Genomic DNA, 57,671 nt, shown 5'->3' with positions numbered 1-57,671 from the left:
TTCTTCTTATCCTTAATATTTCTAGAGAATAGCTTTTTGTCTATCACTACCCCTCTTAATGAAGAATCTGCCTTTAAAGAAGCGTCTTTTACATCTCCTGCTTTATCACCGAAGATAGCTCTTAATAACTTCTCTTCTGGAGTAGGGTCAGACTCTCCTTTAGGTGTGATTTTACCGATAAGAATATCACCAGGTTTTACCTCTGCTCCGATTCTTATCATACCGTTTTCATCTAGGTCTTTTGTAGCATCTTCAGAGATATTAGGAATATCTGCTGTAAGCTCCTCCATACCTAGTTTGGTATCTCTTACCTCTAAAGAATACTCATCTACGTGGATAGAAGTAAACCAGTCCTCACGAACTACTTTTTCGTTGATTACAATCGCATCCTCGAAGTTATACCCTTTCCAAGGCATGAACGCTACCACTAAGTTTCTACCTAATGCTAACTCTCCGTTTTCTGTTGCGTAACCATCACAAAGTACTTGTCCTTTTTCTACTGTATCTCCTACTCTTACAATAGGTTTAAGAGTAATAGTAGTAGATTGGTTGGTTTTTCTGAACTTAGTTAAATGATAGGTTTTAGTAGCTGATTCGAAGCTTACAATATCTTCATCTTCAGTTCTATCATATTTTATAACAATTCTCTCCGCATCTACATACTCTACAACACCAGTTCCTTCAGCATTGATTAAAATTCTAGAGTCTCTAGCCACTTGCTTTTCTAAACCTGTACCTACGATAGGTGCTTGAGGTTTTAATAATGGTACTGCCTGACGCATCATGTTAGATCCCATCAAGGCACGGTTAGCATCATCGTGTTCTAGGAAAGGAATAAGTGATGCCGAAATACCAGAAATCTGGTTAGGAGCTACATCTATTAAATCTACTTGCTCTGGTTCTACCACTGGGTAATCTCCATCTAAACGAGCAATAATTCTCTCTGTTTCAAACTTACCATCATCAGCAAGCTCTACGTTCGCTTGAGCAATAATTTTAGCTTCCTCATCTTCTGCGTTAAGATATATAGGTGCCGCATCTAAATCTACTTTACCATTTTCTACCTTACGATAAGGCGTTTCTATGAAACCTAAATTATTGATTTTAGCATAAATACCTAAAGAAGAAATCAAACCAATGTTCGGTCCTTCCGGCGTCTCAATTGGACAAATTCTTCCGTAGTGTGTATGGTGAACATCTCGAACCTCAAAACCTGCTCTTTCTCTAGAAAGACCACCAGGTCCTAAAGCTGATAATTTTCTCTTATGTGTAATCTCAGAAAGTGGATTGGTTTGATCCATAAACTGAGAAAGCTGGTTAGTTCCAAAGAATGAGTTAATTACCGATGTTAATGTTTTAGCGTTAACTAAATCTGTTGGACTAAACAATTCGTTATCACGAACATTCATTCTCTCACGGATTGTTCTTGCAATTCTAGAAAGACCTACTCCAAACTGACCTGCCAACTGCTCTCCTACCGTTCTAATTCTTCTGTTAGAAAGGTGGTCTATATCATCTACCTCTGCTTTAGAGTTAGCCAACTCTATTAAGTGTTTTACAATACTAATGATGTCCTCTTTAGTAAGTACCTCTACACTTTCGTCTACGCTAAGACCTAGCTTTTTGTTCAATCTGTAACGACCTACCTCTCCTAAAGAATATCTCTGCTCCGAGAAGAATAACTTTTCTATAATTCCTCTTGCAGTTTCTTCATCAGGTGGATCTGCGTTTCTCAACTGACGATAGATGTACTCTACCGCTTCTTTTTCTGAGTTGGTAGGGTCTTTTTGTAATGTATTTTGAATGATGGAGAACTCCTTAGTGTTTTCATTGTGGATTAAAATGGTTTTAACACCAGCCTCCAAAATCAAATCTAAATGTTCTTTTTCAAGAACGGTTTCTCTATCTAAGATAATTTCGTTTCTTTCTACAGAAACTACCTCACCTGTATCTTCATCTACGAAATCTTCAAACCAAGTATTAAGAACTCTAGCTGCTAAAGTTCTACCTTCTACTTTTTTAAGAGCCGCTTTAGACACTTTAACCTCTTCCGCCAAGTCGAATATCTGAAGAATTTCCTTATCAGACTCGTAACCGATAGCTCTAAGTAAAGTGGTTAATGGTAATTTTTTCTTACGGTCTATATAAGCGTACATTACGCTGTTGATATCCGTAGTAAATTCCATCCAAGACCCTTTAAATGGGATAATTCTAGAATAGTATAATTTAGTACCATTAGCGTGGTAAGTCTGCCCGAAGAATACCCCTGGAGATCTATGCAACTGTGTTACTACCACACGCTCTGCACCATTGATGATAAATGAACCACTAGGCGTCATATAAGGTACTGTACCTAGATATACATCTTGGATTACCGTTTGGAAATCATCGTACTCTGGGTCTGTACAGTATAATTTTAATCTTGCCTTTAATGGCACAGAATAAGTAAGCCCTCTCTCTACACACTCATCTATAGAATAGCGAGGAGAATCTACTAAGTAATCTAAAAACTCTAGTACAAACTGGTTTCTAGAATCTGTAATTGGGAAATTTTCTTGGAAGGTTTTGTAAAGTCCTTCGTTCACTCTCTGCTCCGGAAGTGTGTCTAGCTGAAAGAACTCCTTAAAGGATTGAATTTGGATATCCAAAAAGTCTGGCGTCTCCACTCTTCCTTTAGCCGACGAGAAATTAATTCTTTGATTTCCCTGAGCTTTTTGTGTCGTCTTTGATTTACTCATAAAACTTTTAGAAGATTGTTGGTTTAAAAATATTTTGTTACTCTTTTTAAAAATATCAGAAAGCTATTCAGGCATCATTTCCTAAAAAACTTTCTAACTGCAACTCCGGTATATCTTTTCACGGCGTAGTGCAAAATATTTTCAATTTTCTCATTAGATAGATAATACCTTGAAATACAACAGAACAAAACCCTAAATCCCTAAGGATAAGAGTTTTGTATTCTTATTTTATATTTCAGAAGTGTATATCACTCAAAATGAACTGCAAAGATATATTTTTTTATTAAACCTCACAAACCTTCTATCCTCTAAATTATCACCTTATAAAATTTGCATATCTAAAAAATAGCTTATACATTTGTCTCTTCTTTATGCAATACACTATCAACGACATACAAGAAAATGTGAAAAAGTTACAGAATTATTTGGCTGTTCCAAATAATTTCGTAAACACACACAGGTAGTTTCGTGGGTATGTGCTATATTATCTAGAAAATTATTTCAACCTTTATTGTTAATTATAAATAGAGTTCCACCAATTTTTATTGGGGCTTTTTGTGTTTAGACCATTCCAATTTTAGCTTTCATCAATATCTACTAAAAGCACCATTGTTTTGTCTTAAAACATGGTCGTTCTTGTTGGGTGATTTTAGTGTTCAGAAGAAGCGTTCTGCTCTTTCTGTTTTAGCCTTTCCTCTCGTTTTGTGTGTGTTTAGAGGGGAAAGGCGTTTTTTAAGGTTAGAAGTTAGATATGAGAGATTAGATTTTAGATAACCATTGAACATTAACAATTAACCATTAAATACTAGATTATGTCTATTAAGTACAAAACTATTCAGAAAGCCCAGCCAGGTGTGGCGGGCGGAGGCGACAAAAAATTCTATGCATCGCCTGTGTATCAAGGAGAGAAAACTCTAGAGTCTTACCAAAGACATCGAGAAGATTTCTACCGTAAGTGGGGCGGACATTAGAGCGGTGCTTTATGCACTCGTAGATGTAATGCAAACCTCATTATCAGAAGGACGAATTGTAAGGCTAGGCGAACTCGGCAGTATGAGAGTGAGCCTTAGCAGTGAGGGCAAAGCTAAGGAAGAGGAAGTAACTTCGGCAGCGATTAGAAACACAAAAGTACTATTTACCCCGGGGTCTGACCTTAAAAAGATACTACAAACGCTGAAGTTTGAGAAAGCCTAGCCACCCACAAAAAATTTCCTAGCTAGGAAATCTTAATTCCCTAGTTAGGAAATTCTAAACGCCACGCTAGGGAATTTTTAACCCAAAGAACAACAAAGAAAAAATTAAACAAAATCATTAACAATTTTTAAAATTAAATATTATGAAAACAACAGCTACAAAATTAAGTGTACTCGCCTTTTTAGGTTTAGGCTTAGCAGTTTATGGGCAAAGTGGTAAAGTAGGGGTTAATATCTCCTTACCTAGAGCTACTTTAGATGTTCAGCCCAATGCAACCAATAGCCAAGATAACGCCAAGACTAACGAAGGGATTTTAGCTCCCCAATTAAGTAAAACTCGTGTGGCAAGTATCGAAGCTCCTGTAGAAGGAACTCTAGTGTATGTAATAGATGACGCTACTAAGACCAATGGGGCTATAAGCAATTATACAGGTAATGATACCAAAGTAGCTAAAATCACAGAAAAGGGTTATTACTATTACAATGGTACAGAGTGGGTAAAGAGTACAGGAAACAATGATGATATTTGGCAAAAACAAAACAGCGGAAACATTAGACTTATAGATTCTGAGATTAAGGATATTGTACAATATACTCCTACTGGAAGCTACCAAAAATACCCTAAGACTCAATCTATATTTCAAGATTATAATAGTGTAACAAATCAAATACAGACTAAAAACATTTCAGAACTTAGTGGTAATTTCATATTTTTAAATTCTTCTTCCTCTCCTACATCTAATGATATTTATGGAGATATATCAGGCTGGGGGGAACATTACATATATAATGTTGATAAGATTGAAGGTAACACCGGAACTAATGGGAATTTCATAGGACAAAATCACAGGCTTATCATTCCTACAGATACTTCTATCCCTGTAAGGCTTGTACGAACTGGTAGTTTTACCGCGGAGAAGCTAGATAATGGAAACACTCTTGAGTTAACCTCTATAGCTGCAAGAACTTTTGATGTAGGAGGAGGAAATACAAGAGACATTCGTGGAGCCGGCATTGCTACGAGCATTCAAAAACCAGCAGGTTCTATTAAAAATGCCTATGGAAGTTTATCTCTTTTTTCTACTCTAGAACAAAATATTGCCCCTATTGAGCAACTTATAGGAGTTTATTCAGTTAGAAGTCTTAAAGGGTCAGGTAATATAATTGATTCTTATGGCTTTTTTTCAAGAAGTGATACTTCAACTTATTCAGGAACAATAACTAATTCGTATGATTTTTATGCTACTGGAAATGTAAGAAATGCGACCAATCAGTATGGTATTTATATCAATGGTTCTGAAAAAACAAATTATATAGAAGGTAAAACAGGTATAGGCGTTACAGCTCCTACCGAAAAACTAGAAGTTGCAGGTAATGTAAAAGCCACGGGTTTTGTAGGTACTAATGCCGCTATCTTCCCAGACTATGTGTTCCAAAAGTATTATACAGGTACTTCTAGCCTAAAGGCAGATTATAGCTTTAAAACCCTAAGCCAAGTAGAAGATTTTGTAAAGACTAATGGACATTTGCCAGGGTATAAGTCCGCCGCAGAAATTAAAAACAAGGTTATATAGACCTTATGGCTACCCAGCTCACCAATGTAGAGAAGATAGAAGAACTCTATTTACACAGCATAGAGCAAGACAAAGCCCTAAAAGCTAAAGATGCCGAAATTAAAGAACTCAAAGAAAGGTTATCTAAAATAGAAGCACTATTGTCTAAGTAATTTTTTTATCCCTCCAAATCTACTGGAGGGATTTTTTGTTGCTTCTCATAAAAGCTTTCTTAGATAGTAAAACTTTTTTAAAACCAATTATTACTCTAAATTTGCACCGCATTAAAAATAAAGTAAAACCATGAAATACCTTATCGTAGGGCTTGGCAACAAAGGAGACGAGTACACAGAAACTCGCCACAATGTAGGCTTTAAAGTTGTAGAAAAAATTGCAGAAAGCATAGAGGCTCCTTTTAAAACAGCTAACTTTGGCTGGGTAGCAGAGGGTAAATATAAGGGCAGAAAAGTAATATTACTAAAACCCGACACCTATATGAATTTAAGCGGTAACGCCGTGAAGTTTTGGCTAAAAAAAGAGAACATTCCGCTAGAAAATTTGCTTGTCATCACCGATGATTTAGCCTTGCCTTTCGGTACGCTTAGAATGAAAATGAAAGGCTCAGACGCAGGACATAATGGACTAAAAAATATCCAAGAACTCCTACAAACGCAAAACTACCCAAGATTAAGGTTTGGTATTTCTGCCAATTTCTCCGAAGGTAAACAAGTGGATTATGTACTCGGCAAATGGACCGAGGAAGAACAAAGCAAACTCCCAGAACGCCTAGAGCAATTTACTAAGGCTTCTTTAGCTTTTGTTTTCGCAGGTATCCAAAATGCGATGACAGGCTTTAATGGAAAGTAATCCGCTTCGCTAAATTTCCTTTTTATAGATAGTGTACTCCTTGTACATTCTGTGGTTAGGCAAACGCTCTATCTCTGCACGCATCTTGTGGTTTTCTCTCATAATTAAGTGGCTATCTACCGATCTAAAGCCTAGCTTAATTGCAGAACCAAAAAGGTGCGTTGCCAAAACCGCATCTAGACCTTTGTTTTGATAATCTGGTGCAATACCGCCTAACAATAGCACCAATCGTTTAGATGTTTTAGACGCTCTCAAAATATGGAACCAACCCAATGGCAACAGTCTCCCTTTAGCCTTTTTAATCCCTTGGCTTAGGTCTGCCATCGCTATCACAAACGCCACTACCCTCCCCGAACCATCGCTAATAATTTTAATTAACTTAGGATTTAATAATGGGAGAAAACGGTTGGCAAACTCGTCCATTTCTTCCTCTGAAATAGAAGTAAAGCCATAGATTTCTTGATAAGTAGCATTGATAAGGTTAAACACCGACTTCACAAAAGGCTTCACCTGTTTCGTAGAAGTGAACTGATGTACCGTGATGTTCATTCTGCTTTGTATTCTTTCCGTAAAAGCCTCGTAGCGTTCGGTAATTTTAGAAGTTAGCGGAACATCATATTGACACAACTCCACAAAAGAACTGTACCCCGAAGCCAAAATCATTCTAGACATATACTCAAAGCTAGAGTTGGTAATCATCATCGTAGGTTCAGAGAATCCTTTGGTAAGAAACCCTTGAGGCTCTTTGTCGGAAAATCCCATCGGTCCAATAAGCTCTTCGCAACCTTTAGACTTTGCCCATTGTTCTACCTCTTTTAGTAACGCCGAGAATACGGCTTCGTCCTCATAACATTCAAAATAGCTAAATCTTGCTGTCTTAAGGTTTTGTTTTTTATTATACTCATGTGGTATAATCCCCATAATTCTACCTACTGCTTTTCCATTTTGGTAAGCTAATAATAGAATGGTGTCGTTATGCTGAAATGCGGGGTTTCTCTTAGGATTAAAAAACTTCTCTTCATCTATGTAGAGAGGCGGTAGCCACTCCTGATGATTATGGTGTATCTTCTCTGGAAGGTAGATAAAAGTATTGAGTTCTTTAGCTCCTTCTACTTGTTTTATAGTGATTTCCATTGTTTTCGTTTTTTTATAAAAAATAAAGTCATACTTGAACTAAGCAAGTAAACCAATACTCCTGTAACTCCTCCCGCCAAAACATCTACCGCATAATGTGCTTTGATATACACCGTAGAGAAAACAAGAATAAATGTAAATGGCAATATTAAGAAAAATAATTTTCTGTAATGTTTAAATAGCCAAATCAGAACGACTACACTTACGCCCACATGAGAGCTAGGAAATGCCGCCGTAGGAGCTTCGCCCATCAATTGGATTTGTTTTACTGCCATTCCAAAAAGACCATAAGCTTCTACCGTATTGCTAGGATATGGGAAATAAAACTGTGGCCCTTCCGCTGGAACAAAAATAAAAATAGTGTAATAGATAACAAAAGCTGTTATCAATAAAGAACCAAAAAACTCCAATAGATTAGGCTTGTACTTAAAAAGCATTCCCATCACAATGAGAGGCATCAGGTAATAGAAGAAATACCCTAAGAACATCAGTTCACTAAACCAAGGATAATCAAAAACCTTAGAAAACTCTAGCGAAGGCTGAAAGCCAAACAAAAGGTGGTCTATCTCAACTAGCCAACTATCTATTTTATCAAAAAACATAAGATTGAGTTGTGCCGTCTCCTTATAAACCATACCTAAAAAGGCATAGGCTAGCAACCAGCTTACCAGTACTTTTATTTTTGGATAGTTTTTCAGTTGATTATCAAAAAATAAAGCCGCTAAAAACACTGCAAAAAAATAAAATCTCCCTTCTAATATTGGTATAAGAAAAAAGCCATCGGGTTTTACCAACAACACCAAAACTAGCGTAACCACCATATAAAAGGTTAAACTAAACCAACACAACGAAATCCCCCCTAATATTTTCTTCATAGATAAAAAAGCCCCCAAAGATACAAGATTTATGTTTAAGGACAATTAAAAATAAAAGTTGGGCTTCAGCTTTATAAACTGACGCCCAACCTCTAGTGAAAAACTTATAAAATGAAATTAAATTGCTTTACCATGACCAAGCTCTATATGAGAATGTTGGTCTTTTTCATAATCTTTATAAGATGTTCTAAACCCTAGTAACACTACTTCTATATCTTCCTCCTTAGCTCTTACATTAGCAAAGTCTTGTATTAACTCTAATACATCTGTAGTAATATAAGAGGTATTTCTAGCATCTATAGTTACTTTAGAGTTTGGTTTTATATTTTTTAAAGTCTTCTTGATTGCCGCTTTGTTAAGGAACGAAACCTCTTCTGCTAATCTTATGGTAATTTCATCAGCTTCGTCTAACTCTTCACGGCTAAAGTAGTACGCTCTTTTCATATTCCCTTGTAAAATATAGAATATAGAAATCGCCATACCTACTCCCACTCCTTTCAGTAAGTCTGTAGCCACAACTGCAACTACCGTAGCTATGAAAGGAATGAATTGGTACTTCCCTTTATGCCAAAAATGAGCAATTGTAGATGGTTTTGCTAATTTATATCCTACCAAAAGAAGTACTGCTGCTAAAGTAGCCAAAGGTATCTTATTAAGAATAACAGGTATAGATACTGCACAAACTAATAACAATACCCCATGTATAATAGCCGAAACTTTAGATGTAGCTCCCGCATTGGCATTAGCTGAAGAACGAACCACTACCGAAGTCATTGGAAGCCCCCCAATAAAGGCACTCACCATATTACCTATCCCTTGAGCTCTAAGCTCTAAGTTGGTATCTGTAATTCTTCTTTTATTATCTAATCTATCTGCTGCTTCAATACACAATAATGTTTCTATAGAAGCTACAATAGCTATAGTAGCCCCCACTACCCAAATTTGGGGGTTAGTAAATCCTGAAAAATCAGGCAATACAATCATATTTTTAAAATCTTCAGCAGATTGAGGTACTGGCAGATTAACTAAATGTTCTTCACTTATCGCTAAAGAGCTTCCACTAGCCTTGAAAAACTCATTTAATAAAATACCTACCGCTACCGCCACTAATGCTCCTGGTAACATTTTAAGTTTTCTAAGTGCTGCCACATTGTCCCACAACAAAAGAATCGCAAGAGAAACTAATGTTACTATAATTGCCCCCATATGCACCGATGAGCTAAGATTTTGAAGATAGCTAGATATAGAATCAAGATTATAGCCGTTGTCAAAAATGGTTTCATTTCCTTCAAAATCACTATCATATCCTAAAGCGTGCGGGATTTGTTTCATAATAATGATAACTCCAATACCAGCAAGCATACCTTCTATCACATTAGTAGGGAAATAATTAGAAATACTACCTGCACGCACAAATCCTAAAATCAACTGTATTACACCTGCTATAATACCCGCGCAAAGAAAAAGCTCAAACGCTCCTAAATCTGTAATAGCTGTAAGGATAATCGCTGTTAAACCAGCAGCAGGTCCTGATACTGATATATGCGAATTACTAATATAACCTACCACAATACCACCTATAATACCAGAAATAATACCAGAAAGCGGCGGTGCTCCAGATGCTAATGCAATTCCTAAACACAATGGTAATGCTACCAAGAATACCACAAGTCCTGAAGGAAAGTTTTCTTTAAAACCTCCTAATAAAGATGTCTTTTTCATTTTAAATATTGAAATAATTAGAACTCTCGTTTCTACAATAACCAATAACCTCTCTAAGAGAATTTACCGTTATTTCAAACGACTAAAAATTGATAAAATATCAAGCTGAACCTCCTCAGATAAGAAGAGATAGTAGTAATATTATGCTTCTGGAGGCGTATAATGCACCGATAAGAACGGTGAGAGAAGAGCTGCATCATCAGAACTTATAAACACTCTACTGGCGTATTTATAGCTAGACAACAAGGAAAAATCCTGCAAACTCATAACTTCCGAAATCATTTTCTCCGAAAACGAAATGGTTTCTCCAAACTGTGTTTCTTCTTCAGAGATTGTAAAAGTAACTATTGAAATGTCTTCACCAAACATCTTGGCGATACTTGGTAACGCCATAAAGTTTAGGAAAATCATCAACAATAAAATACTTTTAAACCTCATCTAAAAAACTTTTAAGGGTTTAGATTTTTGTTATTTCTTCTACTCATTACCCAATCAGAATCTGTTAGATTGTAGATTTTTTGAATATCCTTAAGCGTCTTAGCAAAATCAAGATTCAAATCTATCAACTTCCCAGTTCTTAAATCAAACACCCACCCGTGTACAATAGGAAACTCCTCTAAAATGTATCTTTCTTGCACACACGCCATTTTAATTACATTGATGCATTGCTCTTGAACATTCAGCTCTACCAATCTATCGAAACGCTTATGTTCGTCTTCGATAGCGTCTAGCTCTGCTTGGTGTAATCTGTAAACATCTCTAATGGTTCTCAACCAAGGATTAAGCAATCCTAAATCCTGAGAAGACATAGCAGCTTTTACACCTCCACAGTTATAATGCCCACATACCACAATATGCTTTACTTTAAGATGCTCTACGGCATATTGTATAACAGCTGTAGAACTCATATCTAAAGTATTTACCACATTAGCTATATTTCTGTGAACAAACACTTCGCCCGGCTGAGCCCCCATTAACTCCTCTGCTGTTGCTCTACTATCCGAACACCCAATGTAAAGAAAATCTGGAGTTTGATTTTTAGCTAAATTTTTGAAAAAATCAGCATCTCCACCCAGTTTACTTTCTACCCACTTTTTGTTGTTTTCGAAAATTACTTCATACGAATTTGGCATAATATATAAATTTTAAAATTAGTCTCCTCGTTTTAAATAATTTTCAAACTACCGTCAACACCCTAGGGTATCAAGAATTATGCAAATATAATGTTTTTGAACCAATTAAAGTATTTTTTAACACTTTTTATAATTAAACTTTATGATTAATATATCCTTCCGTTGCTTGGTCGTTAGGTATAATTTGTGCTGGATTCCCCATAACTACAGAACCACTAGGTACATCGGTATTCACATACGCATTAGGAGCAACAAGTACATTACTCCCTACGGTTATTCCACCTACAATTACAGCATTAGCCCCAATCCAAACTTCATCTCCAATGGTAGGCACGCCCTGTTTTTTACCTCGGTTCTGCTGACCTATGGTAACCCCTTGTGCTATATTACAATTTTTACCAATAATGGTTTTCGGATTGATAACTACCGCTCCCCAATGCCCTAAATAAAAGCCTTCGCCTATTTGAGTTTCAGGATAAATCTGAAAACCGTATTTTATCTGATAGCGTCTAAGAATAAATCGTACAATGAACCCCAAAAAAGGAGTACTTCTGTATTTCTGTGCTTTACGAAACCAATAAATATAGTGAAGATTAGGGCTGAAACATTTTTTCAAAATCTGAATCCCAGAAAGCCACTTTCCACTCTCTCGGTAGAAGTCTTTTTGTATAGTAGTGTAATTCATCTAAGGTCGCTTGATAAACTTATGGCAAAGATAGAGAAATATCTCTATAATATCCAGATCGTGCGTGAGGGCGAAGGGCATTGTGGGAGCTCATCTTATAAAAAATGGAAGGAATTAGCCTTTGGATTTTATAAGATAGCGACTGCCAGAAGACCGACCCGAGCCTAAGCCATCGCAAGGACTAGGGGCACGCCCTAATAAAAAAACAGTTCTAACTATCTAATATTTGCATTATCTTCTCCACAGAATTGGTAAGACTGAATGGCATTTGGTAATCTTTTAGTTTTTCTTGATATGGTTGAAAATACTGTGGATTGGTAAGTGCCTTTTTCATTCCTTGGTAAATACCTTCTTCTGAATTATCTACCACAAGCCCCAAATCACCGTCTAAAAGCATCTCCCTAACCCCAGAAACATCTGTTGCAATAATATTCTTTCTCAAAGTAATCGCTTCAAACAATACGGTAGGGTAGCCCTCGTACCGTGAACTTAGAATATAGAAATCGGCATTTTTGAAATACGGATACGGATTATCTGTAAAGCCTAACATCTCCGCCGTGCTATCTATTCCAAGTTCTGTTTTGAGTTTTTGGATATTATCAAAATCATAGCCATCTCCTAAAATTTGTACACGATGTGGCAAACCTTCGTCTAAGAGCTTTTTGTGGACTTTTAGAAGTCTATCAAACCCCTTTTGAGGAAATACTGTACCCACGGATACAAAGGTAGGCAGATTTGTGTGTGATAATTTCCCCAGCTCACTTTTATTAAGAATTTCTTGTGTGTCTAGTGGATTGTAAATCCTAATGATTTTATTTTTTTCTGTCTCGTTTTGAGCTAAACCGTCAAAGTCTTTCTGAATATGCTCAGATATGACCATAATCTTATCATATCCAAAAAACTTTCTAATTTCAGCATCAGTATAATTGTGAAATTCGGTCTTTCTTAAATCGTTATGTATCCAGATGATTTTCTTAGATTGTTTCAATGGCGAATTTAACACTTCATCTCTAAAACCGTGAATAGCGGCTAATTCTACATCGTACTTTTTACCTTTGAGAATAAAATGATAAAGTAATTTTGGAAACTTTTTTAATATTCCTTGATAAATGACTCTAAACGCTTTTTGAGGGATATCCTGCAAACGATTAGTGGTTATCATTTCCCCTTTGTTTAGATACAAGATATTAACCCAACTAGGGACTTCCGATAAATACTTCCCCGAGTATAGATTGAGTAATAAATCTACTTCATACTTATCTGGTGGAAGATTTTTAAGAAAAGTTACCAGCACCTTCTCCGCTCCACCGTGTCTCAATGAACCTATACGAATGAGAAGTTTCTTTTTTCCATCACTCATATCTATCTTTTTAAGGTTTTTAAATAAGTAATAAAACTTTCGTTAAACTTAACGACTGCCTTTTGATTAAGATGATTACTGTCGTAAAAGTCTATAGTATCGTTTAAAGGTAATTCGCCATAAAAATTCTTATAAGTCCCCATAGTTGATAGAAGACTATCCACCGATTTGTTATTCGTTTTAGACTCATAAAGTTTTTTGGTAATAGGGGCTTGAACTAAAATATAGGGTATATTTCTTTTCTTGATATAGTCTAAGTTTTCCTTCAGAGCCTCAATTTGTTTAGGGTTAAGCTCCCACTTGCCTTTTGCTTCTTCTAGCATTGGGTTTTTTCTAAACTTTGTTTCCACAAAACCACCTCCCTGTACATAAACATCATCATTTTGAATGTTCGGTTCAGAAAAAGTTTTATTTAAGCCTAACAGCTGTCTATATAAACCATAAATAGCCGTATTAAAAACCGCTAAGTGCCTAGTACGCCGTACCATTTCAATAGCATTAGCATCTATTTTATTGTTACTTAACATATCTAAAGAAGACTCTACACCATCAGCCGAAAGCGTTCCTGCATACACCTCGTAAACTATCATTTTAGGTTTTATCCTATCCAAATATTGCTTGAGCACCACCTGTGTATTGATAGGAGATTGCGAACTAGAACCTAAATTAAATGAAGAAATACCATTTTTACTAAACACCCTAGTATCAAAACCTCGATAAGCGTGTGATGACCCTAAAAATAAAATATCTGGACTTTTTTCTAGATTGCCAACATCTTTGGTTCTGGAAAACAAATGACCATAGCACCCCACACAGTTTCTCACATTTTTAGCCATAAATGGTGGCATTACTTGGCTCCATATTGGCAAAACTACCACATAAAACACACTTCCAAAAACGGAGAAAAATATAATCTTTTTTATAAATGATTTCATATCTATTAAAACTGAAAATAAATAAATGGGGTCTCATTAGTTTGCATAAACAAACCTATCAAAAGAATAACAAACGCATAAAAACTCCATCTTAGCAAACGAGGCTTTTTGAGCCAAAAACTTTCTAATGCAAACTCTCCTCTTCGCCCTTGCCATTCTATGACCAATAAAAAGCCAACTAAAATCAGAGTAGCTAATGCAGCCTTATTAAGACTAGGAAAGCTAAATAATGATGGTTTAAATATATTAGTAATATAAGAAACAGCATGCGTCATATCTTCTGCTCTGAAAAAAATCCACGCAAAAACCATCAATCCAAAGGTAGTAAGCATATTAAAAACATCTCTTAAAGAAGGTAATAGTCTATCGTGAGCCACCACTTCTATATTATTTCTATTCGTTTTCAATATAATGGACGGCATTATGAAAAGGGCATTTAGAAATCCCCAAGCAATAAATGTCCAATTTGCTCCGTGCCAAAATCCACTCACTAAGAAAATAATGAAGGTATTTCTAATTCTCATCCAATTTCCGCCCTTGCTCCCGCCCAAAGGAATGTACAGATAATCTCTAAACCACGTAGAAAGAGAAATGTGCCAACGTCTCCAAAATTCTGCTACATCACGAGAAAAATAAGGATAAGCAAAGTTCTTCATCAAATCAAACCCAAATAAACGAGAAGTACCTATGGCAATATCCGAATAGCCAGAAAAATCTCCGTAGATTTGAAAGGTGAAAAATATAGCACCAAGCACTAGCGTACTTCCCGAAGAGGTATCTGAACTCGCAAAAATCTGATTAGCATAAACCGCACAGTTATCCGCTATTACCATTTTCTTAAATAGTCCCCAAAGAATTTGACGCATACCATCTACCGCCTTAGTATAATCAAATTCCCTCTTTTTATAAAATTGAGGCAATAGGTGTGTGGCTCTCTCAATAGGTCCCGCTACTAACTGCGGGAAAAAGCTCACAAAGGCACTAAATGCAATAAAATCTTTGGTTGGCTCTAATTTTTTCTTATACACATCTATGGTATAGCTTAATGTTTGGAAAGTATAAAAACTAATCCCCACAGGAAGCAAAATATTAAGTGTATGAATAGATGGTTTTTGTCCAAAAAAAGTAAATGCTGCTATAAAATTATCTATAAAGAAGTTACAATACTTGAAGAACCCTAAAAACCCTAAATTAACTATCACGCTAACAACAAGATACATCCTTCGTTTTTTAGGTTCTTTATCTAAAGCTAGTAACCTTCCTAAAGAATAGTCTAACACTGTACTAAATAGGATAAGAAAAAGAAAACGCCAATCCCACCAACCATAAAAAATATAACTTACAACTACTATAAAGAAGTTTTGTAGCTTTATATTTTTATGAAATACAAACCAATAAAGTATAAAAACTATCGGTAAAAATATCGCAAATTCTATTGAGTTAAAAAGCATGGCTTGCTATATTATTTTTTTCCATTGTTCTAAAATTTTATCTTTCTTCCATTTTTGTGTCTCCATGTAGGAAGAATGTGATAAACGCTCTAAATCCGCTGGATTATCTAACAGATATTGTAGCTTTTCTCTGAATAAATCTTTATTTCTAAGCGGAATTAAAAATCCATTATTCTTATTGATAATATCTGACGGACCGTAGTTACAATCGTAAGCTATTAAAACATTTGAACAAAACATAGCTTGAATTAAAATCGTAGGCAAAGCTTCTGCCGTAGAAGTTAAACAACATATTTTAGATTCTATAATCAAATTTTTAACATCATCTAAGTTGCCCGTTCCCATCAACCTCACCTTATCCTCAAGATTGTGATGAGTAATTTTATAGTATATTTTTTCTCGGCAAGTTCCATCTCCCATTATTCTAACTTCCCAGCCCTCTGGCAAATTAATTTCCGAAATAATATCTATAAATTCTTCTACATTTTTCTCGACATCCAATCTAGCCACTACAGAAATTATATTCTTTTTTTCAGCAAAAGGGATATAATTCAACTTTTCAAAGCTAGCGTCCATGATGTTATAAATTGTCTGACTCCTTTTACTAATTGAAAGATAGTATTTTTCTCCAGGTTTATTTGTAGCAATAATGTATTTCAAATTTTTATAGTACCTCTTTGCCAAGGCACTATAAAACTTCCCCATACTCGTAAAACTCATATGCTCCCATGCGATAGTTTTCCCTGCTATAGCATTATCCATACTTCCTATAAAAGAAGACAACTTATACCAACAAGAGATAATAGTATCGTAATTCTGATGATTCTGTTTCAACCATTTTTTCAACATCAGATAGACTCCTATATGATGAATATAGGCATTGATGTTCTGTATTTTAGGAACAAACTTAAGCCACTTTACATTAAATTCACATATTTTCCAAGCCCAATGTGAAAAAGTATCTATATGATGGATTTTGACATTTTCATTTAATGGATAAAAATTAGGTCTTGGCGACATCAACAACAGTATTTCTACCTTGTACCCTTCTTCCACAAGCTCATTGGCTAATGTTGTCATTACCTTAGCCACGCCACCTGGCTTAAACAACTTGTAGTATACCAATAGTACCTTTTTACCTTTCCCGTCCATAATTATCTCACTTTATAATACAAAAAACTAAAGAGTAAAAGTCCCCAACTTAATACTTTTATTAAAGACGGTTGAATATCCATCAAGATATTTCTAAAAGAACTTCCATTTTTAAATGAATAGTACTGATAACCCACAATATTTCTTAGTAATGCTTTAGGATACACTAATAACCTAACCCCATAGCTATTGAGAAAAGACAAATGACCTTCCTTTAAACCATAAACATTCTTTCCCGTCCATCTGGTATTAGAGACGGAAGCCGTGTCATCTTCGTCTTTATGATAAACCCTCACTACTTTATTAACAAACCTTGTTTTAATTCCCTTAGCATCATACTCGTTAAAAATTACCGATTGTGGAATGTAGCCTTTCCCTTTGTAGGAGCTATAATCCTTCCCAAGGATTTGGCGATGGTAAGCTGGTGTAATAAAAATTCCAAATTTATCTCCTCTAACCTTGTACTTATAACGCATATCGAAAATACTTCCGTCAAACCCACCGTGAGGATATTCATCGCCCACTATTTTTCCACTTTCATCTACGGAAAGCCCCATCACTCCAATATAATCGTCAGGATTGTTAATAGCCTCCACCTCATTAAGGAGAATTTCCAAAGCCTCATCAGGATAAGAATCATCAGAATCTACCACCATATGATAAGGTGTAGTAACCTTCTTTATACCATCTAACACCGTTAAAAACTTATGCTGGTTAGGTTGATAACAATACTCTATCTCAAATGGGCTTTCCTTCTTAAATTCTTCCACCAACTCTTTAGTGTTATCAGTGGAGCCGTCATCCATAATCAACCACTTAAAGCCTAAAAAACTCTGCTTTTTTAAAGAATTAAACACCCGTGGCAAAGTGTGAGCGCGGTTATAGGTTGGCGTAACTATCGTAATTTTTATATCGTTGTTCATTTTTAAATGCATTTACTTGGTAGCTACCAATCTCTCAAACACTTCCGTAACTTGAGCATATATCTTTCTCTCATCAAACTTTTCATCAGCTCCTAAAGTTCCTTTCTTAATTCTCTCCACCAATTCTGGATTGGTAAGGAATGATTTCATTGCCTCAAAAAGTTCATTTTCATCGTAATTAACCAAAATGCCGTCTTTCCCATCATCTATCATTTCTGGTATGCCACCTACATTGGTGGAAATAATTGGTTTCCCTAACGCCATAACCTCACCTATCGTTAATGGATAACTCTCTGATTGAGAAGGCAACACAAAATAATCCGACGCTTTAACATAAGGCCAAGGATTTTTTTGAGTATCCAAAAGTAAAAAAGTTTTTTCTACGGATAATTCTTTTACTTGATTTTTCAGATTTTCCATTTCATTTCCTCCACCTATAACGGCAATAGAGTGCAGTAAGCCTTCGTCTATCAATCGTTTATGAACTTTTATTAAAGTATGATAGCCCTTTCTACTATGCAACCTTCCAACTGAGGTAAAGCACGGACAAACATCAAAGTCCACTTTAAAAGCCTCTGCTTTCTCTCTCGCTTCATTGATTTTAATAACATTGTAAATAACCGAACTCTTTGGGTAAGTTACCCCATATAAATCTTCTATCACCTGTCTGGTTTGTGCAGCCCCAAAAATCATCCAGTCAAACCTCTTCATCAAATCAATGCGTTTTTTTACCCTTGCCTCATCTTTATCGTAGCTAACATCAGTGTGGAACCACCCTACCTTTTTAGATTTTTTATTAGGGGAATTAAGCACCATCTCAAATTCCGCATAGCCCGGCGATACTTCTATATCGTACTCTTCCTTTACTTTAAAAGCATAAAGCAAACTCGGAAATTTATCGTAGAATTCTAACTTCAATCGCCTTAGTCCCAGTTGTATTTTTTGAACAAAAGCATTTTGAGACATCTGCTCTCTCCCTTTTTCCACAACGATAAGCCTAATATCTTTAGGTATTTCGGAGACCAATTCGCCTTGATACAAATTAAGCATTAAAGCCAAATCAAACTTATCCTTAGGAAGGTTTCTCAACAAATCCAAAACCACTCGTGGCACCCCTCCCATCTCTAAAGATCTAAGCCTAAATAATACTTTTATTTTTTGTGATTTATTATTAATCATCTAATTATTATTTTTACTATAGTTCTTTCTAATCCATAAGTTCACAGGTTCTTCAATATACTTGAACAGTACAATTGATATAATATTTAAGACAACAAAAATAAATAACTTATTGCTCCAAATATTATTATTGATAAATATTGGGATAAAACCTTTATGAATTAAATAGAATATATATGAGCTTTTTCCCAGTAACACCATAAAAGGAGCAGATAAAATTTTACTAATAAAGGTTCTTTCATGGATAAGCCCCCATAACAGAGGCGCTATTCCTAATAAAGATAAAGCTCCCATAGAGACAAACACAGCGGGATCATACTTTAAGTCGAAAATCGCACGGAAATACTGCATTCCTATAAGATATACGAGTATAAAACCTATCCCTACATAAGTAACCTTATCTTTTAATATATGTATACTTTTACTTTGTTTACTAACCAACAAGGCTAAACCTATTCCTACAAAAAACTCTATAATATAAGTAGCTATATTCTTTTGTAAGAAACCTCCTAGATTGGAAAAGTTAGAAAAAAATTCCTTCATTCCAAAACCAAAAATGAAAATAAAAATTGGCAATAAATAGAGCCAAATTTTTCTTTTTCTAATTAAAATAAAATAAAACGGTGCTGTTACATAAAACATTTCTTCTAAAGTAAGCGTCCACCCTTGTGCCACTCCTCCTAAAAAATATTCTTTAAAAAATGCCTTTGTCATTGTAAAGCTCAATAGAGCCTCTATTGTTTTTTCTTGAGTCCAAACACCAGAAGTAAGATAGCCACTTATAAAAACCGCTACTGTAATCAAAAAATACATGGGATATATCCTTGCAAATCTATTCACCATGTATTTCTTGAAATCTATAGGGTTTTCATTGAAATATCTATAAGTTATTAGAAATCCGCTCAATACAAAGAACATATCTACTCCTATATGGAATTCCCATATAATCTTTGCTATCCACTCTGGGTAAGAATGTGATTCATTTTTAAATGGAAAAAAATGATATATAAAAATCATCCAAGCTGCTATTGCTCTATACCCTGTAAGGGCAGGAAAAAACATTTTATTATTATTCATTTAATATCTCCCTATTTTGTAATTCATGACAAAGATAAACAAAGTAATTATGTTTTTTTAACAAGTTAAGTTTACACTTTGTTTATTTACAAAATAATAAATAAATTTACGCTCTAATGAATCTTAAAAAGTAATTTTACCGAAATGAAAGTACTCATTAAAAACGCTCAAGTCGTTAATGAAAACCAAATTTTTCAATCAGATATTCTTATAGAGAATAGTTTTATCACTAAGATAGCTCCCTCAATATTAGAAACCGAGGCCAACCAAATCATAGACGCTAAAGGACTGTACCTTCTACCTGGAGTAATAGACGACCAAGTTCACTTTAGAGAGCCTGGGCTTACCCACAAAGGAACTATTGAAACAGAAAGCCGTGCTGCCATTGCTGGAGGTGTTACGAGTTTTATAGAACAACCCAATACCGTTCCTAATGCGATTACACAAGAACTTTTAGAAAATAAATATCAGATAGCTTCGCAAACTTCCCACGCCAACTACTCTTTCTCTATGGGTGGGACTAATGACAATTTAGACGAAGTCCTAAAAACTAATCCTAAAAATGTAGCTGCTATAAAACTTTTCTTAGGTTCTTCCACAGGAAATATGCTGGTGGATAATCCAGAAATTTTAGAAGAAATTTTCTCCAAAGTTAAAATGCCTATTTGTGTACATTGTGAAGACGAAACTACCATCCGTAAAAATACAGAAGACTATAAAACTGAATTTGGTGATGATATTCCTGTAAAATACCACCATCTCATCAGGAGCGAAGACGCTTGTTTTATTTCATCAGCTAAAGCCATAGAACTCGCTCAAAAAACAGGTGCAAGACTACATATTTACCACTTATCAACCGCAAAAGAGACCATATTATTAGATAATATGACTCCTCTAAAAGACAAAAAAATAACTTCAGAAGTTTGTGTGCATCACCTTCATTTTACTAATGAAGACTATGAAACTAAAGGTAGTCTTATCAAATGGAATCCTGCCGTTAAAACTCAACAAGATAAAGACGGCTTATGGGAAGCGCTGCTTGATGGTAGAATAGATGTGATAGCAACAGACCACGCCCCACATACCTTAGACGAAAAACAAAAACCTTACACACAATGCCCTTCGGGAGCACCTCTTGTACAGCACTCTTTGCAAACGATGTTAGAGTACCATAAAAAAGGAAAGGTAAGTCTAGAAACCATTGTGGAGAAGATGTGCCACAATCCAGCCATCATTTTCCAAATAGAAAAGAGAGGCTTTATAAGAGAGGGCTATAAGGCAGATTTAGTCTTGGTAGATTTAAACGCTGAACAAACAGTTTCAAAAGAAAATATACTTTATCATTGTGGATGGAGTCCGTTAGAAGACGAAACCTTTCATTCCCAAATCACTCACACCTTTGTTAATGGGCATTTGGCTTATCATAATGGAGAAGTTTCCTCTAATAAACACGGAGAAAGACTTTTATTTGATAGAAACTAAACTTTAATAAAAAAACAATAAAACTAAATTATTCATTATGAGATTGAAAAAATCATTTATCCTTTTGATGCTTTTCCTATCGTTAGGGGTATTTGCCCAAAATTACGAATGGAAAAGTGCTTCGTCTGCTGGATACGACTACAAGTATGTTACCAGCGACCCAATGAAAGCCCGTTTCTACACTCTAAAAAACGGACTGACTGTAATTCTTAGTCCTACGCCTAAAGACCCTAGAATCCAATGCTACATTGCGATAAAAGCGGGAAGTAAAACAGACCCAGCTACCAACACAGGTCTAGCTCATTACCTAGAACATATGATGTTTAAAGGAACTGATAAATACGGCTCGTTAGACTGGGCAAAAGAAAAAGTAGAGCTTGACAAAATAGATGCTTTGTACGAACAGTACAACAAAACAACTGATGAGGTTAAAAGAAAAGCCATCTACCGAAAAATAGACTCTATTTCTGGAGTAGCTGCCAAGTTTGCCATTGCCAACGAGTACGACAAAATGATGTCTGCTATGGGAGCTCAAAACACAAATGCCTTTACAAGTTTTGAACAGACGGTTTACACAGATGATGTACCTAGCAGTTCATTGGACAAATATTTAAAGGTACAAGCGGAAAGATTTAGAAATCCTATTTTAAGGATATTCCATACCGAGTTGGAAGCAGTTTACGAGGAGAAAAACCGAAGCCTAGACAGTGATGGCGATAAAGTTTTTGAAACTCTTTTCGCTAACTTGTTTAAAAACCACAACTACGGTAAGCAAACCACTATCGGTACTGTGGAACACCTTAAAAACCCTTCTTTAGTAGAGATTAGAAAATATTTTAACACTTACTATGTGCCTAACAATATGGGCATCATTATGTCGGGAGATTTTAACCCAGACGAAGTGATTAAGAAAATAGACCAAAGTTTTGGTTATATGAAATACAGCCCTGTACCTAAGTACACTTTCTCTCCAGAAACACCTACCAATCAACCTATTATTAAAGATATTGTAGGTCCTGATGCAGAAGGGCTTACTATGGGCTTCCGCCTTCCGGGTAATAAAGATAAAGATGTTCTGTTAGCTGATTTGGTAGGACAGATTTTAACCAATGGTAAAGCAGGACTACTAGACCTCAACCTCGTGAAAAAACAAAAACTTCTTTCTGCAGGAGCGTTCTCTTTTTTGCTTATAGACCACGGTGTACTTTACATTAATGCTAAACCTACCTCTGGACAATCTTTAGAAGAAGTAAAAGATTTGGTACTTAACGAAATTGACAACCTGAAAAAAGGAAACTTTGATGACCAGCTCATCACTTCTATCGTAAATAATATGAAGAAGATGAAAATCAAAGATTCTGAAAACTATGGCGACCGTGCTAGTGTTCTAATGGACGCCTTCACTTCCGAATTAGACTGGAAAGACCAAGTGGCTTATGTTAACAACCTTTCTAAAATCACAAAACAGCAGGTGGTAGATTTCGCTAACAAATATTTAGGGAATAACTATGTTGCAGTACTCAAAAGAAAAGGAGAAAAATCTGAAAGTATCAAGATAGAAAAACCTGAAATCACTCCAGTAGAAACTAATGCTGATAAACAAAGTGATTTTGTGAAGATGGTTGCTTCTATGCCGAGCAATAGTTCTAAACCTGTATTTTTAGACTACAACAAAGACCTTAAAAAGTCTAAACTTGCGCAAGCAGAAGTGCTTTATGTGCCTAACCAAGACAATAGTCTTTTCAGATTGATGTACCGTTATAAGATAGGAAGCCTTAACGATTTAAAGCAGTCTATCGCTTCACAATACATTCAATTTTTAGGAACAGATAAGAAATCTTCCGAAGCTATTTCTAAAGAGTTTTACAAAATTGCTAGTAGCTTTAAAGTATCTACAGGAGAGGAATACACCACCGTTACAATAGAAGGTTTACAAGAAAACTTTGACCAAGCCGTGAGCCTGTATGAAGATTTAGTTCTTAATGCTAAACCTGACGAAACTGCCCTTACCAATCTAAAAGCGAGGCTTATGAAAGGTAGAAAAGATGCTAAACTTAACAAAAATGTCATCTTACAAGGGCTTACTAGCTATGCTACTTATGGAGCAGACAACAAATTCAATTATGTGCTTTCAGACGATGAACTTAACAAAATCACCGCTGATGAACTTGTGGCGAGAATTAAACAACTCAACAACTACGAGCAGACCATTATTTACTACGGTCCTGAAAAACTAAATGTACTTGTAAACAAATTGAGTAAACTCCATAAGATGCCAAACACTTTGGCAAAACCAAACCCTGCGAAGGTATTTACACAAATAAAACAGGATAGAAATCAAGTTTTATTTGCTGATTATGATATGGTTCAAGCTGAAACTAGATGGATTAGGAATACAGACCTCTACGACCCTAACAAAACCGCATTGGTAAAGGTATTCAATAATTACTTTGGTGGTGGTATGGGTGCTATTGTATTCCAAACCATTAGAGAGAGTAAGGCTTTAGCTTACAGCACCTTTGCTTACTATGTTCAGCCAAGCAAAAAAGAAGAGAAGTACACTTTATTAGGATATGTAGGTAGCCAATCAGACAAGTTTAATGAAGCAACTGCTTCTATGAACGAGCTACTTAACAAGCTCCCAGAACTTCCAGAAAACCTTAACCTAGCTAAAGGACAAACCAAAAAAGATATAGAAACCGAACGCATTACACAAGACGGTATCATCTTTAATTATTTGGAAGCTCAAAGACTAGGCTTAAAAGAGGATATTAGAAAAACCATCTACCAAACTGTTGATAAAATCAACTTTGCAGATTTAAAAAATTTCCATCAAAATTATCTTGCTAACCAACCTTACACCTACGCTATTGTAGCGTCTAAAGATAAGGTTAAAGAAGAAGATATGAAGAAATTAGGCGAACTTAAAAAACTAAGTTTGGAAGAAATCTTCGGATACTAAACTAATCCTCCGCTTAAGGCAAAAGAAGTCGAAACATAATTGTTTCGGCTTTTTTTGTCCTTTACTCTAAAAGATTTTATTTAACTTTAGACCTAAATTTAATTCAAAATGAACTATACAGATTCTATGCTCAAAGAGAATGCTCTTAAAGATAAAGTAGCCATTGTAACAGGTGGCGGTAGCGGATTAGGAAAAGCCATGTCAAAATATTTCTTAGAATTAGGGGCTAAAGTGGTCATTACTTCTAGAGATTTAGACAAACTAAAAAACACAGCTGCAGAACTAGAAAACGCCACTGGAGGTACAGTATTGCCACTCGCTTGTGATGTCAGAAATTACGATGAAGTGGAAGCAATGAAAGCGGAAGCCCTAAAAACTTTCGGAAAGATAGATATTTTAGTAAATAATGCTGCGGGGAACTTTATCTCGCCTACCGAAAGGCTATCTGCCAACGCTTTTGATGTCATTATTGATATTGTATTAAAAGGAACTAAAAACTGTACTCTATCTATTGGCAAGCATTGGATTGAAGAAAAACAAGAAGGGACTGTACTTAATATTGTTACCACTTATTCTTGGACAGGCTCTGGCTATGTAGTACCTTCAGCTTGTGCTAAAGCAGGTGTATTGGCAATGACAAGAAGCCTTGCTGTGGAATGGGCAAAGTACGGCATTAGATTTAATGCGATAGCCCCAGGACCGTTCCCTACCAAAGGAGCATGGGAACGCTTACTCCCAGGAGACCTTGCTGAGAAGTTTGATATGAGAAAAAAAGTTCCTCTACGAAGAGTAGGCGAACACCAAGAGTTGGCAAACCTTGCGGCTTATTTGGTTTCTGATTTTTCAGCTTACATCAATGGAGAAGTAATTACCATAGACGGTGGCGAATGGCTACAGGGTGCTGGGGAATTTAATATGTTAGAACAAATCCCTGCCGAAATGTGGGACGCCCTAGAAATAATGATAAAGGCAAAAAAAGGCAGTTAACACTAACCTTTTTACAATAATAAAATTCCCTCCAAATGGAGGGAATTTTGGTTTTGAACCTATAAAGTTACTTAGCCAATAGGTCTTTTACTAAAGATTTAAGCTCTGTAATCTCTGCTTTGAGTGCTTTTACCTCTTTGTCTTTTTCTAAAAGGTGTAAGTAAAGCTCTTCTATCTTCTCTACATTGGTAAGCTGAGTTGCCATAAGGTCTATATAACCTTGCTTTTTAATTTCTGCGGCAGATTGATACCCTGGCAAATGCCCATTGGTCTTTACAAAGTCTTCTACTTGACTAAGGGTTTTAAAGCTATAGTCTGCCTTGAGACTAGAAGTACCTGTATAATACTTTTGGAATACATAGTCTGGGAAGATAGCGGCATTAGCTCCTATAAAGCCTGTAGCTTTAACATTACCCACAACTTCTAGTTTTTCTGATGGAGCTGCAGTTCCAACACCTAGAGAACCTTCTAAAAAATTTATTTTGTTATCTCCTTGTATATAAAAGCCATACTTATTTTTCGCTTGAGCAGGTGCTGATGATGTATAAAAATCATAATAATTATCTATTGACCCTTGTAAATTTATAGCTCCTGTAGATCCAAGATCCGAACGAAATGCCATATAAGCACCAACCGATTGATTAACTTTCTGCGACAACAACCTTGAAACTACTCCCGACAAATTAGTCACGACACCAGTACCTGCTAAAACATTTTCAAACATTCCAGCAAACACAAAATTGTGAGGGGTAGTATTTTTAATTTCATTCCTATTAAGCGAAGCTATCATTCCTGTTGATACAGTTGCATCATTCTCAACGATATTAACTGTATGAGTTCCAAAAATACTATTATAAGTTGCATTTGCTCTAGCTGCAGATACAAAAACCCCTCCTGCCATTCTATTAGTTACATTGGCAGTACCTTCAATTTGACCAGGGTATAGACCTTTCTCTTTACTGTTTGAAGCTTCAGCATATACACCTATAATTTGTTCGGTTGGGTTAGATGTCCATCGAGAAAGACCATAAAAATGACCTCCTTTAATAATATCTGCACTAGCATTATATTGCTGATAACCTGCACCGTACACCCCTCTCAATTCTCTTGCGGTAGCACCTACTTCTCCACCAACACTAGCATCTGAATGAACACCTGATATAACATATCCATGTCCAGAAGAATTATTACTTGCTTGAGCAAGAACACCTCTTAACTCATCAATACGCCCTGTTGAACTTCTACCCATTGAAGATGAGAAAAAAACTGCAGATTGCCTAAGTATACGGGAAGTTAAATCGTTATTAATCAAACTATATGACGACCCTGTGTAGGATTTTAAATTACTCACTCCATCAGAAGAGGTAGTATGATTCTCTTTCAATATAGAAGTCAATGAATTAAAAACATAACCCCTTCCACCACTATTGTTATAATCAATTCCTAAAGTGTTTAAAGGGAGTATGTCACTACTTTGAAAAACAGAGTTAAGATTATTTCCTCTTGGATTTGCGGATAAAGTAGGCTGCCCACTATCATTTACAAGTGTAGTCCAATCGACTCCTCCCTGATTAATATAAACCTTGCCATTATCTAATATTTCAAAAATGTTAGAAGGGTTATTACCTTTTGCTTTTTTCGCATAAATAGCATCTATGCCATTATGTATCCACTCTTGGTCTAGGCTTCCTGATGCACTTTTCACCCATTCTGTACCGTTGTAATAGTAATAACCCTTTTCTGTAATTTTAGCTACTTTAGGGTCAGTACCTTTGTAGGCACCTATAGTACCGTTGGTTTTATTAGCGTCATCTATTACATACACTAGAGTCCCTTCTACAGGAGCTTCGATATTTGCCACACGAGTTTTACTTAATTGGGGAGCTAAAATCCCTTCGTTAGTTTTGGCGTCACCTTGGCTATTGGTTGCACTAGGCTGAACATCTAAAGTAGCTCTAGGCGAGGAGGTATTAACCCCTACTTTTCCGCTTTGCCCATAAGCCACCATGCCTAAACCTAAAAAGGCGAGTACACTTAATTTTGTAGCTGTTGTTTTCATAATATTTAATTTTAAAAATTGTTAATGATTTATTTTTCTCGTAACCGTTTTTTTCTTGATTTCCTTTGGGCTTAAAACCGCAGGCGTCTCGTTTAAATTTGCACGCCTGTGGTTACCCAACCGCACGCCTGCGGATTTTTTTTTCACACGTGCGGTTTTATCTCCCTCTGCTAGAGCTTTTCGTAGCTTAGCGTTGCCAGCATCTTTTTCAGGTCAGAACCTGGGGTAAATACCACCTTGGCACTTTTAATAGCTGCTGAGGTCACTTCCTCCTCTTTGGCTTTACCCTCGCTACTGATGCTGACTCTCATACTACCCAGTTCGCCTAAGCGGATAATCTGTCCATCTGCTAGAGAAGACTGCATTACATCTACGAGGGCGTAAAGCACTGCTCTGATGTCTGCTCCACTCACGGTAGAGATTTTCTCAATGTCTTTAGTCAGACCTGCTAAAGTTTTTTCGCTGACTACATTAGCAGAAGCGTAGTATTTTTTCTCGCCTCCACCGGCAACTCCTGGTTGCCCTTTCTGAATGACTTTGTACTTGATTGGCATAAAGATTTAGTTTTTAGATGTTAGATGTTAGATATTAGATGTTAGTTGTTAAATGGTTGGTGGCTATTAGAGGTTGGAGATTAGTCTTAAGGGCTGATGAGGCTATACTAAGTTCTAATCTCTCATATCTCACCTCTAACCTTAAAAAACGCCTTCCCCCTCTAAACACACACAAAACGAGAGGAAAGGCTAAAGCAGAAAGAAAGCAAAGGCTCCCTTTCTGAACACTAAAAGCACCCAACAAGAACGACCATGTTTTAAGACAAAACAATGGTGCTTTTAGTAAATATTGATGAAAGCTAAAATTAGAATGGTATAAACACCAAAAGCCCCCAATAAAAATTGGCGGAATAATATTTTGTTTTAACGATAAAAGTCTAAGTAATTTTCTAAATAATCGGACACATACCCACGAAACTATCTGTGTGTGTGTGTGTGTGTACACAATTATTTGGAACTACCAAATTTTTGTGTAGGTTTTTTGCATTTTCTTGTATGTAATTGATACGGTGTAGCATAAATATGAAGCAAACTTATAACCTTTTGTTAAAGTACGCAAGTTTTTAGAGAGATTTTATTCTCTAAAAATTGACCACACCTCAAGTTAAAGCCTCACTACCTCCCTTAAAGTATCCCAGCTACGGATAGTTTTTATCTATATAAAAATCACTAAATTTGCAGACTTAATTTTTGTCATGAGTGCTAATTCTAAAACAGCGGCTTACCATACTTTAGGCTGTAAACTTAATTTCGCTGAAACTTCCACCATCGCTAGACAACTGTCTGATGCGGGTTATCAGAAAGTGAATTTTGATGATAGAGCCGATGTCTATATAATCAATACCTGTTCGGTAACAGAAAATGCCGACCGTGAGTGCAAAATACATGTAAAAAGAGCTATGAAAGCCAACCCCGAAGGATTGGTGGTGATTGTCGGTTGTTATGCTCAGCTCAAACCCGAAGAAATTTCTAAAATAGAAGGGGTGGATTTGGTACTGGGAGCTAAAGAGAAGTTTAATATCTTAAGCTACTTAGAAGATTTAGAAAAAACTCACAACAAGGGTATCGTTCACTCTTGCGAAATAGAGGAAGCCGATTTTTTCATTGGTTCTTATTCCATAGGAGACCGCACGAGAGCCTTTCTAAAGGTACAAGACGGTTGCGACTATAAGTGTACTTACTGCACCATACCTCTAGCACGAGGCATTTCTAGGTCTGACACTATAGAAAATGTGATTAAAAACGCTCAAGAAATCGCTGCTAAAGACATCAAGGAAATTGTTTTAACAGGAGTGAATATTGGTGATTATGGCAAAGGAGAATTTGGTAATAAGAAACACGAGCATACCTTTCTAGACCTCATCACAGAATTAGACAAAGTGGAAGGGATTGAACGCATTAGAATTTCGTCTATAGAACCTAACTTATTAAAAAATGAAAGTATAGAATTGGTTGCCAAAAGCAAAAGGTTTGTGCCTCATTTTCATATTCCGTTGCAATCTGGTAGTGATGAACTCCTCAAAAGAATGAAACGCCGCTACCTCACTAAGCTGTACAGAGATAGAATAGACACCATAAAATCTGTAATGCCTAACGCAGCCATTGGGGTAGATGTAATTGTGGGGTTCCCCGGAGAAACGGAAGAGCGTTTTTTAGAAACCTACCATTTCCTAAATGAGTTGCCTATCTCTTACCTCCATATTTTTACTTATTCTGAAAGGGAAAATACCGAAGCCGTAGCAATGGACGGTGTAGTGCCTATCTCCGAAAGAAAAAAGAGAAACAAAATGCTTAGGATTCTATCCGAGAAGAAAAAGATGGCTTTTTATCAGTCTCAACTTGGGAAAACATTGCCTATCCTTTGGGAACACGAAAATAAAGACGGTATGATGTTCGGATTTACGGAAAATTATGTAAGGGTAAAGAAGCCTTTTGACCAAAGTTCCGTTAATCAAGTAGAAACATTAAAGCTCAATAAAATAGAAGCAGACGGTACAGTATCGGTCAGTTCTTCTTTTGAACAGTTTTTAGAGAATGCCTAAAAAACAAAAGCCTCACAAATTTGTGAGGCTTTATTGTTGGTTTTAATCCTTATTTACATTCTGTTTACCACACCAATGCCTAGTAATTCTAGACCTCTCTTAATAGTTTTAGCTGTAAGAGCAGATAGTTTCAGACGCAAGTTTTTAACCGCCGCATCTTCCTGATTAAGAATAGGATTATTCTGATAAAAAGAATTATACGATTTTACTAAATCATAAATATAATTAGCCAATTGTGCTGGACTAAGCGTTTCCGCCGCCTTAGAAACTACTGTTTTAAAGTTACCCAAATGCGTTATAAGCTCTTTTTCATAAGCATTGATTTCTATATCCTCTGCTAAATCCTGTGGTTCATAACCTGCTTTTTCTAACAACGATTGGATTCTAGCATAAGTATATTGGATAAATGGTCCTGTGTTACCATTAAAATCTATACTCTCCTCTGGATTAAACAACATCTTCTTCTTAGGATCTACTTTGAGCATATAATACTTAAGAGCTCCCTGCCCTACAATCTCGTAAGAACGCTCCTTATCCTCTTCTGGCAAATGTTCTAGTTTCCCTAGTTCTTGAGCTTTTTCTTTAGCCGTGAGGTACATTTCCTGCATTAAATCGTCTGCATCTACCACTGTTCCCTCTCTTGATTTCATCTTTCCATGTGGCAATTCCACCATACCATAAGAAAGGTGATACAGATGCTCTGCCCAATCATATCCTAGTTTTTTCAAGATTTTAAACAGCACTTGGAAGTGATAGTCTTGCTCGTTTCCTACGGTGTAAATCAGTTTTTGTATATCGTTTTGTTTAAAGCGTTCCACCGCTGTTCCTAAATCCTGCGTCATATAAACGGAAGTACCGTCACTACGCAATAATAACTTTTGGTCTAAACCTTCATCAGATAAATCACACCATACTGAGCCGTCTTCTTTCTGATACAATACTCCTTTAGAAAGTCCTTCTTGTATTAAATCTTTGCCTAATATATAGGTATTACTTTCGTATTGGATTTGGTCAAAATCAACGCCTAATCTTTTATAAGTTTCTCCAAAGCCATCGTAAACCCATTGATTCATCTTCTGCCACAATTCACGCACCTGAGGATTTTCTTGCTCCCAATCTAGAAGCATCTTTTGTGCTTCCACAAAAATTGGAGCTTGCTTTTTAGCTTCGTCTTCTCCTAAACCATTTTCTACAAGATTTTGGATTTCTTTCTTGTACTCTTGGTCAAATTTAACATAGTAATTTCCTACTAGCTTATCTCCCTTCAGCCCTGAATCAGCAGGGGTTTCACCATTACCAAACTTTTCCCACGCCAACATAGACTTACAGATATGGATTCCTCTATCGTTAACAATTTGAGTTTTGATAACATCGTACCCTGCTTCTTTCAGTATTTGAGCGACTGAATAACCCAAAAGAATATTTCTAATATGCCCTAAATGGAGTGGTTTATTAGTATTGGGAGAAGAATATTCCACCATTACGGTTTGGTGCTTTGGTGTAACTATTCCAAAATTTCGCTCTTCTGCTTTAAAACTTTCTATAAAGTATTTATTTTTAATTTTAAGATTAAGAAAACCTTTAACTACATTAAAGTTCTCTACAAAATCGCTAGAATTTATTAAAGCCTCTCCTATCTCTTGCCCCAACACATCTGGGCTCTTCTTAAGCTGTTTCACCAAAGGAAATATTACCACCGTAAAATCTCCTTCAAAATCTGTTTTATTTTCTTGTACTTCCAAAGTTATATTCTGGAGTCCATATACAGACTCCACAACTTGAGCAATACTTTCTTTTATATATTCTTTAATATCCATTAATCATTTTGTTTTAACTCTGCAAATATACAACAAATAAAAAACCACCCCGAAAGGTGGTTTTTATGAATGTGAAAAGAACTTTATTTAGTTTTTATCCCAAATTAACTTAGTGTCCATTTTATCTCCACCTATTGCAATAGAAGCAGCTTTATAATTTTCTGTATTTAGAGTTTGAGGTTGTGCTGGATAATATAATCTCGCTGGCAAATCTGTAAGTCCAGGAACTAGAGAATTAAAAGTATAAGATGTATAAGTAGTTTCTACACCGTTTACTTTAGTCTTATATGGAGCATTTAGAGCATGAGATTCGCCCACTTTTAGAAGAGTATTAGGGTACCCTGTTCTTCTATATTCACTCCAAGCTTCTTGTGGCTGCATATATAGAGCTATATATTTTTGGTTCAACACATTAGCTTTATTTGCAACTGGCAAAGACGCCACAAACGCAGTAGATTTAGCTGACGTAACTCCCCACTTATCCATAGAAGCTTTCACTCCTTTTTTATACCAATCATTATCCCAGCCATTTACTTCTGAAAGAATGAAACAAACTTCTGAATATTCCATAAGCATTTCTGTATAATCTGCTTTTAGAACATTAGAGCTAAAAAACGATGAAGAACTTCTCTGAGAAGCAGTCCAACCGTTTGCTGGGAGCCCGTATGGCATACCTTTATAAAGACTTAAATCATCAGATTCTGCATAAGAGTTAGCACCTACCTCCGCAATTCTCACATTGTTTGGAGCAGCATATTTTTGTAATCTTGGATCTAAGCCAAAGTTTCCTCTTTCTCCTTTTAGTAATTCTATAAAGGTGTTTGACACACTAAAATCCGTTCTATTATCCACAAAAAAAGCACTATACATAGGCGAAGGATTAGTTTTATTGTTTTCGTACTTCAAGCCTACACTATCATCATTAGATTCCATTACTCCACTTGCGATTGCATCCCTAATATGTCCTTCTGCACCTGATATCACTCCTTTTACTCTATTAGCAATTCTTAGTCTTAATGAATTTGCAAACCTTTTCATTTTTACTGGTGAACCAAATAACATATCTCCTTGATTGAATACAGGGTTGTTAAGATCAATCATTTCTGATGCTTCTTTTAATTCCTTTAGAATATCAGCATAGATTTTCTCTTGTGATGCAAATTTTGGTGTTACATTATTTACATCTAAAGCCTGAAAATCTGCATCTTTATTTCCATAAGAATAATAAGGAACATCACCAAAACGATCCACCAAATTAGAGAATACATAGGATAGCATAATCCTTGCAGCTGCTATTTGGTTTTTATTAGAACCATATTGGGACATTTCGTCCTTAGTTTTAGGATCTTCATTTAAGGTAATGATGTTTTTGTAATCCTGAGCCGTTAAGTAGAATGTATTCCAGAAAGCATCTCCACTAGTAAGACGATACTGAAATTTATCTTCTTCCGTGTAGTTTCTTTGAGCAGAATATTGTACCCAAGGCAGAGCTACTCTTCCCGATGGGAAACCACCTCTCATCCCATCCATTAGTTCTTTATTTGCACTATTGAATAGCCCATAAGATAGAGGAGCCTGTGGACTGTTAGGACTTGCATTAATTGCTTCAAAGTCCTGTCTACAGCTATTTGTAATAGGTATTACTGAAAGCGTAATGATCGCTAAAATTATCTTTTTCATTTTTGTTCTTAATTAAAATTTAACTTGTAAATTAACACCATAAGTTCTCGTAGATGGCAGGGAACCTCCTTCCATACCTTGTACATTTCCACTACCATAAGAAGCCATCTCTGGATCCATACCTTTCCAACCTAAGCCCCAAGCGAATAGGTTTCTTGCAAAAGCCCCAACAGTAATTCCTTTAAATGAACCAATAGCATTTTTAGGAAGGTCATACGAAAGAGTAACATCTCTAAGCTTAATATAACTAGCATCAAATACATTCTGTGCATCTACCGTATTATAGAATGCCTTTGCATAAGTCTCAGCTGTTACATTCTTAGTATTTACAGAGCCATCTTCCAAGACACCCTTAAGAACTATTCCGTTTTCTCTAATTCCGTTAGCAGCAGATTCTTCTAACATACCAGAATACATTCCCCACATATGGGAAACAGAAAAATACTTACCACCTTTTTGAATATCAACTAAGAAAGATAAATTAAAGTTTTTATATCTAAAATTGTTTCTGAACCCCATATTGTAATCTGGAATTACAGATCCTAAAGACTTTATATCAGATGCTTTATAAAGACCATTAGCTCCGATGATTTTGTTTCCATTGGCATCGTAGGTATAATCTGTCCCCCAAATTTGTCCAAAAGTTTCTCCTACCACGGCATACAACTTAGCTCTAAACGGAGCATTTGTAATCTGGTAATTCTTAACATCTTCGTATAGATTTAGTAATTTGTTGTTGTTTTTAGCAAAATTCCAAGTTATATCCCAAGAGAAGTTACTACTCTTTACAGGGGTAACTGTAACACTTGCCTCTATACCTTTATTCTGCATTCTACCACCATTGATGAGTTTATAAGCAAAACCTGTCGCAGGATCTACTGCCAACGGAGTAATGAGATCGTCTGTAATAGCATCATAAAGCGTCACATCAAATCCTATTCTATTTTTCAATAATCTCATTTCAATCCCTACTTCTTTTGTAACTTTTACCTCTGGTTTTAAGTTAGGATCATTAAATGTACTCGGATTAGAATATCTCGGACTACCTTGGAAGGTAGTTCTTACATCAGCATAAGTTTCTAATCTATAAGGGTCTGTATCATTTCCTGCTTTTGCCCAACCCGCTCTTATTTTACCATAAGATAACCAGCTTGATTTAAACAATGAAGAGAACACGAAACTTCCTGTTATAGATGGATAGAATACGGGAGCTTTAGTAGTAGAGAACCAGTCATTCCTACCAGTAGCTTCCACGAAAAGCATATCTTTAAACCCTAATGAAACTAATCCAAATACACTATTAGTTCTTCTCCAAGATTCATAATTATTAGCTCTCGGTACTTCAACACTATTAGCCAAAGAATAATAATTCGCCTGAACTAATCCACCTACAGTAGTTCCAGAAACAGAGTTATATCTTGCATTTCTTCTTGATGCCCCAATAAAAGAATTTAAACTAAAATCAGAAGCAAATTTTGTATCAAAATGTAATCTTCCCTCATAGGTATAGTCTGAAAGCGTTCTTTGTATATCAGAGAAAGAAGATTGTTCTTGTGAACCAACAGCTACTCTATCTGTTACTCTAAGCGTATACATATCCCCATATGCCTTACCTACAAAATACAATTTATCCGTAATATTATAGGTTAGCCCCACATTTCCAAAGAAACGATGACGCTTATCGGTAGAAATATTTTCATTTACAATCCAATAAGGGTTATCAGAATACAAGGGTGTGGCATCATCCCAAGAAGTTCTATTCCAGCTTCTTTGGTTACCATTAGCTAATTTATAATCTCTTAACTTAGACATATCAAGCTGACGTTGCCCCCATTGGAAGAACTTTTGTCCTACGGAATTACCGCTATATCCTTGTTCTGGTCTATTATATCCTTCTGTTAGTACATAATTCAAACCACCATCTACTTTTAAATCATCAGATAGTTTGGAATTAAAATTAAAACTAAGATTATTTTTCTTCAATTCAGAATTAGGAACTATCCCTTCTGTTTTGTTATTAGAATAAGATAATCTAACATTAGTATCGCTAAAGGATTTTGATACGGAAAAGGAATTAGAGTAAGTCACCCCTGTTTTAAAGAATGAATCTACATCATGTTTAGGAGAAACCCAAGGTACTAATTTTAGGTAATCACTCTTAAATTCTGGGTCAAACGCATACCAAGGCAAATACATTAAGTTTGCATCATATTTTGGCCCCCAGCTTTCATCAGTAGCGTAGTCTGCAATATTGTAATCTACACCATTGATATTTACCTTTTCAAAAGTATCCGAAGATCCTCCACCATAAAGTTTTTGGAGATTAGGGTACAGGTAAATTTTCTCAACAGAAATACCAGTTTTGAAATTAAGTTCTGTTCTTCCTCTTTTTGCGGATTTCGTAGTATACAAAATAACACCATTACCCCCTCTATTTCCATACAAGGCAGCTGCAGGTCCACCTTTTAGAACAGTTACACTTTCTATATCATCAGGGTTGATATCTGCAGTAGCATCACCATAGTCTCTCCCTCCAGCACCTCTCTGCGCGTTAGAGCTATTGTAATTTCCATTATCTAAAGGAACACCATCTACCACAATTAAAGGTCTATTATCTCCGGTTACAGAACCAGCTCCTCTTACCAAAATTCTAGAAGAACCTCCCATAGAAGAAGGTGCTGTTACTTGTACCCCTGCTACATTTCCAGATAATGCACTTAAAGCATTCTGTTGATTTGCACTAGAAATCACATCGCCTTTTACTTCTTGAGCCGCGTAGCCTATAGCTTTTTTCTCTCTTTTAATCCCCAGAGCAGTCATTACCACTCCTTCAATTTCGGTAGTTTTAGCAGAGTCTTTCTTTACCTTCTGTGCATCTACTGTTACAAAAGATGAAGTAAGAACTACAGCTAAAACACTTGTTGTTAATTTCTTCATATCAAAATAAATTTTTCACTGAACAATTTTATAACATTATCTTAACATACGCAATAAGTAAGTTAAAATTTCTTAAAAAAAGTTTAATTTTGTATAATCAACAATTACATATTTTACATTTAATTAAATTTTATGAAATTAGCAAAAAAATGGACTAAAAATTATATAGAAGCGGGCTGCGATGAAGCTGGGAGAGGATGTCTATGTGGTCCTGTGGTTGCAGCAGCTGTTATTTTAGATGAAAATTTTGAGCAAAACCTCATCAATGACTCCAAAAAACTTAGTTTTAAAACAAGAAATGAACTTGATTTGTATATTAAAAATAATGCTTTAGATTACGCTATAGCAGAACTCTCTCCTGCTTTTATTGATGAACATAATATTCTAAATGCAAGTATACACGCTATGCATCTTGCTTTGGACAAACTAGCCATTCGCCCAGAACTTATTTTAGTAGATGGCAATAGGTTTAAACCCTATCCTTTCACGCCACACGAGTGTATTATAAAAGGAGATTCTAAAGTTTTATCCATTGCTGCAGCTTCTATTTTAGCCAAAAATTACAGAGACCATGTTATGATTAAACTCCATGAAGAGTATCCAGAATACGGCTGGAACAAAAACTTTGGCTATGCTACCAAACAACACCGAGAGGCACTTAATAAGCTAGGACCTACCATACATCACCGAAAATCCTTCAGGTTAGACTATAATTAAATATATGATAAAAATCATATTTTTTATTTAACAATTTGTTAACAAAAAAATAGCCTCAAAACCGATGATTTTGAGGCTATTTATATTATTTCTAAATTTATTTTTACTTGCGTTTAGCTCTCTGTTGCTCCTGTAATCTTTGCTGTTCTTGAGCTTTTTCCATCATTTCACGCATCCTTTTTTGGAACTTACCTTCCTTTTTAGGCTTCGCTTTGTTGGCTTGAATCTGTGCGTGAATGGTTTTTTCATCTAAAATCCAATACTTAATCACTAGAATAATGATAATATTGATACCGTTAGACACAAAATAATACCAAGATAATCCAGACGCCGCAGAGTTCAAGAAAAATAAGAACATTACTGGGAAAATATACATCAAAGGCTTCATATTAGGCATACCTTCCTGCGTTGGTTGTTGCATATTACCCGCCGTCATTACGGTATATATCAATAATACTGCTGTACAAGCCAAAGCAAAAATACTGATATGCTCTCCCAAAAATGGAATATGGAATGGTAACTTTATTAAATCATCATAAGCCGTTAAATCGGTTGCAAACCAAAAGCCTTTCCCTCTTAAATCTAACATATTAGGGAAGAAACGGAATAATGCATAGAATATAGGAATTTGTAACAATGCTGGTAAACACCCCGCCAACTGATTAACACCAGCCTTTCTATACACCTCCATCACTGCTTGTTGCTTCTTCATTGGATCGGCGTCTTTGAGTTTGGCATTTACTTCCTCTATTTCAGGACGAATCACTTTCATCATTGCACTCAACTTATGCTGTTTGTACATAATTGGAGAAAGTACCACTTTAACCAAAATAGTCATTAGGAAAATTACCCAACCCGCAGCTATTCCCCAAGATGAAATCATATTATACATCGGGATAAATATCCAACGGTTCATTGTTCCTATAAAAGACCAACCAAGAGGAATGATTTCATCAAAGTTCTTATCAAAAGTCTTTAATAATTTTAAATCCAACGGTAAAAAGTACCACGAAAAACTTTGATTAAATTCTCCTCCTGTAATTTCCAACTCTCCGTTGAAATCAAATTTCTTAAGATATTCCCCTTCCTCAATTATATCCTGATGACCTGTAGAGTTTTTAAACCCATTCTTGGCTTCTATAATAGGTGTAAAAAACTGCTGTTTAACCGCTAACCAATTTAAAACTTCTTTAGTTTCGTCCATAGAAGTTCTGGCATCATAGTCGGTGCTTTTATAATTATTAAAAGCGTAAACAAACTCTGTATGTTGTTGCTCCTGAGCTCTACCTTTTTCCTGCTCTTTAGGTGTATAGTTCCAAACGAAACTTGCTTTATCTCCAGAAACAATAGACGACAACCCTTTAGTCGCTACTTGAAAATCAACCTGATAATCTTTTAAAGTATAAATAAACTGTACAATAGCTCCACCGTTTAAGACACTCGTCATAGTTACCGTATTCCCATTAACTTGAGGCGTAAACACCAAATCTTTGGTGTTAATCTCTTTGCCTGATTTATCTTTAAATTTAAAACCATACGAAGAATTATTACGCTCTATAAGATATAATGGTAAGTCATTTTGGTTGGTTTTCTTATTATAAGCTTTATAATTATTCATCAATAGAGAAGAAATCTGACCTCCAAGTCCACTAAACTCCACCGATATTTTATCATTTTTAAGGCTTATTTTTTGTATTTCGTTAGCTTTAACAGGCAGATTGGTGGCTTTTACAATATTGTTAGTCGCTCCTACCTTCTGCTCTGTGGCAACTTGTTGTTGCTCTTGCCCAGTCTGTTGCTTTTGAAAGTATAACATTACTCCTAATAAAAATAGAGTAAATACCACAAAACCAATCAACTGGTTTTTGTCTAATCCATTATTCTGTTGCATCATCAATAAATATATTTTTCAGTTAGAAATTTTTATTAAAGGAAGTTTCCTTTTTTTCAGACTGCGAATTTAAGTTTTTTAATTTAATTACTTCCCTTTATGCTCAACCGCTGCTTTTACCAAGGCTTTAAACAATGGATGCGGTGTTGCTACAGTACTCTTATACTCTGGATGATACTGCACTCCAATATAGAATGGATGCTCGTTAAGTTCTAACGCTTCCACTAAACCTGTATCTGGATTGAATCCTGTAGGAACTAGACCTTTGTCTTCATAGTCTTTTTTGAATTCACTATTGAACTCATAACGATGACGATGACGCTCCGAAATGTTTTTGCTATCGTAAATCTCTGCTAATTTAGAACCCGATTTAAGTGTACATTTCCAAGCTCCAAGTCTCATAGTACCTCCTTTTTCCACTACATTCTTTTGCTCTTCCATTAGAGAAATCACAGGGTAAGCCGTAGTAGTATCAAACTCCATAGAGTTAGCCTTTTCGTAGCCTAGTACATTTCTGGCAAATTCAATCGTCATAATCTGCATTCCTAAACAAATTCCTAAAAGAGGAATTTTATGTTCTCTTGCATATTGAGCGGCAAGAATTTTACCTTCTATACCTCTATCTCCAAACCCAGGAGCTATCAGCATCGCATCTACCCCTTTAAGGATTTCTGAAACCTTGCCTTCCTCCAAATCTCCACTGTATACCCAACGGATATTAACTTCCGTCTCCAAATCTGCTCCAGCGTGTATAAATGCTTCTACTATAGATTTATAAGAATCTTGTAAAGACACATACTTACCTACTAATGCTATCTCTACCGATTTTTTAGGATTTTTATATTTCTTTAAAAATGTTTTCCAACTTTTTAAATCAGCCTCAGTATCGTTTTTAAGGTCTAGAGCTTTTAGAACCACCTCATCAAATTTTTGTTTCTGTAGTTCTATTGGAACTTGATAGATGGTTTCAGCATCCATACACTCTATCACATTGTCGCTAGGCACATTACAGAATTGAGCTAGCTTAGCACGAACATCTTTCGGGATTTTATGCTCCGAACGACATACCAGCACATCTGCCTGAATACCACTTTCCATAAGTTGTCTCACGGAATGTTGGGAAGGTTTAGTTTTAAGTTCACCACTCGCTGCTAAATAAGGCAAGAGCGTTAAATGGATTACCATTGAATTATGTTCTCCTAACTCCCACTTGAGCTGTCTTACAGACTCTATGTAAGGCAGAGACTCTATATCTCCCACAGTACCACCTATTTCGGTGATAATAATATCGTAGTTCTTTTGAGCAAGGATTTTAATTCTTCGTTTAATTTCATTGGTAATATGCGGAATTACTTGCACTGTTTTGCCCAAGAAATCTCCCTTTCTTTCTTTCTCTATAACAGTCTGATAAATACGCCCAGTAGTTACATTGTTATTTTGAGACGTTGGTGCGTCCAAAAATCTCTCATAATGCCCCAAATCTAAATCGGTTTCTGCACCATCTTCGGTTACATAGCACTCGCCGTGTTCATACGGATTAAGAGTACCTGGATCTATATTGATGTAAGGGTCTAACTTTTGAATAGTTACTTTAAAGCCTCTGGATTTTAGTAATAAGCCTAGTGATGCAGATATAATGCCCTTTCCTAGTGAAGATGTAACACCTCCTGTAACAAAGATGTATTTAGTATTTTTTTTACTCATTAGTTTAGGTTTGTGCAAAGTTATAATAAATGAATGATGTAGACAATCTTAATGAAAGATTTATCCTAAATAAAGTCCTCATCAAACATAAAAAAACTCCGATGATTCTACTCGGAGTTTTTAGCTTTATTTTAATTAAATGCTCTATTTAGCTTGTAATTTTTCTCTGATTTTTGCTTCTAGCTCTTCTGCGAGTTCAGGATTATCTTTGATGAGTTCTTTTACCGTATCACGCCCTTGTCCCAATTTTGTATCCTGATAGCTGAACCAAGAACCACTCTTTTGGATAATATCTAAATCTGTAGCCACATCTAAAATCTCACCAACTTTAGACACGCCTTCTCCGTACATAATGTCAAATTCAGCACTCTTAAATGGTGGAGCTACTTTATTTTTAACCACTTTTACTTTAGTTCGGTTACCTATAACCTCGCCAGACTTGTCTTTAATCTTACCTGTATCACTCAACGAGCGTCTGATATCTATCCTTACAGAAGCATAGAATTTAAGAGCGTTACCTCCCGTTGTTGTTTCAGGACTACCAAACATCACCCCAATTTTGTCTCTCAACTGATTGATGAAAATTACAGTACATTTTGTTTTAGAAATAGAAGAGGTTAACTTTCTAAGTGCTTGAGACATCAATCTTGCGTGAAGCCCCATTTTAGAATCCCCCATATCTCCATCAATCTCTGCTTTAGGCGTAAGTGCCGCCACAGAGTCTACCACCACAATATCCACCCCACCAGAACGGATAAGGCTATCTGCAATTTCTAATGCCTGCTCTCCATTATCTGGTTGAGACACGATAAGCTCTTCTAGATTGATGCCTAATTTTTCAGCATAGTGCATATCAAAAGCGTGTTCTGCATCTATAAATGCTGCAGTTCCTCCTGCTTTTTGAGCTTCTGCAATTGCGTGAAGCGTTAATGTAGTTTTACCAGAAGACTCTGGACCGTAGATTTCTACAATCCTACCCCTAGGATAACCACCTACCCCTAAAGCCAAATCTAGCCCTAAAGAACCTGACGGAATAACCTCTATATTATGGTCTACCGTACCATCACCTAGTTTCATAACGGTACCTTTACCATAGGTTTTATCTAGTTTTTCTAATACGGCTGCTAATGCCTTTTTTTTATCATCGTTAGGACTTGTTGTTTCAGTCTTTGCCATTGTTAATATAATTTACCCCAAAAATACAAAAAAGAATTAGACTACAATAATATCATATTCATCATCTCATTTTACCAACACAAACAATCAACTGAATTACAAATCCTTAAATGGAATTTTGAGTTGTACATAAACTTTTTTCTGAGATGGCGTATTCAAACTAGACAAAGACAATCCCAAAAGCCGAATGGCTTTATCATAAGGGCGAAGACTCCACAAAAAACGAGCAGTTTGATACATTTCTCCCTCTGTTTCAAAATACCAATCTTGAGTTTTGGAACGCGTAAAAAGTGAAAAATCTTTATACTTTATTTTAAGCGTCAACGATTTACCTTTAACTTTCTTTTTCTCTATCCTTCTGTATAATTCTTGGGCTAATCTCATCAATTGCTTATCTATATCTTGCTCGGTATCAATATCATCTGCATAAGTATGTTCTACCCCTACACTTTTGGCAATCCTATGAGGTTTAACTTCGCTTCTATGTACGCCCCTGGCAATATCATAATAATGCCCTCCCATTTTTCCAAAATGAGTTACCAAATACTCCAAAGACTTTTCTTTTAAATCTTTGCCTTTATAAATTCCCAATTGGTACATTTTGTTTGCCGTTACATTTCCTATCCCATAAAACCGTTCTATGGGAAGGTTTTCTAAAAAGGAAAGCACTTTAGTTGGGTGAATTGTTTTCTGCCCATTAGGTTTATTGATATCAGAAGCTACCTTAGCCAAAAATTTATTTACCGAAATCCCCGCCGAGGCTGTAAGTCCAGTGGCTTCAAATATCTTTTGTCCTATTTCTTTAGCTATTAAATTAGCCGAAGCTATGCCCTTTTTGTTATGAGTAACATCTAAATATGCTTCGTCTAGCGAAAGAGGCTCTACCAAGTCGGTATATTCAAAAAAGATGGCTCTTATTTGTTCGGAAACTTCTTTATACCTATGAAATCTAGGTTTAACAAAAATTATCTGTGGGCATTTTTTCTTTGCTACAACACTAGACATCGCCGACCTTACGCCGTACTTTCTCGCTTCGTAACTTGCAGCAGCCACGACTCCTCTATGCTCTCCTCCTACCGCCACAGGCTTCCCTTTAAGCTCAGGGAAATCTCGTTGCTCCACAGAGGCATAGAAAGCGTCCATATCTATGTGTATGATTTTTCTGTAAAACTGCTCCACGAAACAAATATAATGGATAACGACATAAAAAAATCGCTTTTCATAACAAAAAGCGATTTTTCTTTTATTTTAAAAACTGTAAGTCTTATTCTGCACTAGAAAGCGTTGCACATAGGAACTCCCTGTTCATTCTTGCAATGTTTTCAAGAGAAATTCCTTTAGGACATTCTACTTCACAAGCTCCAGTGTTAGAACAGTTACCAAAGCCTTCCTCGTCCATAGCTGCTACCATTTTAAGAACTCTTCTCTTAGCCTCTACTCTACCTTGTGGCAATAGTGCATACTGAGATACTTTAGCCCCCACAAATAGCATTGCAGAACCGTTTTTACATGTTGCCACACAAGCACCACATCCTATACAAGCTGCAGCATCCATTGCTTTATCTGCATCTTCTTTAGGTACCGGGATACTGTTAGCATCGGTAGTGTTACCAGAAGTATTTACAGAAATAAATCCTCCTGCAGCCATAATTCTATCAAAGGCACTTCTATCTACCACCAAGTCTTTAATTACCGGGAAAGCAGCACTTCTCCATGGCTCTATATGAATAGTTTCACCGTCTTTAAACATTCTCATATGTAGCTGGCAAGTTGTAATCCCTGTATCAGGACCATGAGCTCTACCATTGATGTATAACGAACACATACCGCAAATACCCTCACGGCAGTCGTGGTCAAAAGCAACAGGCTCTTTACCTTCGTTTACTAAATTTTCATTGAGCATATCTAACATCTCCAAGAATGACGAATCAGGAGAAACATCAGAAATCTTATAAGTTTCAAATTGCCCTTTTGATTTATTATTTTTCTGTCTCCAAATTTTTAGAGTCAGGTTTAATCCTTTTTTTGCACTCATTTTACTATTGTTTTTATTGGAGATTATTTATAACTTCTTGTTTTCACTTCTATATTCTCGTAAACCAGTTCTTCTTTGTGTAAGACTTCCTGATTGATGTCTTCTCCTTTGTATTCCCAAACTGCGGCATACTTATAGTTCTCATCATCTCTCTGTGCTTCTCCGTCTGGAGTAGAGTATTCTTCACGGAAGTGTCCTCCGCAAGATTCGTTTCTGTTAAGTGCATCCATTGCCATAAGCTGACCTAGCTCTAAGAAATCCGCCACACGGAATGCCTTTTCTAGTTCAGGGTTCATACCATTAGCTTCCCCTGGAACTCTTACATTTTGCCAGAAATCTTTTCTAATTTCTTCAATTTCTTGGATAGCTTCTTTCAAGCCTTGCTCATTTCTAGCCATACCCACCTTGTTCCACATTACATTTCCTAATTTCTTATGGAAATAATCTACAGAGTGAGTTCCGTTATTATTGATAAAGAAATTAACTTTCTCTTGTATTTCTTTCTCTGCTTGTTCAAAAGCTGGTGTATCTGTAGGAATTTGCCCCGTTCTAATATCCGCAGAAAGATAATCTGCTATTGTATAAGGCAATACGAAGTACCCATCTGCTAAACCTTGCATTAGAGCAGAAGCTCCAAGCCTGTTAGCACCGTGGTCTGAGAAGTTAGCCTCTCCAATCACAAAGCAACCTGGTATTGTAGACATCAAGTTATAATCTACCCAAACACCACCCATAGAATAGTGTACCGCTGGATAAATCTTCATTGGCGTTTTATACGGATTATCCGCTGTAATCTTTTCATACATTTGGAATAAGTTTCCGTACTTTTCTTCTACCCAAGCTTTACCTAAATCGTAGATTTGTTGCTCTGAAGGATTGTGTAGGTTTCTTTCTAAAGCCGCTTCCTTACCTTTCTTCATTATTTCGGTAGAAAAGTCTAGGTAAACACCTTCCTTAGTTTCGTTATTTTCGATACCAAAACCAGCATCACAACGCTCTTTAGCTGCTCTAGAAGCCACATCACGAGGCACTAAGTTACCAAACGCTGGATATCTTCTCTCTAAATAGTAGTCTCTATCTTCTTCTTTGATATTTTCAGGTCTTAGCTTACCTTCTCTAATAGCTACAGCATCCTCCATCTTTTTAGGAACCCATATTCTACCAGAGTTTCTCAAAGACTCAGACATCAACGTCAGTTTAGATTGCTGTGTTCCGTGAACAGGAATACAAGTAGGGTGTATCTGAACGAAACAAGGGTTTGCAAAATAAGCTCCTTTCTTGTGGATTTTCCAAGCTGCAGAACAGTTAGATCCCATAGCATTTGTAGAAAGGAAATAAACATTACCATAACCTCCAGAAGCAATAACTACTGCGTGTGCAGAGTGTCTTTCTATCTCTCCAGTTACTAGGTTTCTCGCAATAATCCCTCTTGCTTTTCCGTCAACAATTACCAACTCCATCATTTCATGACGGTTGTACATTTTAATTCTACCTTTACCTATCTGACGGCTCATCGCAGAATAAGCTCCTAGTAGAAGTTGCTGACCTGTTTGTCCTTTAGCATAGAAAGTTCTTTTCACCTGAACCCCACCAAAAGAACGGTTATCCAATTGACCTCCGTAATCTCTACCAAAAGGAACTCCTTGAGAAACACATTGGTCTATAATATTAGCAGAAACTTCCGCTAGACGATAAACGTTAGCCTCTCTAGCACGGTAGTCTCCCCCTTTAATAGTATCGTAGAATAATCGGTAGATAGAGTCTCCGTCTCCTTGATAGTTTTTAGCGGCGTTAATACCTCCTTGAGCCGCAATAGAGTGAGCTCTTCTAGGAGAATCTTGATAACAAAATGCTTTCACATTATAACCCTGCTCCGCTAAAGTAGCAGCAGCAGAACCACCTGCTAACCCTGTTCCTACCACGATAACATCTATCTTATCACGGTTGTTAGGGGCTACTAGGTTCATGTGATTTTTATGATTTTTCCACTTGTCCGCCAATGGACCTGCTGGAATTTTAGAATCTAATATACTCATTTTTAGATATTTTAAATTAAATGATTTAAATTTTAAATTGACAAAAACTTAAAATCTAAATTTTATTGAGTTACGAAATGAAATACTGCCACAAATATAAAACCTAGTGGAATAAGGATAGAATACCACTTCCCTAAAGCCATAATACAAGGTGTATACTTAGGGTGTCTAGCTCCTATAGACTGGAACGAAGATTGGAAACCGTGTGCTAAGTGTAACCCTAAAAGCACAAAAGAAACCACATAAAAAGCCACTCTAACAGGGTTAGAAAACTTCTCGTGTAATTCTTCCCAAAAACGAGCAACATCGCTAGGATCTCCTTCTCCAGGAATGTACTTGTAAGTCATCTCATGCACCCAAAAATCATACATATGAAGTGCTAAAAATGCCAAAATAACTGCTCCAGAAATAATCATATTTCTAGACATCCACGAAGAGTTAGCCTTAGCACCATTCACTGCGTATTTCACAGGTCTAGCTTTGTTATTTTTAGCTTCTAATACAAACCCCATCACAAAATGAAAAAACACAGCAAAAATCAAAATTGGCTGCATTAAAAATTGTACAAAAGGATTGTATCCCATAAAATAAGACGCTTGGTTAAACGCACTCTCGCTAAAAACGGAAAGCATATTAACCGAAAGGTGCATCACTAAAAACACTAACAAAAATATTGCTGATAGTGCCATTGCATACTTTCTACCAATCGTAGAACTTGTTAAACCTGCCATATTGAGTTTATTATTTTAAATTTTCACAAAGTTAAAAAAATGTTAAGTTTCTTAAAAATGAGAAACATCAGAAATACACAGTTTATAATCTTTCTAAATAAAATATTTAATACACCATAAAGGCTATTGAGACGGATACCTTTTTCCATTAAAAATAACCTCATTTACTTCTTCAGACATCATTTTTACTTTATAACTTTCAGCTCTTTTAGAAATCACATAAGGTTTTATGAGATAACTTTCTAACATCTCTAAATTATCTTTATCTGACACCCAAAAATACACTTTCCCTTTATCCAAAACAGAGAACACTTTAGTGTGATAATGATAATGCCATCTCGCTTCTTTATCGTGATAAGCTCTAACATCTAACCCCATTTTAATCCCGAAAAATAAAAGTACAGAAAACATCAACTTCATAAAACCTCTCCATCTAAACCGAACCAATATTTCTCTTAGAAAATAAAGTCCTACCGCCAAAGCTCCCATCTCCCAAATACTCAACGGTATATCTTGAAAATACCCTAGCTCTATTTTACCAAAGAAACCTATCAGCCATAGCAACGCTTTAATCAGCCAATCATAAGCAAAAGATAGCCAACTCCAATAAATACCTAAACCAAAAACGATTGTCATTAAAAATGATAGTATAATCACAATTTCCATCAAAGGAAGTACTACAAGATTAGCCAAAATAGACCACGCCGAATACTGATGAAAATAGTAAATCACAATAGGTAGCGTCCCAAGTTGTGCCGCCGTGGACACAGTAAAAGTATAAAGTAATAGTTTTTGAATTTTGTTTTTAGGATTTGGAAAAAGACGAATGATAGGTTTATTAAACCAATAAATCCCCAACACCGCAGAAAAACTCAACTGAAACCCTACCGAAAACAATTCTTGTGTATCTACCATCAGAATCCCCAGTCCTGCTAAGGCTAAAGCGTCCAAAACTTGAGGTTTTCTTTGCAAAAGAACAAAACCAAAATAAACAGTGAGCATAATACAAGACCTAACAACAGAACTTCCCCAACCGATAAACCAAGCAAAAATCCAAATTAACACCAAGCTAAACAATATTACGCCTGTCCTAAATTTTGCTGGCACAATCAAACTCAGTAGCATATAGATCACCCCAAAGATAATTGCAATATGCGACCCAGAAATGGCTAAAACATGTGTTAAACCACTTCTCCTAAAATTGGTATTTGTTTCTGCATCTACCTCTGTTCTATCAGCTAAAACAATTCCTTTTAGGAAAGCTCTAGTTTGTTGTGAAAGCTTTTCGTTTTTATCTATATTACTAAGGAGTTCCAGTCGCCATTGTTTCATTTTTTCGGAGAAAGTAAGCTCTGATTTTGGCGCTTTGTGTAAATCCTTAGCATAAGCTCTATAATAAACACCTTTCCTTGCTTGAAATTTGGCATAATCAAACTGGTAATTATTTTTGGAAGACTCCAACGGATATAAACTGAGTTGAGATTGATAATAGTGTTTATAATCCAATTCTTCCAAATCTTTTGGAACGGATAAAACTGCTTTAAAAGGTTGATTTTGATGAAATGCTGTTATTTCATAGCGTTTATTTTTAACCGTTGAATTCAGCTTTTGTTCAATTTTAAAAACGAGTTCTTCCTTTTTAGAAACACTCGACAAAACTGACTTTTCCGAATTAAGGTAATGAGTAAATACTCCAAAACAAAGAAAAAAGATATTGAGCAACCAAATTCTAATTTGAACTAACCAATCTGCTTTTACCCAAATTAACCCAAGGCTAATAACTCCTAATGTAGCTATAAGATTGAGCTGTTGCCACGAAAACCCATTAAGGTCTTGCAAAAAGACACCTAATGAAAAACTTATAAAAAGGCTAAAAAGAATTTGCTTTTTCACTTTGATAAACAAACTGATACAGGATACCAAATTAAGCAAAAAATCAATTCAGCCAAACAAAATATTACTTAATTATCCAATAGCGAACCTAGTACACCTCACCATTAAAAGTATGAGTACAACAATTGCAAAATTTTTGCATATTAGATTTATTTAATTCGGGCGCACATTTTTGCAAAATGTTGTTTTCATCAACAAATAGCCCTGAAAAATAACTAGACTCTCCTATTCTCACAAACTCTTGCTTTTCATTTTCCGTTAATGCTACCATCCAAAAGATAGGCTCAGTTTTATCAAGTCGTGATTTAGCCTCACTAAAAACACTATCCCAATCTGAACCTACCTTTGACAGCAAAAACCTAAAGAGAGGTGTATAGTCTAATCCTCTTTCTACACCTCTCTTCATTTTTCCTTTACCACCTTGTTGATTTTCGTCTCTTCTATTATAATCTTGCCCGAAGTGATTACGAACACCATAGGTAGTTGTATTTACTTTTCTAAACAGCTTTTTCTTTTCCTTATTCATTACACCTGAATAACACCTAAATTAAATCTCTCTGTAATAGGCGAATGATTGGCTGCTTCTATCCCCATAGAAATCCATTTTCTAGTATCTAACGGACTAATAATAGCATCTGTCCACAATCTTGCCGCTGCATAGGTGGCTTCAGTTTGTTTTTGATATTTTTTTGATATTTCTTGTAAGATTCCGTTTCGATCTTCTTCGGTAATTTCTTTACCTTTCTTTCTAAGGGTAGCTTCTTGTATCTGTGCTAATACTTTAGCCGCTTGAGCACCTCCCATTACTGCAAGGTCTGCCCAAGGCCAAGCCACGATAAGACGAGGGTCGTAAGCCTTACCGCACATCGCATAGTTACCTGCTCCATAAGAGTTACCCGTAATAACGGTAAACTTAGGCACCACAGAATTAGACACCGCATTTACCATTTTAGCACCATCTTTTATAATGCCACCGTGCTCTGATTTAGACCCCACCATAAAGCCCGTTACATCTTGTAAAAACACTAACGGAATTTTCCTTTGGTTACAGTTTGCAATAAATCGGGTTGCTTTGTCCGCCGAATCGGAATAGATAACACCCCCAAACTGCATTTCTCCCTTACCGCTTTTTACCAGTTTCCTTTGATTAGCTACAATCCCCACACTCCAACCGTCTATTCTTGCCGTTGCACATATAATAGACTTACCATAATCTGGCTTATACTCCTCATACTCCGATTTATCTACTAGACACTTTATAATTTCGTGGGTATCATACTGCTCCGACCTAGCCGCAGGTATAATACCAAATATATTTTCAGGATTTTCTTTTGGTAAAAAACTTTCCGTTCGGTCAAATCCTGCCTTTTCAAAATCTCCGATAGATTTCATTATGTTTTTAATTCTATCCAAGGCATCTTTATCATCTTTAGCTTTATAGTCGGTAACTCCAGAAATAGAACAATGCGTAGTAGCTCCGCCTAGTGTTTCGTTATCTATACTTTCTCCTATTGCTGCTTTTACTAGATAACTTCCCGCCAAAAATATAGAACCTGTTTTATCTACAATCATAGCTTCATCACTCATAATAGGCAAATACGCTCCTCCTGCAACACAGCTCCCCATCACTGCAGAGATTTGGATAATCCCCATAGCACTCATTTTGGCATTATTTCTAAATATCCTTCCGAAATGCTCTTTATCAGGGAAAATTTCATCTTGCATAGGCAGATAAACCCCCGCCGAATCTACTAAATAAATAATTGGCAAACGATTTTCCATTGCAATTTCTTGAGCTCTAAGATTTTTCTTACCTGTAATAGGAAACCACGCTCCAGCCTTTACCGAAGCATCATTAGCCACTACAATACACTGCTTACCAGAAATGTACCCTATCTTAACCACTACACCAGCACTAGGACACCCCCCGTGTTCTTCATACATTTCAAACCCTGCGAAAGCCCCTATCTCTATGCTATCTTTATTATCATCTAAGAGGTAATCTATACGCTCTCTAGCCGTCATTTTACCTTCACTTCTGAGTTTTTCTAAGCGTTTTTCTCCCCCTCCTTTCTTTATTTTAGCTAATAACTGATTGATTTCTGAAAGTTTCAATCGGTTTAAATCTTCATTTTTATTGAATTGCAAATCCATAGGTTTCCTATTTTTTTTAGTCCTTAAAGATAATAGTTTTTATGAAAACAAAAAAGAGGTTGCCCTAAACTAAGACAACCTCTTATTTATTTATAAGATAAGCACTCTAATTAACTTCCTTGTAAAGTATTGTAAACACAGGAAAGTGATCGCTATATCCTCCTGTAAATTTATCCCCATTCCAAGAGCGGAATGGATACCCTTTAAAACTACCTTCCTTGTTGATAAGATAAGCAGGTGCATAAACTTCCGTTCTAAAAATAGAATAAGAAGCATCTTTTGGACTAACCAAATTTTCAGAAACTATAATTTGGTCGAACAAGTTAGGAGCATCGCGATATGCTAAAGACGCCACCCCCTTCTTATACAAAGGATACATTAAGTTTAGATAAGGATATTCTGGGCTTAGCTCTTTGGTACTTCCTACTGCTTTTAAGTAATTCTTCAAACTACTACTAATGGGATCATCATTAAAATCTCCCATAGCTACCAATTTGGTATTAGCATCTAAAGCCCTTACACTATCCATCTGTACTCTTAGCAACTGAGCCGCAGCATTTCTTTTAGGAAGAGAAACGGCTTCACCTCCTCTTCTAGACGGCCAGTGATTGACAAAAAAAGCAACTTTCTCTCCGTCTAAATATCCTGAAACCACCAACAAATCACGAGTATACTCTCTCTTTCCTTCCTCATTATATATTTTGAGTTCTTTTTTAGTACTATAAGTAGGGCTGAATCTTCTTTTCTGATAAATAAGTGCTACATCTATCCCCCTGTAATCATAGGAATTATAATGAATTACTCCATAATCAAATTTCTTTAACGCTGGTTGTTTTACCAAATCTTCCACTACTTGGCGATTCTCCACCTCAAGAAGCCCCACCACTACTGGAGCGGTCTTGGTAACCGAAGCTCCTAGCTCAGAAATAACTCTAGCAGCATTAGCTAATTTTTGATTGTAAATACTTGAGTTATAGTTTTTAGCACTCTTCGGCGTAAATTCGTCCGAAGAACCTTGAAAACGTACCACTTTTTTACCTATAAGCTTAGAATCCGACCACTCACCTCGATAATCCTCACGCTCCAAATATTTTACCGAATCTAGTGGTATACTTCTATGGAAACGAGGGTGATTAGGAGCTAGCGTTCCGTCTATATAATCTGCAGACTGAATGGTGTCCCAAAGGTTTTCTACATTATAGAACCCCACAGTTGCCATTCTTTTCAACTTTCCAGTTTGAGAAAAACCAGTAAAAAAAAGTCCCAATACTAATAAAGAGAATATCTTTTTCATCTTCATTTATTTTTTAAGTTTTAATATCAAAGCAAAGTTAGTGATTTTGAGGCGAACAGTAGATTAAAATTAATTTTAATTAACATCGCATAAGACACCAACATCGATAAACCCCTTATCCAATGGCTTATTTATTCAATCGTGATAAAAATCACATATTAAAAATTCTTAATTCTGTTAAAATTTACCAAAAAAATGGGTTAATTTTGTGGATTGAATAATCAACTTATTCAAAAACTAAAAATAAGAATGTTATGATTAAGAAATTATCATTAGTCTCTATGTTCTGTTTATTGCCTGCATCTTATTACTATGCACAAACCACAGTCTATGCGTATGTGAAAGATGCCGATGGAAAACCCATTGAAAATGCAGTAGCCGACCTAAGAGAAGTCAATGACGATGTAAAGGCAGACAAAATTGGATATTTCCAATTTGTAGATTTAAAACCTGGACATTACCAAATGGTAGTAACTCAACCTAACTACGAAACCAAAGTCCTAGAGTTTGATGTTTTTGAAAATGAAAAAAGAAAAGACTTGGGGATTATTACTCTTTTTTCTAACCTTAAAAATTCGGAATTAGGAGTAGTATTGCTAGATGACAATAGCAATATGGACGAATCCTCTTCACAAGCAACATTAGGATTATTACAGTCTTCTAGAGATGTATTTAGTAATGTTGCCGCTTTTGATTTAGGATTCTATTGGTTCAGACCAAGAGGTATAGATGGTAGAAGAAGCGAGGTTATGATGAATGGTATCTCTATGGAAAATGCCGATAATGGTAATGTAGATTATGGCAACTGGGGAGGGCTTAATGAAATCACAAGATACCCTGAAATTGCAGTAAACCACTCTCCTTCTGAATATGCTTTTGGAGGCGTTGGCTCTGTAGTCTATAAAAACATGAAGGCAAGTGAATACCGTAAAGGATTCCAATTTACCCAATCTCTTACTAACAGAAACTATCGTAATAGAACTTCCTTAAGATACTCTTCTGGAATGAATAAAAAGGGTTGGGCATTTACTGTAATGGGAGCTAGAAGATGGGCACAAGAAGGGATACAAGAAGGTACTTTCTATGATGCTTACGGCGCTTACCTAGGAATTGAGAAAAAAGTAAACGATAAGCATACTCTTACTTTAAACTTAATAGGCTCTCCTTACCGTAGAAGTACTGCTAGCCCTAACACCCAAGAGGTAATAGATTATAATGGTGTACATTACAATGCTTTCTGGGGATGGCAAGATGGCGAAAAGAGAAGTGAAAGGGTAAGACAAGGATTCCAGCCTATATTACAACTTACAGATTACTGGAAAATAAGCAGTAAATCTCAACTTTGGACTACTGTTTCTTACCAATTTGGTAAAGATAAAGTGTCTAGATTAGACTGGTACAACGCTCAGAACCCATCACCTCTATATTACAGAAATCTTCCTAGCTACTTCGCAGGGTTAGCTAATCCTACTGCTTCTGATATAGCTCAGCTGGATATAACTAAAAACAGATGGGAAAGTAACGACCAAAACTACACTCAAATCAACTGGGATAGACTTTATCTTGCTAATAGAAACAGAGAGCAAGCCGTTTACTTCCTAGTGAATGATGTTAATGATGACAAAGTTTGGAATGTAGGAACTCACTTTGTTCATAATTTTTCTGACAAGACACAGCTATTCATCAACGCTTCTTACAGAAATTATTCATCAGACCAATACAGAGAAGTAAAAGATTTACTTGGAGCACAATATGCTCTTAACGGAGATCCTTTTGCTGCTACTAACCAACCTAAACTTTCAGGTTTATTCAACGAAGGTGAAGAAAACACTCATAAAAAAGTAGGTGATAAAATTGGCTACGATTACACCTTCCGAAGACAAGAAGCCAAAATAAATCCAGCCCTAAAGTTTAGTGCAGGTAACTTTGATGTTTTTGTATCCGCACTCGCTGCACACATTACTAATAGCAGAGAAGGGCATTTCAACCATTACCTTTACAAAAATGCATTAGGAAAGTCTGAAAATCATGACTACTGGAACTTTGGTCTAAAAGGTCAATTAATCTACAAGTTAGATGGTAGACATTTCTTAGTGTATAACGGTGCTTACTATTCTCAGGCTCCTTACCTAAACAATTTATTCATCAATGCAAGAGCTAATAGTGCCATTGCACCTAACATTAGAAGTGCTGTAGTAGCCGCTAATGATATTAGCTATATGGTATCATCTCCTTTTGTTAAAGTGAGAGCAACAGCATTCCTTATTGACACTCAAAATGACACTAATGTACAACGTTTCTTTGCTGACGGAATCAAGCTAGATGGTGTAGATAGCGAAGGTAATGCTACTAGTGCTAGAAGTGCATTTGTAACCCAAGTAATGTCTAATGTAAACCGTAGAAACATGGGTGGTGAGTTAGGCATAGAGGTTAAAGTTACTCCAACAATTACTGTTAATGGTATCGCAAACTACGGTAAGTACATTTACACTAACAATCCTGAAGTGTATTTTGCTTCAGATGCGGTTGGACTATTCCCTAACGGTAAGTTATACACTAGTTACGGAACTTCTTATATTAAAAACTTTAGACAAGGAGGTACTCCTCAAGAGGCTTACTCTTTAGGTATAAAATATAGTTCTCCAAAGTATTGGTGGGTAGGTGCTAACTGGAACTATCTTGGCAATAACTTCCTTGACCCTTCACCTTTAATTCGTTCCGATTTCTTTGTTAACAACCCTGCAACAGGAACGCCATACGCTGGTATTTCTGAGCAAGAATATAGAAGAGTAAGTGCTCAAGTTAAACTTCCTGTAGCTTACTTCTTCAATATCAACGCTGGTAAATCTTGGATGTTAGGTAAATATTATGTGCTTATTAGTGCTACCGTAAACAATGTGCTTGACAATACCAAGTATGCTACTGGCGGTTTTGAACAGACAAGAAATGTAAACTTTGCAGACTTTAGAAGAGACTACGATAGAGAGTATCCTAATTTTGCACCTAGATATTTCTTTACTCAAGGTAGAAACTACTTTATCAACCTACAGGTAAGATTCTAAATTTTATTTTTAACATTTAATACAATTAAAATGAAAACAACAACATACTTAAAAATTTCGTTAATAGCTTTATCTGGTTTTGGAGCATTAACTTCTTGCGTGCAAGATGACAAATTTGATACACCTGCAATCCAATGCAGCAATCAATTTGCTGAAGCTAATATTACCATTAAAGATTTTAAAGCATTAGCACCAACTCCTGTTAACTTTGTAAGTAACTATGTTGTTCCTAATGGAACAGATGATGCTCCTGTAATCTTTGAAGGATATGTAGTTTCTTCTGACGAAGGTGGTAACTTCTACAAACAACTAACCATACAAGACAGCCCAGAAAATCCTACCGCAGGTATCCAAGTGGCTATCAATAAAACTTTTCTATACACAGACTATCCAGTGGGATCTCATGTAAGAGTTAAAGCTAATGGTCTTTCTGTAGGTATAGACAGAGGTGTTGTTAAATTAGGATATGTAAACCCTACTGGGCAAATACCAGAAGGTAACATGAGAAACTTCATTACTGGCGTTTGTGGTGGTAATACCATGGATATTAAAACTATTACTCCTAGAGTAGTAAATTCTATCGCAGATGCTATGAAAGATGAATATATTAACACTTTAGTTACTATTAAAAATGTACAGTTTGCTGAAGCTGATGGTAAGGTAACCTATGCAGACGCTGTTAATAACCAAACCGTTGATAGAACTTTAGTAGATAAACAAGACAACTCTGTAATCGTTAGAAACAGTGGGTTTGCACGCTTCGCAGGAACTACTTTACCTACCAAGAGCGGAGACATTACAGTAGTTGTTAGCAAATATAACTCTACATGGCAATTCTACATCCGTGATTTAAACGATGTTAAATTTGAACAAGATAGATTCGTAAGTGCTAAAAATGTTTTAGGTGGTGATGCACCTGTATATAGCAAAAGTATAGCAGAAACTTTTGATAATGTTACTACAGCTACCAATTTCAAAAGAATTGCAGATTCTAAATACGTCAACTACTCTGTACTTGGAAATCGTTTCTGGGAGCAAAAAGCATTTAGCGGTAATAACTATATCCAAATAAGTTCATTTAAATCTAACACAAATGTAAATGCTTATTTTATTGTTCCTGCTGAATTTACAGGAGCTTCTAAACTTTCTTTCCAAACGAAAGACGGCTACTACACTGGGGAGACTCTTAAAGTATATTACACCACAAAGTACACTCCTGGTGGAGAAGTAAACAAAGCAGACTTAGTAGATATTACTTCTAAATTTACTTTCTCAAAAGGGAATGTTAATGGCTACGCAGTAGATTGGGTAAACAGTGGGGAATTTACTATCCCTATTACAGGAAAAGGTTACATCATCTTTGAATATGCTGGAACAACTACTGTAACTACAACTATACAGCTAGACAACATTACTTTAAAATAATAAATTAAACATTTTATTTTAAAAACTAAAGCTACTTCAATTGAAGTAGCTTTTTTCATTATCTTTGCGATAGTTCACAACTATAAAACTATTCTTTATCTTTGCATTAGCAAATTTAAAAAAAGAAAAAGAATCATTATGAAAAAAAGAATCATTAAAATTGGAACAGCGTTGGTACTAGCTATTTCATCAGCATTTTTAGTAAGTTGTAATAAGGATAGAGAAGAAGGAAATGGTTGGGTAGATGTTTATAATACAGAAGAGGATAAATTAGTAGGGTTTTGGAGATATTCTGAATGTATTACTGAATATGGAGGTAGAGCTAAAGAAACAGAGTTTTATACTTATAAATTTTCAAAGTGTGGGTGGGAAAAAGAAATAGATTTTTCTAATACTGACACTCCAATTTGTACTATGACTGCTATATGGGAAGATAAAGATTCTCAAACAGGGTGTAATAGAAATGAAGAAAAATATAAGTACAAACTGGAGAATAAAAAACTAATATTAGATAATGGGGTGGAGAAGATTGAATATGAAATAGTAAGTATGGATAGAAGAAAGATAGTGTTCAAGTATAGAGATGATTTTAATGAGGATAATATTGAAGATGTTGCCACCTTTACTATATTATCAAAGCATTTAAACTAAAGGCAAAAAAGCCGTTCCTTTTAAGGGAACGGCTTTTCTGTATACTAATATTATAATTACCACGGAGCTACTGGAAAACTATCATCAGGTTGACCTCCCCTATGATTATTATTTAACTCAACAGTAGGAATTGTATACACATCTCCGTTTTCAAGAGTTACAACCATTTCCATAGATGTTTTTACAGGATTATTTTCCCTTTGAACGCCCATCCACAGATTTCTTAGTAGTATCTCACAAAGTGTGTAAAGTTTAAACTATCGAGGGTTGCAACCCTCGATAGTTTTTTTATTAACTTTAAATTTTTATACACGATGAACAAAGCAGATTTTTTAAACGACGATTTTTTTAAACAATTCCAAAGCGGTGAAGAACTTACCGATTTTTTGAAGTCCATTCAAAAGC

General features: G+C 35.8%; 42 protein-coding genes and 1 pseudogene (1 of these 43 running past the window's edge). 12 read left to right on the top strand and 31 right to left on the bottom strand.

Going from position 1 to position 57,671, the window contains the following annotated elements; all coding sequences use genetic code 11:
* Positions 1-2,738: the 5' portion of a DNA-directed RNA polymerase subunit beta gene (gene rpoB, locus GXW81_RS07715; RefSeq protein WP_014937419.1), read on the bottom strand. Its footprint begins 1,090 nt before the window's first position; only the first 2,738 of its 3,828 coding nucleotides appear in the window; its start codon is at positions 2,736-2,738; the stop codon falls past the left edge of the window.
* Positions 2,739-3,550: 812 nt separating this feature from the next.
* On the opposite strand from rpoB, the pseudogene GXW81_RS07710 reads away from it, so the two are divergent.
* From GXW81_RS07710 to pth, 4 genes and pseudogenes are all read left to right on the top strand, one after another.
* A pseudogene (locus GXW81_RS07710) lies at positions 3,551-3,932 on the top strand (HU family DNA-binding protein).
* 142 nt (positions 3,933-4,074) lie between these two features.
* The gene (locus GXW81_RS07705) at positions 4,075-5,505 is read left to right on the top strand and encodes a hypothetical protein (RefSeq protein WP_161531850.1); all 1,431 of its coding nucleotides are present in this window, start codon (positions 4,075-4,077) and stop codon (positions 5,503-5,505) included.
* A gap of 5 nt (positions 5,506-5,510) precedes the next feature.
* A complete protein-coding gene (locus GXW81_RS07700) occupies positions 5,511-5,657 on the top strand; it encodes a hypothetical protein (RefSeq protein WP_161531849.1) in 147 nt (48 codons plus the stop codon).
* Between the two features lie 130 nt (positions 5,658-5,787).
* The gene (gene pth, locus GXW81_RS07695; protein WP_014937982.1) at positions 5,788-6,351 is read left to right on the top strand and encodes an aminoacyl-tRNA hydrolase; all 564 of its coding nucleotides are present in this window, start codon (positions 5,788-5,790) and stop codon (positions 6,349-6,351) included.
* A gap of 9 nt (positions 6,352-6,360) precedes the next feature.
* On the opposite strand, the gene GXW81_RS07690 is transcribed toward pth, so the two are convergent.
* From GXW81_RS07690 to GXW81_RS07630, 13 genes are all read right to left on the bottom strand, one after another.
* Complete coding sequence (locus GXW81_RS07690; RefSeq protein ID WP_064969650.1) at positions 6,361-7,485, bottom strand: hypothetical protein; 1,125 nt, start codon at positions 7,483-7,485, stop codon at positions 6,361-6,363.
* Positions 7,470-8,360, bottom strand: coding sequence for a phosphatase PAP2 family protein (locus GXW81_RS07685; protein ID WP_225908212.1), 891 nt, complete (start codon positions 8,358-8,360; stop codon positions 7,470-7,472). The genes GXW81_RS07690 and GXW81_RS07685 overlap by 16 nt, the downstream gene beginning before the upstream one ends.
* Positions 8,361-8,477: 117 nt before the next feature.
* Positions 8,478-10,082 carry a SulP family inorganic anion transporter gene (locus GXW81_RS07680; RefSeq protein WP_014937979.1) on the bottom strand — a complete coding sequence of 535 codons (1,605 nt, stop codon included), beginning with the start codon at positions 10,080-10,082 and terminating at the stop codon, positions 8,478-8,480.
* A 141-nt stretch (positions 10,083-10,223) separates the two neighbouring features.
* Entirely contained in the window at positions 10,224-10,520 is a 297-nt protein-coding gene (locus tag GXW81_RS07675; protein WP_026090396.1) for a hypothetical protein, read from the bottom strand.
* A gap of 11 nt (positions 10,521-10,531) precedes the next feature.
* Positions 10,532-11,215: a carbonic anhydrase gene (locus tag GXW81_RS07670; protein WP_154137853.1), complete on the bottom strand. Its 684-nt coding sequence runs from the start codon at positions 11,213-11,215 to the stop codon at positions 10,532-10,534.
* Positions 11,216-11,348: 133 nt separating this feature from the next.
* On the bottom strand, positions 11,349-11,900 hold the full coding sequence (locus tag GXW81_RS07665) for a serine O-acetyltransferase (RefSeq protein WP_161531848.1): 552 nt from the start codon (positions 11,898-11,900) through the stop codon (positions 11,349-11,351).
* 211 nt (positions 11,901-12,111) lie between these two features.
* Positions 12,112-13,260 (bottom strand): glycosyltransferase, encoded by a 1,149-nt coding sequence (locus GXW81_RS07660; protein ID WP_161531847.1) that lies wholly within the window; start codon positions 13,258-13,260, stop codon positions 12,112-12,114.
* Positions 13,261-13,262: 2 nt separating this feature from the next.
* Positions 13,263-14,195, bottom strand: a complete 933-nt coding sequence (locus tag GXW81_RS07655) for a hypothetical protein (protein ID WP_161531846.1) — start codon at positions 14,193-14,195, stop codon at positions 13,263-13,265.
* A gap of 5 nt (positions 14,196-14,200) precedes the next feature.
* Positions 14,201-15,646 carry an MBOAT family protein gene (locus GXW81_RS07650; RefSeq protein ID WP_161531845.1) on the bottom strand — a complete coding sequence of 482 codons (1,446 nt, stop codon included), beginning with the start codon at positions 15,644-15,646 and terminating at the stop codon, positions 14,201-14,203.
* A gap of 6 nt (positions 15,647-15,652) precedes the next feature.
* Complete coding sequence (locus tag GXW81_RS07645) at positions 15,653-16,798, bottom strand: glycosyltransferase (RefSeq protein WP_161531844.1); 1,146 nt, start codon at positions 16,796-16,798, stop codon at positions 15,653-15,655.
* Between the two features lie 2 nt (positions 16,799-16,800).
* Positions 16,801-17,721, bottom strand: a complete 921-nt coding sequence (locus GXW81_RS07640) for a glycosyltransferase family A protein (protein WP_161531843.1) — start codon at positions 17,719-17,721, stop codon at positions 16,801-16,803.
* Between the two features lie 12 nt (positions 17,722-17,733).
* Positions 17,734-18,900 carry a glycosyltransferase gene (locus GXW81_RS07635; RefSeq protein ID WP_161531842.1) on the bottom strand — a complete coding sequence of 389 codons (1,167 nt, stop codon included), beginning with the start codon at positions 18,898-18,900 and terminating at the stop codon, positions 17,734-17,736.
* On the bottom strand, positions 18,901-19,977 hold the full coding sequence (locus GXW81_RS07630) for an acyltransferase (protein ID WP_161531841.1): 1,077 nt from the start codon (positions 19,975-19,977) through the stop codon (positions 18,901-18,903).
* Between the two features lie 144 nt (positions 19,978-20,121).
* Between GXW81_RS07630 and GXW81_RS07625 the strand changes: the two genes are divergently transcribed.
* The 3 genes from GXW81_RS07625 (at position 20,122) to GXW81_RS07615 (ending at position 25,408) form a co-directional block, all read left to right on the top strand.
* Complete coding sequence (locus GXW81_RS07625) at positions 20,122-21,459, top strand: dihydroorotase (RefSeq protein WP_161531840.1); 1,338 nt, start codon at positions 20,122-20,124, stop codon at positions 21,457-21,459.
* A 37-nt stretch (positions 21,460-21,496) separates the two neighbouring features.
* Positions 21,497-24,421 (top strand): pitrilysin family protein, encoded by a 2,925-nt coding sequence (locus tag GXW81_RS07620; protein ID WP_161531839.1) that lies wholly within the window; start codon positions 21,497-21,499, stop codon positions 24,419-24,421.
* A gap of 108 nt (positions 24,422-24,529) precedes the next feature.
* Positions 24,530-25,408, top strand: coding sequence for an SDR family oxidoreductase (locus tag GXW81_RS07615; protein ID WP_161531838.1), 879 nt, complete (start codon positions 24,530-24,532; stop codon positions 25,406-25,408).
* Positions 25,409-25,475: 67 nt separating this feature from the next.
* On the opposite strand, the gene GXW81_RS07610 is transcribed toward GXW81_RS07615, so the two are convergent.
* Positions 25,476-27,467, bottom strand: a complete 1,992-nt coding sequence (locus tag GXW81_RS07610; RefSeq protein WP_161531837.1) for a hypothetical protein — start codon at positions 27,465-27,467, stop codon at positions 25,476-25,478.
* A gap of 170 nt (positions 27,468-27,637) precedes the next feature.
* Complete coding sequence (locus GXW81_RS07605; protein ID WP_161531836.1) at positions 27,638-28,021, bottom strand: HU family DNA-binding protein; 384 nt, start codon at positions 28,019-28,021, stop codon at positions 27,638-27,640.
* A 695-nt stretch (positions 28,022-28,716) separates the two neighbouring features.
* On the opposite strand from GXW81_RS07605, the gene mtaB reads away from it, so the two are divergent.
* Positions 28,717-30,063, top strand: coding sequence for a tRNA (N(6)-L-threonylcarbamoyladenosine(37)-C(2))-methylthiotransferase MtaB (gene mtaB / locus GXW81_RS07600; RefSeq protein WP_161531835.1), 1,347 nt, complete (start codon positions 28,717-28,719; stop codon positions 30,061-30,063).
* Positions 30,064-30,116: 53 nt separating this feature from the next.
* Here mtaB and argS read toward each other — a convergent pair whose 3' ends face one another.
* From argS to GXW81_RS07585, 3 genes are all read right to left on the bottom strand, one after another.
* Positions 30,117-31,880 (bottom strand): arginine--tRNA ligase, encoded by a 1,764-nt coding sequence (argS, locus tag GXW81_RS07595; protein ID WP_161531834.1) that lies wholly within the window; start codon positions 31,878-31,880, stop codon positions 30,117-30,119.
* Between the two features lie 87 nt (positions 31,881-31,967).
* A complete protein-coding gene (locus GXW81_RS07590; protein WP_161531833.1) occupies positions 31,968-33,560 on the bottom strand; it encodes a SusD/RagB family nutrient-binding outer membrane lipoprotein in 1,593 nt (530 codons plus the stop codon).
* 12 nt (positions 33,561-33,572) lie between these two features.
* The gene (locus GXW81_RS07585) at positions 33,573-36,497 is read right to left on the bottom strand and encodes a SusC/RagA family TonB-linked outer membrane protein (RefSeq protein ID WP_161531832.1); all 2,925 of its coding nucleotides are present in this window, start codon (positions 36,495-36,497) and stop codon (positions 33,573-33,575) included.
* A gap of 132 nt (positions 36,498-36,629) precedes the next feature.
* Between GXW81_RS07585 and GXW81_RS07580 the strand changes: the two genes are divergently transcribed.
* Positions 36,630-37,214: a ribonuclease HII gene (locus GXW81_RS07580; protein ID WP_161531831.1), complete on the top strand. Its 585-nt coding sequence runs from the start codon at positions 36,630-36,632 to the stop codon at positions 37,212-37,214.
* Positions 37,215-37,317: 103 nt separating this feature from the next.
* Here the strand turns inward: GXW81_RS07580 and yidC are convergent, their stop codons facing one another.
* The 11 genes from yidC to GXW81_RS07525 form a co-directional block, all read right to left on the bottom strand.
* A complete protein-coding gene (yidC, locus tag GXW81_RS07575; RefSeq protein WP_161531830.1) occupies positions 37,318-39,108 on the bottom strand; it encodes a membrane protein insertase YidC in 1,791 nt (596 codons plus the stop codon).
* An 84-nt stretch (positions 39,109-39,192) separates the two neighbouring features.
* Positions 39,193-40,809 (bottom strand): CTP synthase, encoded by a 1,617-nt coding sequence (locus tag GXW81_RS07570; protein ID WP_161531829.1) that lies wholly within the window; start codon positions 40,807-40,809, stop codon positions 39,193-39,195.
* Between the two features lie 144 nt (positions 40,810-40,953).
* Positions 40,954-41,985: a recombinase RecA gene (gene recA / locus GXW81_RS07565; protein ID WP_161531828.1), complete on the bottom strand. Its 1,032-nt coding sequence runs from the start codon at positions 41,983-41,985 to the stop codon at positions 40,954-40,956.
* A gap of 96 nt (positions 41,986-42,081) precedes the next feature.
* Positions 42,082-43,164: a DNA polymerase IV gene (gene dinB / locus GXW81_RS07560; protein WP_161531827.1), complete on the bottom strand. Its 1,083-nt coding sequence runs from the start codon at positions 43,162-43,164 to the stop codon at positions 42,082-42,084.
* An 85-nt stretch (positions 43,165-43,249) separates the two neighbouring features.
* On the bottom strand, positions 43,250-44,020 hold the full coding sequence (locus GXW81_RS07555) for a succinate dehydrogenase/fumarate reductase iron-sulfur subunit (protein ID WP_004918231.1): 771 nt from the start codon (positions 44,018-44,020) through the stop codon (positions 43,250-43,252).
* A gap of 23 nt (positions 44,021-44,043) precedes the next feature.
* The gene (locus GXW81_RS07550) at positions 44,044-46,056 is read right to left on the bottom strand and encodes a fumarate reductase/succinate dehydrogenase flavoprotein subunit (protein ID WP_161531826.1); all 2,013 of its coding nucleotides are present in this window, start codon (positions 46,054-46,056) and stop codon (positions 44,044-44,046) included.
* A gap of 62 nt (positions 46,057-46,118) precedes the next feature.
* On the bottom strand, positions 46,119-46,787 hold the full coding sequence (locus GXW81_RS07545; protein ID WP_013446918.1) for a succinate dehydrogenase cytochrome b subunit: 669 nt from the start codon (positions 46,785-46,787) through the stop codon (positions 46,119-46,121).
* Positions 46,788-46,910: 123 nt separating this feature from the next.
* Positions 46,911-48,680, bottom strand: a complete 1,770-nt coding sequence (locus GXW81_RS07540) for a ComEC/Rec2 family competence protein (RefSeq protein ID WP_260393574.1) — start codon at positions 48,678-48,680, stop codon at positions 46,911-46,913.
* An 88-nt stretch (positions 48,681-48,768) separates the two neighbouring features.
* Positions 48,769-49,206, bottom strand: a complete 438-nt coding sequence (locus GXW81_RS07535; RefSeq protein WP_161531824.1) for a hypothetical protein — start codon at positions 49,204-49,206, stop codon at positions 48,769-48,771.
* Complete coding sequence (locus tag GXW81_RS07530; RefSeq protein ID WP_161531823.1) at positions 49,206-50,834, bottom strand: acyl-CoA carboxylase subunit beta; 1,629 nt, start codon at positions 50,832-50,834, stop codon at positions 49,206-49,208. The genes GXW81_RS07535 and GXW81_RS07530 overlap by 1 nt, the downstream gene beginning before the upstream one ends.
* A gap of 106 nt (positions 50,835-50,940) precedes the next feature.
* Positions 50,941-52,134 (bottom strand): endonuclease/exonuclease/phosphatase family protein, encoded by a 1,194-nt coding sequence (locus GXW81_RS07525; protein ID WP_154137824.1) that lies wholly within the window; start codon positions 52,132-52,134, stop codon positions 50,941-50,943.
* 248 nt (positions 52,135-52,382) lie between these two features.
* Between GXW81_RS07525 and GXW81_RS07520 the strand changes: the two genes are divergently transcribed.
* The 3 genes from GXW81_RS07520 (at position 52,383) to GXW81_RS07510 (ending at position 57,266) form a co-directional block, all read left to right on the top strand.
* Positions 52,383-55,190, top strand: a complete 2,808-nt coding sequence (locus tag GXW81_RS07520; protein ID WP_161531822.1) for a carboxypeptidase regulatory-like domain-containing protein — start codon at positions 52,383-52,385, stop codon at positions 55,188-55,190.
* Positions 55,191-55,220: 30 nt separating this feature from the next.
* Positions 55,221-56,615: a DUF5689 domain-containing protein gene (locus tag GXW81_RS07515; RefSeq protein WP_161531821.1), complete on the top strand. Its 1,395-nt coding sequence runs from the start codon at positions 55,221-55,223 to the stop codon at positions 56,613-56,615.
* 138 nt (positions 56,616-56,753) lie between these two features.
* The gene (locus GXW81_RS07510; protein ID WP_161531820.1) at positions 56,754-57,266 is read left to right on the top strand and encodes a hypothetical protein; all 513 of its coding nucleotides are present in this window, start codon (positions 56,754-56,756) and stop codon (positions 57,264-57,266) included.
* Between the two features lie 56 nt (positions 57,267-57,322).
* Here the strand turns inward: GXW81_RS07510 and GXW81_RS07505 are convergent, their stop codons facing one another.
* The gene (locus GXW81_RS07505; RefSeq protein WP_161531819.1) at positions 57,323-57,478 is read right to left on the bottom strand and encodes a hypothetical protein; all 156 of its coding nucleotides are present in this window, start codon (positions 57,476-57,478) and stop codon (positions 57,323-57,325) included.
* Between the last annotated feature and the right edge of the window lie 193 nt (positions 57,479-57,671).

The organism is Riemerella anatipestifer (assembly GCF_009932355.1).
Lineage (GTDB): Bacteria > Bacteroidota > Bacteroidia > Flavobacteriales > Weeksellaceae > Riemerella > Riemerella anatipestifer_E.
Note: the sequence above shows the minus strand (reverse complement) of the source record. Positions and strands in the feature narration are given on the sequence as shown.

What these genes read in the sequence shown, in the direction of transcription:
- GXW81_RS07705 (WP_161531850.1), top strand. Translation starts at nt 4,075, where the DNA reads ATGAAAACAACAGCTACAAAATTAAGTGTACTCGCCTTTTTAGGTTTA.
- GXW81_RS07700 (WP_161531849.1), top strand. Translation starts at nt 5,511, where the DNA reads ATGGCTACCCAGCTCACCAATGTAGAGAAGATAGAAGAACTCTATTTA.
- pth (WP_014937982.1), top strand. Translation starts at nt 5,788, where the DNA reads ATGAAATACCTTATCGTAGGGCTTGGCAACAAAGGAGACGAGTACACA.
- GXW81_RS07690 (WP_064969650.1), bottom strand. Translation starts at nt 7,485, where the DNA reads ATGGAAATCACTATAAAACAAGTAGAAGGAGCTAAAGAACTCAATACT.
- GXW81_RS07685 (WP_225908212.1), bottom strand. Translation starts at nt 8,360, where the DNA reads ATGAAGAAAATATTAGGGGGGATTTCGTTGTGTTGGTTTAGTTTAACC.
- GXW81_RS07680 (WP_014937979.1), bottom strand. Translation starts at nt 10,082, where the DNA reads ATGAAAAAGACATCTTTATTAGGAGGTTTTAAAGAAAACTTTCCTTCA.
- GXW81_RS07675 (WP_026090396.1), bottom strand. Translation starts at nt 10,520, where the DNA reads ATGAGGTTTAAAAGTATTTTATTGTTGATGATTTTCCTAAACTTTATG.
- GXW81_RS07670 (WP_154137853.1), bottom strand. Translation starts at nt 11,215, where the DNA reads ATGCCAAATTCGTATGAAGTAATTTTCGAAAACAACAAAAAGTGGGTA.
- GXW81_RS07665 (WP_161531848.1), bottom strand. Translation starts at nt 11,900, where the DNA reads ATGAATTACACTACTATACAAAAAGACTTCTACCGAGAGAGTGGAAAG.
- GXW81_RS07660 (WP_161531847.1), bottom strand. Translation starts at nt 13,260, where the DNA reads ATGAGTGATGGAAAAAAGAAACTTCTCATTCGTATAGGTTCATTGAGA.
- GXW81_RS07655 (WP_161531846.1), bottom strand. Translation starts at nt 14,195, where the DNA reads ATGAAATCATTTATAAAAAAGATTATATTTTTCTCCGTTTTTGGAAGT.
- GXW81_RS07650 (WP_161531845.1), bottom strand. Translation starts at nt 15,646, where the DNA reads ATGCTTTTTAACTCAATAGAATTTGCGATATTTTTACCGATAGTTTTT.
- GXW81_RS07645 (WP_161531844.1), bottom strand. Translation starts at nt 16,798, where the DNA reads ATGGACGGGAAAGGTAAAAAGGTACTATTGGTATACTACAAGTTGTTT.
- GXW81_RS07640 (WP_161531843.1), bottom strand. Translation starts at nt 17,721, where the DNA reads ATGAACAACGATATAAAAATTACGATAGTTACGCCAACCTATAACCGC.
- GXW81_RS07635 (WP_161531842.1), bottom strand. Translation starts at nt 18,900, where the DNA reads ATGATTAATAATAAATCACAAAAAATAAAAGTATTATTTAGGCTTAGA.
- GXW81_RS07630 (WP_161531841.1), bottom strand. Translation starts at nt 19,977, where the DNA reads ATGAATAATAATAAAATGTTTTTTCCTGCCCTTACAGGGTATAGAGCA.
- GXW81_RS07625 (WP_161531840.1), top strand. Translation starts at nt 20,122, where the DNA reads ATGAAAGTACTCATTAAAAACGCTCAAGTCGTTAATGAAAACCAAATT.
- GXW81_RS07620 (WP_161531839.1), top strand. Translation starts at nt 21,497, where the DNA reads ATGAGATTGAAAAAATCATTTATCCTTTTGATGCTTTTCCTATCGTTA.
- GXW81_RS07615 (WP_161531838.1), top strand. Translation starts at nt 24,530, where the DNA reads ATGAACTATACAGATTCTATGCTCAAAGAGAATGCTCTTAAAGATAAA.
- GXW81_RS07610 (WP_161531837.1), bottom strand. Translation starts at nt 27,467, where the DNA reads ATGAAAACAACAGCTACAAAATTAAGTGTACTCGCCTTTTTAGGTTTA.
- GXW81_RS07605 (WP_161531836.1), bottom strand. Translation starts at nt 28,021, where the DNA reads ATGCCAATCAAGTACAAAGTCATTCAGAAAGGGCAACCAGGAGTTGCC.
- mtaB (WP_161531835.1), top strand. Translation starts at nt 28,717, where the DNA reads ATGAGTGCTAATTCTAAAACAGCGGCTTACCATACTTTAGGCTGTAAA.
- argS (WP_161531834.1), bottom strand. Translation starts at nt 31,880, where the DNA reads ATGGATATTAAAGAATATATAAAAGAAAGTATTGCTCAAGTTGTGGAG.
- GXW81_RS07590 (WP_161531833.1), bottom strand. Translation starts at nt 33,560, where the DNA reads ATGAAAAAGATAATTTTAGCGATCATTACGCTTTCAGTAATACCTATT.
- GXW81_RS07585 (WP_161531832.1), bottom strand. Translation starts at nt 36,497, where the DNA reads ATGAAGAAATTAACAACAAGTGTTTTAGCTGTAGTTCTTACTTCATCT.
- GXW81_RS07580 (WP_161531831.1), top strand. Translation starts at nt 36,630, where the DNA reads ATGAAATTAGCAAAAAAATGGACTAAAAATTATATAGAAGCGGGCTGC.
- yidC (WP_161531830.1), bottom strand. Translation starts at nt 39,108, where the DNA reads ATGATGCAACAGAATAATGGATTAGACAAAAACCAGTTGATTGGTTTT.
- GXW81_RS07570 (WP_161531829.1), bottom strand. Translation starts at nt 40,809, where the DNA reads ATGAGTAAAAAAAATACTAAATACATCTTTGTTACAGGAGGTGTTACA.
- recA (WP_161531828.1), bottom strand. Translation starts at nt 41,985, where the DNA reads ATGGCAAAGACTGAAACAACAAGTCCTAACGATGATAAAAAAAAGGCA.
- GXW81_RS07555 (WP_004918231.1), bottom strand. Translation starts at nt 44,020, where the DNA reads ATGAGTGCAAAAAAAGGATTAAACCTGACTCTAAAAATTTGGAGACAG.
- GXW81_RS07550 (WP_161531826.1), bottom strand. Translation starts at nt 46,056, where the DNA reads ATGAGTATATTAGATTCTAAAATTCCAGCAGGTCCATTGGCGGACAAG.
- GXW81_RS07545 (WP_013446918.1), bottom strand. Translation starts at nt 46,787, where the DNA reads ATGGCAGGTTTAACAAGTTCTACGATTGGTAGAAAGTATGCAATGGCA.
- GXW81_RS07535 (WP_161531824.1), bottom strand. Translation starts at nt 49,206, where the DNA reads ATGAATAAGGAAAAGAAAAAGCTGTTTAGAAAAGTAAATACAACTACC.
- GXW81_RS07530 (WP_161531823.1), bottom strand. Translation starts at nt 50,834, where the DNA reads ATGGATTTGCAATTCAATAAAAATGAAGATTTAAACCGATTGAAACTT.
- GXW81_RS07525 (WP_154137824.1), bottom strand. Translation starts at nt 52,134, where the DNA reads ATGAAGATGAAAAAGATATTCTCTTTATTAGTATTGGGACTTTTTTTT.
- GXW81_RS07520 (WP_161531822.1), top strand. Translation starts at nt 52,383, where the DNA reads ATGATTAAGAAATTATCATTAGTCTCTATGTTCTGTTTATTGCCTGCA.
- GXW81_RS07515 (WP_161531821.1), top strand. Translation starts at nt 55,221, where the DNA reads ATGAAAACAACAACATACTTAAAAATTTCGTTAATAGCTTTATCTGGT.
- GXW81_RS07510 (WP_161531820.1), top strand. Translation starts at nt 56,754, where the DNA reads ATGAAAAAAAGAATCATTAAAATTGGAACAGCGTTGGTACTAGCTATT.
- GXW81_RS07505 (WP_161531819.1), bottom strand. Translation starts at nt 57,478, where the DNA reads ATGGGCGTTCAAAGGGAAAATAATCCTGTAAAAACATCTATGGAAATG.